Source organism: Actinoplanes sp. NPDC051411, assembly GCF_040682075.1.
Taxonomy (GTDB): Bacteria; Actinomycetota; Actinomycetes; order Mycobacteriales; family Micromonosporaceae; genus Actinoplanes.
Genome location: NZ_JBFBAD010000069.1, coordinates 1 through 57,671 on the forward strand (window position 1 = coordinate 1; position 57,671 = coordinate 57,671).

The following is a 57,671-nucleotide window of genomic DNA, read 5'->3' on the forward strand; positions in this document are numbered from 1 at the left end:
GCCCCGACCGTACCCCCGAGAAGCCGGCGTCCCAGCTCGCCGGTGAGGGCCGCCGCGCCGGCCATCGCCAGGATCGACGGCAGGCGAAGACTCAGCACTGAGTCGCCGAACAGTGCGGTCCATCCGTGCATGGCCAGGTAGTACGGGCTGAACACGGCATCGATGTGGTGGGCCAGATTCCAGATCTGCGGGACCGAACGGCGGGCGGCGTCGGCGGTCGCGATCTCGTCCCAGCTCAGCACCGAGCGGGTGCTGCCGATCAGCCCCAGGACGAGCATCAGGAGGCCGGGGCCGGCGACGGGTAGCCATCGTCGCGATGCCGCCGGCCACGGGACGCCGGCCGGCCGAACCCGGGCCGGAGCCGCGTTCACTTCCTGCGAGATTGGCATCGTCGAGGGACGGTAGGAGGGGTGGCCTGAAACCGTGCTGAATTGACAACTGTATCGGCTGCTACGCCGCCCGGCTCCGCCCACCGGTCCGCCGTCGGCTGATCTTCAGGCGGGACACGCCGATCGTGCGGGGACACCGTTGAATCGGTCGGCGAGGGTTCAGTGCCGCGGGAGTCGTGAAGGAAGAGGTCCGCCGCGGTCACGCCGGTCAACCGGTCGACGAGTTGTGGGTTGCAGATCTGTTCGTTGAGGGAGGCGGCGGCAACTCCGCGGTCGGTGAGGATCGTTGAAAGGAGTGCGGTGGGATGTGCGGCGCTGTAGCCCGCCGCGGCCGCGAGGAGGTAGGCGGCCCCGAAATCGAGGCGGGTCACGCCGGCGGTCAGCGCGGTCATGTTCGTCGGCGGCGACGCGGCGGCGACTCCCAGCACGGTCAGTTCGGGGGCGTAGGACCTGGCTATCTGCGCCGCTTGCAGGACGGCCTGGCCGCCCTGGGAATGCCCGAAGGCGATGAATGCGGTGCCGATGCCGGCGCCGGACAGCCGGTGGGCCGCGCGCATCCCGTCGAGTACGGACCGGGCTTCGCTGGCGCCTACGAGATAGGGGTGTGGGCCGGGCGTGCCCAGTCCTTCGTAGTCGGTGGCGACGATGGCGTAGCCGGCGGCCAGCAATGCACGTCCGTCTTCGACGCCGTCGACCGGCCGCAGGTCGGTGGACGGAGCACAAGAGTCACTGGATCCGGTGGTGCCGTGGGCCCAGGCGATCACGTGGCGGCCGGTGGGCGGCGGCGGGCTCGCCGGCGTCGCGACGAACCCGGAGACGGCGATGTCGGTGCCGGCCAGGTTGCGGGAATGGTAGAGGATCCGCCAGCCTCGCGTGCCGGATGGCATGTCGGGGATCGGCTGACTGCGTATCAGTGTTCCAGCCGGTGCGGCCGGGAGCGGAACCGGTGGTCGGTAGAACAATCCCGCCGGGCGAGGGTGCGCCACCGCTTCGCCGGCGTCGGGATCGGTGCCGCCATGGTGCAGCAGAACGCGAGCGGCGGCTGCCACGGTGAGCAGAACTACGCCGACGAGTACGACGATGAGCACTCGACGATGCCGCCGACGCGGAGCTGGGGAGGGCATGACAGCAGGCTCGATCACGGCGCGCACCATTTCTGGTCGATGGGAAGGCGGCTGTTGTCGTGAATCAGGGCCTGGGCGACGACGGCCGTACCGGTCATCGAGGCCGAGTCTCCGCCCGGAGTGAGCGTCGCGAGAAGACATCGGGCGGCGACGGCGTTGAGCGGCAGATGGTGACGGTGTCGCCGTGGGCGACGAACGGAGCCGCGCATCGCCGGGATGCCGGACGGCGCCCCGGCGGCGGAGAGAATCTCGTCGGCGTCGATGCCGATGGCGGCCAGCGCATCGCGGTCCACCGCCCATCTGCCCACCCCGACCAACTGCTCGATCAGCCTCCACATCGGACGAGGTGCGAGGCTGGAAGCGCGCAGGGTTTCCCCGGTGGGGTCCAGCCCGGCGGATGTCGCGAACAGCAGGTGTTCCGCGCCAGCTCCAGCCACGGGCGCGGGCGTTGCTGATCTGATGTGGTTCCAGTCTCTCGGTGAGCGCACGGAGAGCCGCGACCGCGCTCAGGCCGATCGCTGGATCGGTATGTGCCGCCTGCCGCGGAAGGTCGACGGCTTCAGTCATGCTGTCAACATATGCTGACGTCTTGAGCCGTGTCAACAAATGCTGACGGTGGGGTTCGGCTGAGTCCCCCCGGTTTGTTGGCTCCATCGAGGCGAGGAAGTGGGTTTCGGTTAAAGGCTGAGTCGTGCGACGAAGCTTCGGCCGGCCGCGTTGTCCACATCGACGGAGAGCTTCACGGCCGGGCTGGTCGCCAGCACCGTGACGCCGGTGTCGGCCGAGATCGTCCCGGTCGCCGCACCGTCGATGGTGACGGTGACCGGGCCGCTGAGTCGCTGCGCCGGGTCGCTCACGGAGATGGCGAGCTCGCCGCCGGACCGGCTCGTGACGATCGAGACGGGCTGATCCACGCTGATCCCGGCGGTCTTCGGCGCGGTGCCGCTCCAGAAATTGGCCATCGTCATGCCGTCGCTACCGCGCTTCACCGCCTGCACGGCGGTCGAGTTCGCTACCACGGAGATGTCAGTCGAGGCCGCCGTCGCCGCGGTCGCGGCCTGGGCGGCTCCCGGCAGTTGAATATAGGAATAGCTCGCGCCGGTTGGGTTGATGCCGTGGTCGTACCAGAGTGTGATGAACCGGCGGGTGTAGGACGCCGTGTCGTCGTACACGCCGCGGTGGTCCATGTCGGTCCACTTCCCGGTGCGGTCGGCGCGGGTCGCCTTCAGTGTGGTGCCGGCCGGGAACACGTACCCGCAGGAATTCGGAATCCGGACCCAGCGTGGGGTCAGCATGGTCGGTGTGCTGCCGGGTTGGGTGAGGGCCGCGGTGCCGTCGACGATCGGGACGGTGGCGCCGTTCGGGCCGATGTTGCGTTGCTCGACGATCGTCTCGATGGTGTTGCCGTCCGTGCTCGTGATGCCGGCGCCGAGGCAGACGATCGCGTCGGCGATGCAGAACCAGGACTTCTTCGCGGTGAGCGTCTGCACGGCGAAGGAGAGCCCCATGCCGAGGGCGGCGTTCCCGTCGAGCAGGGCGCCGCCGGTCCAGGTGTTCGTCGAGCCGCGGCCGGCGCCGAGCGCGAGCGTCCTGGTGTCGACGGTCGTCCCCGGGATGCGGTACTTGTCGGCGGTCGGCCAGTACTCGTTGGTCCAGTGCCCGGGCTGAGCCGGCAGGTACATGTAGACCGCGCCCTCGCCGGTGTACCAGCCTTTGAGGTTCTCGTTGTTGGCACTCTCGTAGGGCTTGATCGTGGTGCTGTCCATCGCCACCGCGTAGGCGAATCCGGGGCGGCGGTGTACGGCACGCGCAACGGAGGTCGCAACGACGGTCTGGGTCGACTCCCCGGCCGTCGCGATGGACGAGTCGGCCACCACCGCACGCCCCAGCACGATCGACGCGAGCCGTATCTGCTCGATAGGAGCGGAGTCGTAGGCAAAAAACGTGTCGGCCGCGATCCACCCCTTGCACTGCGCTCGCACCGTGAGCGCTTGAGCCGCGGGGAGCACGGCGGCGAGTTGCAGAAGTGTCGCGACGGTGAGGCGTCCCTGCCGGTGATCGCTCTCGTAGAACCGTGAGAGGCCTCGTCCCCGGACCGTGTCCATCATCGCGCCCCGGAAGATCCACGGACGGTAGTTCTTCTGGGTCCAGTCGTAGATCTCGGAGACCCGCGATGAGGTGAACGCCCACGGCGTCCCGCGCGTGGCGAGCATCGCGTAGGTCAGGTACTGCAGCAGCGAGATGCCGTAGCCGCCGGTGTACGGGAAGTACTCGTGCTGGATGAAGCCGCCGTCGGTGTAGAAGCCGTCGCCGCTCCCGGCGTACGGGAAGACGTCGGCGATCGCGTTCTTGGCGTTCGCGATGATCGTCGCGTCGGCGCTCAGCGCCCCGCGGACGATCGCGATCGCGCACGCCCAGTTGCGGTTGGCGCCGGTGGACGTGCTGCCGCCGGTGACGGTGGGATCCGGTGCGTAGTGCGCGATCGCGGCCATCGCCGTGGCCACTCTCGTGCCGCCGATCTGATCGTGGAGGGCCACGCAGACGTCGTTGAGCGCGAGCGGGATGCCGATCTGCCAGTCCCACCAGTTGTCGTAGGAGTGCACCGAGGGCCCGTACTTCTGGGCGAGGAACCAGTCGAGGGCCGACGCCAGGTCGTTCTTCAGATCCGCGTTCCCGGCCAGCGACGACCCGGCGGAGCGGTAGGCCAGCGCGAGCGTGCGGAGGCGTCCGATGTTGTTGCGCTGCACCGCCGAGACCGTGCTGCTGTCGAGGTCGGACCACAGGTAGGTGCGGCCGCTCGAGGTGTCCATGCTCGACCAGAGTTCCTGGGCCACCGCCGCCGAGTCGGCGACATAGGCCGCGACTACCGGGTCGCTGAGGTCGTAGCTGCCGATCAGGGTGTCGAACCACTGCAGGCGTACGGTGTCGAAATCGCTGGCGGCCTGCGCGGGCCCGGTCGCGAGGAGCGCGCCGGCGGGAACCGCGAGGCCGCTGAGGAGCAGGGATCGGCGAGAGATCATCGGGCGGTCAGCCTTTCAGTCCGGTGTGGGCGAGACCTTCGATGAACTGGCGCTGGGCCAGGACGAAGACGATCAGGACCGGGATCGCGGTCAGCGAGGCCGCGGAGAGCTGGACGTTCCAGAGCGGCCCCTGGTACGCGTCGGTGAACTGGGTCAGGGCCTGGGGGAGGGTGAACTTGTCTTGCGAGGACAGGTAGACGACCGGCTCCAGGTACAGATTCCAGCTGGTGAGGAAGGTGAAGATGGCGACCGCCGCGAGGGCCGGCCGGGCCAGCGGCAGCGCGATCCGGCCGAAGATCCCGGGCCGGCCGAGGCCGTCCATGCGGCCCGCCTCCTCGAGTTCGACCGGCAGCGTGATGAAGAACTGCCGCATGATGAAGGTCGCGAGCACGCTCGGCGCCCCGAAGATCGGGACGAGGATGAGCGGCCAGTGCGTGTCGATCAGGCCGAGGCGGTTGAACATCCGGAACAGCGGGACGATCGTCACCTCGCTCGGGATGAGCAGTCCGGTGAGGACGACCACGAACAGCACGTTCTGGCCGCGGAACCGGATGCGGGCGAAGGCGTAGCCGGCCATCGCGGCGACCAGCAGGGTGCCGGCGGTCACCACCAGGGCGATGTACGCGCTGTTGAAGTACTGCCGGGCGAAGGGCTGCAGCGTGAACACGTCGTGGAAGGCCGCGAGCGACGGGTGGCGCGGCCAGATCGACGCGGAGAAGATCTCACTGTTCGGCTTCAGCGCGCTCGTGATCATCCACCACGTCGGGAAGACGAAGGGGACGCAGAGCACGCTCAGGATTCCGTACACGAGAACTTTCGTCCTATTGCTCATGGAAGACCCACCTCCGGCGCAGTTGCCACTGCAGGACGGTCAGGGCCAGCACGATGACGAAGAGCAGCACGCTGAGCGTCGCGCCGTACCCGAAGGCATGGAATTGGAAGGCCTGCTGGTAGAGGTAGTAGACGAGCACGGTGGTCGAGGTGCCGGGGCCGCCCTCGGTGAGCACCGCGACCTGCGCGAAGACCTGGAGCGAGCCGACCACGGTGATGATCGCGGTGAGCAGCAGCGTCGGGCTGATCAGTGGCAGGGTGATGCGCCGGAAGGTGGTCCAGGCCGGGGAGCCGTCGGTGCGCGCCGCGTCGTACAGGTCCTTCGGTACGCCCTGCAGGGCGGCGAGGAAAAGCACCATGTTGAGCCCGACGTTCTTGAAGACCTGGACCACGACGACGGCGGCCATGGCCGTGCCGCCGGAGCGCAGCCAGTTGGGCCCGTCGATGCCCACCGCGTGCAGCAGGGAGTTGACCCCGCCGTTGTCCTGCAGCATGAACCGCCAGACGATCGTCCACGCCACCAGCGAGACCACGACCGGTGAGAAGAACAGCACCCGGAAGACCGTCGTGCCGCGCAGCCGCTGGTTGAGCAGTACGGCCAGCAGCAGCGCCAGGGACAGGTTGAGCAGCACCAGCCCGGCCGAGAAGATCAGGCTGGCCCGCAGCACGGCGGGGAGCTTCGGATCGTGGGCCAGCGCCCGGTAGTTGTCCGCGCCGGTGAACGTGAAGGTGTCGGCCAGCACGTTCCACTCGTGCAGGCTGTACCAGACTACGAGGACCAGCGGGACGAGGACGAACACCACCGTCCCGGCCAGCTGCGGGGCGATGAACAGCCACCCCGTCAGCTGGTCGCGACGGCGGGTCGTCCAGTACCGACGGTTCATTTCGCCAGCAGGGGCTGGATCGCGGTGCAGACGCCGGTGAGCACGGTCTTGACGTCGGCGTCCGGCTTCCACATCGGGTCGAGGGCCGAGCGGACCGCCTGGTTGATCTCGGCGCTGTCCTTGTGGCTGGGCTTGACCACGCCGGTCGAGATTCCGTCGATCACCACGTCGTTGAGCTGCTGGGGTTTGAGCAGCGGGTTGCTCTTGCCCAGGGTCTCGGCGTTGAGCTGCGGCTGCCGCGGTGGCGGGAAGTAGGCGGCGAGCTTGGCCGAGTTCGCGTCGTCGGTGAAGAACTTGAGGAAGTCCTTGGCCGCGTCGGCGTGCTTGCCCTTCTTGAGGACCCCGATGCCGGCCTGGCCGATCACCGCGTAGTCACCCTTCGGGCCGGCCGGCAGCGGAACCAGCGTCCACTTGAAGTTGGCGTCGGTCAGCAGCGAGGCGCGCGAGATCTGGGTGATGGTCATCGCGGCGTCGCCGGCGAAGAAGTCGGCCGATACGCCGGGGCCGGGCATCGCCTTCTGCTCGAAGATCGCCTTGTGGATGAAGGTCATCGCGTCGATCATCGGTTGCTGGTCGAAGCCGCAGGTCTTGCCGTCGGACGACCAGGCCTGGGCGCCCCACGCGTCGAAGATCGGCGCGAGGTTGGTCCAGTCCTTGTAGTCGAAGTCGCGGGGCACCAGGCCCTGTTTGCCGCCCGCGGTGGCCTGCGCGGCCGCGGCGATCGCGCTGTCCCAGGTCCATTTGCCGCCGGCCGGCAGGTTCTTGACCAGGTCGGTGTTGACGAAGACGCCGAACGGCGAGGTGGAGAACGGGTACGCGAGCAGTTTGCCGTCCTGCTGCCACAGCGCGGTCGTCGACGCGACGAGCTCGGACTTGTTCTCGATCGCGTCGTCCAGCGGCACGAGCGCCCCCGAGGAGACGAAGTCGGGCGCCGCGCCCTCGAGGATCCAGGCCAGGTCGGGGATGTTGCCGCCGGCGATCTGAGTGGTGACCGCGGTGGTGTAGTTGTCGACCGGCAGCGCGTCGAACTTGACCGTCACGTCCGGGTGCGACGTGTGGTATTCGGCGGCGATGTCGTTGAACAGCTTGACGTGGGCCTCGTTGCTGGTCCACGTCGTCATGCGCAGGGTGATCGGACCGTCGGCGGCGCCTTCGTTGCTGCCGCAGGCGACGAGGGTGCCGAGGAGAAGGACAGCGGAGGCGGTAGCGAAGATTTTCATGGGCGGGGGTCCTCAGTATCCGGAAATGTCGGGCCAGCGAAGCTCGACGCCATCGGCGGCGAGGCGGTTCTGGAAGTCAGCCAGCAGGGCCGGGCTGTTGCGCACCGCGCGTGGGCTCGTCCCGCGGCCGAGGCAGAAGTCGGCGAGCGCGCCGGCGACCTCGCCGATGTTCCACTCGACCGGGTGCAGGCGGTGCGAGCCGTTGGTGATGTGGGTGGTGCCGATGTTCTTCCCCGCCGGCAGGAGGTTCTCCATGCGCTGCGGGATCAGGGCGCCGAGCGGGATCTCGAACGGGCAGGAGCCGATGTCGATGTAGTTGTCCCCGCCGGTCGACGGGTGCAGGTCGATCCGGTACATGCCGACGCCGATCGAGTCGGCGTGCGACACCGCGCCCTTGTCGCCGCGAACAGCCAGCGACAGGTCCTGCTCGACGACGGTGTACTCGGCGCGGATGCGCCGGGACTCGCGGATGTACGGCGCCATGGCCAGGCCGTCGGCGCCGCCGGTCACGTCGCCGCGCGGACGCAGGCCCTTCCAGCCGGTGCCGCCGTCGGGCCGCGGCGCCTCGGTCTGCAGCCAGTACAGAACCGAGAAGGAGAGCTCGCGGGCGGCCTTCTCGACCGCGGCCGGGTCCGCGGCCCCGATCAGCGGTGTCTCGAAGTAGTCGATCGTCGGCCAGTTCACCAGGCAGATGTCGCTGGCATACGCGCCCGCGGTGAAGTTGCGCCGGGCGGCGATGCGCCGGAACGTCCACAGGTTGCCGTCGCCGGGGTTGTACCGCTGGTCGGCCTCGACCCGCCACGGCTCGTCGTCCGGGTTCGGCGTGAACGTCCGGGTGGAGATCTCCAGCGTCCGGGGGTTGGGCGTCTGCCAGGACAGCAGCGGTCCGCCCCAGAACGGCGGCCGGTAGTCGCGCCACTCGGCGTACCGGGCCGGCCGGTCGATGGTGTGATCACCGTCGACGTGGTCGACCGCGAAGCAGACCGAGAAGGCCTGCATGTTGGCCGGCTCGGCGACCGGGGGAGCGCTCGGTTCGCCGGTCTGCTCGCGGGACTCGAAGCCGGTCACGAACTCGGTGCCGGTCAGCGGCAGCAGCTCACCGGTCTCGGTCGCGTCCAGCACGAACGGCGCCGAGAGCGTCACCAGCTCGCCGTCCGCACGGCGTACGGTCACGGCCCTGACCCGATCGCCGTCGGTGTCCGCACCCACCGGCACACAGCCGGTCAAAACCCTGAGAAGACCGTTACTCCGGTACGGCGCGAGCAGCGCGTCGATCACCGCGACGGCGACCCGCGGTTCGTGACAGAGCCGGCTGACGTGGCCGCCGCCCGGGTTGAGGTAGCGCATCCTCCGAGCCGGCTCGGCCAGCGGATAGTGCTCGCGGTAGTAGTCGCGGATTCCGTCGCGCAACGCGCGGTAGCTGGCCGTCACGCCGAACTGCTCGACCCAGCTGTGCTCGTCCGGCGGCACGGCCTGGCTGGTGAGCTGGCCGCCGAGCCAGGCGTACTCCTCGGTCAGCAGCACCGACCGCCCGGCCCGCAGGGCCGCGAGGGCCGCCGCGACACCGCCGAGGCCGCCGCCGACGACCAGGACATCCGCTCGCAGCTCAGTCACGAGTGGCCGCCAGCGTCGTACCCTCGACGGGCTCGCAGGTCAGCAGCCGTTGTGTCACGGTGGGAACTCCTTCCAGGAGAGCGGACAAGACCTCGACGGCCTGCACACCCATCTCCCGGCGGGGGATGCGGAAGCCCGTCATGGCGAGGTCGGTGGTGGCGGGCCGGGTCGGATCGCCCAGCGCCACCAGCGAAAGGTCGTCGGGGACGCGCAGACCGCGGACCGCCGCGCGCTCGGCGAGCGCCACGCCGTCGGCGAACTCCTCGACGAAGACGCACGTACGCCGCTCGCCGAGGAGCTGGTCGAGCACCTCGTCCGGATCCCGGCCGTCGATCGGCAGGTGCCGGCCGTCGATCCGGGCCTCGGCGACCGCCGAGGTGAAGCCCCGCATGCGGTCGGCCTGCGACTCCGGGCCGCTGCCGGTCCCGACGTACGCGATCCGGCGATGTCCCAGCCCGGCCGCCCGCCGCACCAGCTCGGCGGTGGCCCCCGGATAGTCGGCGCCGACGTACGGAACCGGCCCGCCGGCGTCGTCGCGGCGGCCGACGCTGACGAACGGCAGCCCGTCGTCCATCAGCCGGGCCAGGTCGGCCGGGTCGAGCCACTGGCCGAGCAGGACGCAGCCGTCGGCCAGGCGCAGCCGGTTGCTCTCGTGGAACATCCGCCGCCGCCCGTCCACCACCGGTGCGCTGGTGACCAGCAGAAGGTCGCAGCCGATGCGCTCGGCGCACTCCTCGATGCCGACCAGGAACGGGTGGTAGAAGTTGCCCAGCTCGGCCGGGAACACCGGCTCGTAGGTGAACACGCCGATGATGCGGTTGTGCTGGGCGGCCAGTCGCCGGGCGATCGGGTCGGCGACGTACCCGGTCGTACGGATCGCGTCGAGGACTCGCTCCCGGGTCTCCGGGGCGATCCGGACGTCGGCGTCACTGCGGCCGTTGAGCACGAGCGAGACGGTCGCCTGGCTGACGCCGGTCATCCGGGCGATGTCCTGCTGAGTCACACGCCGGCGGGCGGCGGGCATCGTGGCCTCCAAGTTGCCTGGCTAATACGCATTAGTTGCGCCGGGATGTCATCCTTCGCGCCGCGAAGACCCTCCGTCAAGCGTTTACCGTTGACTAATAGGTATTAGCAGTTCTTCAATGTGAACATGCTCTTTTCCGGGCCCGTCCCGGCCACCCGGCCGCCGTTCGATCCCGAACTCGCCGGCGAGCTGCCGGGCATCCGGGCCGTACGCCCGCCGGTCGTCGACGACGCCGCGATCCCGCTGCTGCGCGCCGGCCTCCCCGGAACGGCCCTGACCAGCGACGATCCGCGGTTCACGGTCGAACAGAGCGGCCGGCTGCTGATCTTCCGGCCGCCGGAGCCCGCCGGCCTGCTCTACTTCATCCACGGCGGCGGCTTCGTCGCCGGAGACCACCGCCTCGGACTGGCCGACCCACTGGACTGGGCCGCCGAACTGTCACTCGTCCTGGTGTCGGTCGACTACCGGCTCGCGCCCGAGCACCGCCACCCCGTCCCGGTGGAGGACTGCTACGCGGGCCTGGTCGCGGCCGCCGCGCTCGAACCGGCACCACCGCGCATCGTGCTCGCCGGCGTCAGCGCGGGTGGCGGACTGGCCGCCGCGGTTGCCCTGCTGGCCCGCGACCGGGGCGGACCGCGGCTCGCCGGTCAGCTGCTCATCGGCCCGATGCTCGACGAACGCAACGATTCGCGGTCGGCGCGCCAGATGGACGGCGCGGGAGTGTGGGACCGCACCGCCAACGAGACGGGCTGGCGCAGCCTGCTCGGGCCGGACCGGCGCACCGGGCCGGTCTCTCCCTACGCCTCACCGGCGCACGCCACCGACCTGAGCGGCCTGCCGCCGGCGTACATCGACGTCGGCTCAGCCGAGACCTTCCGCGACGAAGACGTCGCCTACGCCGGAGCCATCTGGGCCGCCGGCGGCGAGGCGGAGTTACACGTCTGGCCCGGCGGCTACCACGGATTCGACACGCTCGTGCCCGGCGCGCGCATCTCGCGATCGGCCAAGGCAGCCCGGATCGACTGGCTCCGACGCCTGCTCACCTGAGAAGGTAGCCGCAACCCCGCACCGCGATGAACCGGTGATTGACCGGTCAGCGGACCAGCGTGCCGGCGAAGCCGTCGATGAGGCGGTGGAAGGTGATGTCGACGGACTGGGGCATGCCGAACCCGCCGGCGGCCTCCAGGGACACGAAGCCGTGCAGCAGGGCGCGCAGGGAGCGGATCGTGTGTATCAGGTCGTCGCCGGTGAGCTGGTAGTCGGCCAGGGCCGAGCTGAGCATCTCGATGGCGGCCGCTCCGACGGCGACGTGCTCGGCGTCGTCGGGGTCGGGTGCTCGTACGCTCGCGGCGGCGCGGCCGGGGTGGGCGGTGGCGTACGCGCGGTAGGCGTCGGCGATGGCGGTCAGCGCGTCGTGGCCCGAGCGGCCGACCGCGGCGGCGCCCATGACCGCGGTGAGCTCTCGCACGCCGAGGACTGCGAGGTCGCGGCGCAGGCCGTCGAGATTGGCGACGTGTTTGTACATGCCGGACAGGGCGATCGTCGCCGCCAGCGCCCAGCCGGTCCACCGTAGCCACCGCGGCAGGACGCCGGCCCCGGTCACAGCGGCGACGGCCAAGCCGGCGAGCGCGAACATCTTCACGCCGTCGAGGCGGTTCACCGCGCCGACCAGACCGGTTGCCGCGGTGGCGGTGGTGGAGAACACGGCCGCGACTCCCAGCGCGCACTCGGCCAGCCTGATCAGGCCGGCGAGGACGCCGAACACCCCTGCGAGGCGGTGGGCTCGCCGGGCCAGGGCGATTGCCACGACGGCGAGCAGGATCGAGGTCACCCTTTCGGTGATGACGTACGAGCCGCGACTCGGGATCAGGTCTCGGCCGTCTCGCCCACGCGCAGCGGCAGGACCAGCTAGTGGCGGCCCAGACCAGTACGGCCGGGGCGGCAATCGAGGTGGCCTCGCCGCGGAGTTCGTGCCCGGCGATCCCGAAGCTGCGCCAGATCTCGGTGACCGCACGGCGGTGTCGCATTCCGGGTCGCCATGCACGACCAGTACGACAACGCCGCGCGGCTGATCGCCGGGCACGGTCGCATCGTTGGCGATCCTCCCCAACCCGGGCTACACCGGCCGACGGGGTTGGAACCGCCAGACGGTCGATCACCACGAGAGGGACGCCGGCGACAATCCGGATCAGGCGGCCGGGAGCACGATGAGGCGTTCCTCGGTCATTTCGCGGACGGACCAGGCGGGGCCCTCGCGGGTGTTGCCCGAGTCGCGCACGCCGCCGTACGGCTGCTGGTCGGCTCGCCACGTCGGGACGTCGTTGATGATGATGCCGCCGAAGTCGAGGCCGCGGGCGGCGCGGAGCGCGGTGTCGAGGCGGGCGGTGAAAATGCCCGCCTGCAGGCCGTAGCGGGTGTCGTTGGCCAGGCGCAGTGCCTCGTCGAGGGTGTCGTAGGGCGTGACCGCCACGACCGGGCCGAAGACCTCCTCGGTGCACACCCGCATGTCGGGTCGGGCGCCGGCCACGAGGGTGGGGCTGAGCACCCCGTCCGTACGGATGTCGCCGCCGGCGGCGATCGTCGCACCGCGCCCCCGCGCGTCGTCGAGGAGGCCGGCCACCCGGTCGCGCTCGGCGACCGAGATGAGCGCGGACACGTCGGTCGTTTCGTCGAGTGGATCGCCCACGACGAGCGTGCCGATCGCCGCCGCCAGCGCCTCGGTCACCTCGCCGGCGAGCGACGAGTGCACCAGCAGGCGCTGGGTCGAGATGCAGGACTGGCCGGCGTGGCTGAACCCGGCGATCCTCACCTTCTCGACCGCCGTCGCCCAGTCGCCGTCCGGTTCGAGGATCAGCGGCGCGTTGTTGCCGAGCTCGAGCCCGACTCGTTTGCGGGGCGCCCGGGCCCGGATGCCCCAGCCCACCTCGGGGGAGCCGGTGAAGGTGATCAGCGCGACCTCGTCGTGGTCGACCAGGGCGTTGCCCACGACGCTGCCGGAGCCGGTGACCACGTGCAGGTAGCCCGGGGGCAGGCCGCAGTCGTCGATCAGCATGCGGGCGAGCAGGATCGAGGAGAACGGTGTCTGGCCGGCCGGTTTGAGGACGACCGGGCAGCCGGCCGCGATGGCCGGGCCGACCTTGTGCACGACCAGGTTGAGCGGGAAGTTGAACGGCGCGATGGCTCCGACGACACCGACCGGAACGCGCAGGGTGAACCCGATCCGCCCGGCACCGGCGGCCGACGCGTCGAGCGGGACGACGTCGCCGGTCAGCTGCCGGGCCACCGCGGCGCTGAACTGGAGCGTGGACACGGCCCGCTCGACCTCGGACCGCGCGGTGCGGATCGGTTTGGCGGCCTCGCGGGCGATGGTGACCGCGAACTGCTCGGACCGCCGGGTGAGTTCCGCGGCCGCCCGGTCGAGAATGTCGGCGCGGCGCCACTGCGGCAGCGGCTCGGTTTCCAGGGCCTTTCTCGCCGCGCGCACCGCCCGGTCGACGTCGCCGGCTGTCAGCGCCGGGACGCGGCCCAGTTCGGCCTGGTCGTACGGCGCGCGGACGATCGTCGACTCGGTGCCGGTGCTCAGGTCGCCGGCCAGGGGTACCGGTGTGACGGCGTCGGTGGTGATCACGAGACCTCCGGGATGACGTGCTGCGCCCGCAGCGTGTCGAACAGGTCGAGGAACGAGCGGGTCGAGTCCTGGAAGTCGAGGAAGCCGAGGGCGCGGCTCTTCGACATGTCGGCGAACGCCTCCACCGGGCGGCCGAGGTCGGCGTCGGTGTGCCACCAGGAGGCGAGGTCGGTCGCCCGGTAGGGCGCGAGCGCGTATTTGTCGCTCAGCGCCGCCCAGGTCTCGTCGGCGTGGGCCAGCCGCCCTTCGAGCGGGTCGGGCTGCCCGGAGTAGGGCGCCGCTTCGATCCCGAACGCCTCGGCCAGCCGCGGCCACATCTGCCGCCACCGGAAGACGTCGCCGTTGGTGGTGTTGAACGCCTGATTTCGCGCGGCGGGCTCGGTGGCCGACCAGACCGCGTGCCGGCCGAGCAGCCGCGCGTCGGTGATGTCGGTGATCCCGTTCCACTGCTGGGGGCTGCCCGGGAAGATGAACTGCTCGCCCCGGGCCCGGCAGATGCTGCCGTAGACCGCGAGGGTGACGCCCATGTTCATGGCGTTGCCCAGCGCGTACCCGATCATGGTGTGCGGGCGGTGGACCGACCAGGTGAAACCCTGCTCGGCCGCCGCGGTGAACAGGATGTCCTCCTGCTCGTAGTAGAAGTTCTGGAACGGCAGACGCGGCTGGATCTCGCGGAACGGCGTGTCAGCCGGTGCCTCGGCGTACGCCTCGAACGGGCCGAGGTAGTGCTTGAGCCCGGTGATCAGCACGGCGTGCCGGAGCGCGGCGGTGCGGGCCAGCGCGTTCAGCGTATTGGTCAGCATCGCGCCGTTGACCGTGCAGTTCTCCGCCTCGGTGGCTTGGCGCGACCACGTGCTGAAGAACAGGTGCGTGATGCCGCGGCCGATGGTCGCCGCTTCGACCGAGGCCTGGTCGTGGACGTCGGCGTAGACGTGCTCCACGCCCGGTATCTCGTAGCGCGGGGCGCGGGAGAGCCCGACGACCCGCCAGCCGTCGGCGAGGAGGGTCTGCGCGATGTTGTGGCCGGCGATGCCGGTGACGCCGACGACCAGTGCGGTGCGGTCCATGGCGCTCGATGATGACCGACACTGGACGCGCCGTCAACTGATGCTTTACGGTTCAGCGGACGCAGGCGTTCCCCGGATGGGCAGCGCGATGACGGCGTCTCATAATGATGGGGACGCAATCGAGGGGATCCCGTGACCGAGCTCAGTTCGTCTGCCACCAAACCGCTGGTCGCGCTGGGTTCCCGGCTCAAACGGGTCCGCGAGCGATCCGGCCGCTCCCTGCGTGAAGTGGCACGTGAGCTGGGTGTTTCCGCGTCGTTCCTCTCGCAGATGGAACGGGGTAAGTCGCAGCCGTCGGTGGCCACGCTCTATTCGCTGTCGCAGCTGCTCAACGTCTCGATCGACGAGCTGTTCGCCGAGGAGGAGACCGCCCCGGCCGAGGAGGCGCCGATCGTCCCGGCCGAGCCGAAGGTGGTGGTCAAGCCGGTCAACCGCTCCGACCTGGGCTCGCTCGTCGACGCCTGGCCGCACCAGCCGCCGCCCAGTCTGCCCATGCTCTCGGTGACCCGTCCCGGCGAGCGGCACGTCCTCGAGATGGACAGCGGCGTGATCTGGGAGCGGCTCGTCGACAACACCGGCACCGGCCTCGACTTTCTCCTGATCACCTACCCTCCGCACGCCAGCTCGACCAACGACCAGCGCATGCTCCGGCACTCCGGTTTCGAGTACGGGTGGCTGCTGGAGGGCGAGCTGGAGGTGACGGTCGGATTCGAGGTCTTCACCCTGCGTGCCGGCGAGGCGGTCGGGTTCGACTCCGCGGTGCCCCATCTGCTGGCCAACCGCACCGACGACGTCGTTCGCGGCATCTGGTGCGTCCGGCACGCCTACTAAACTCATGGTTGACACTTGCTCGCGTGGCCGTTCAGTATCGGTGAACACATGGCATCCCGAGCACTGGAGCAACCATGAAGGCACTTCAGTTTGTCGGTGACGATCGGGCGGCGGTCGGCGAGCTGGACGTCCCGGAGATCGCCGAGGACGAGGTTCTGCTGGCCAGCCGCCGGGTCGGCATCTGCCACAGCGACATCGAGCTTCTCGCCGGCCGCTACATCATCCCGTTCAGCTTCCCGGTCATCCCCGGTCACGAGTGGTCGGCCGAGGTGGTCCGCACCGGCCGGGCCGTCAAGAGCCTCGGCGGCGGCGCCCGGGTCGTCGGCGAGTGCGTGATCGGCGCCGACCACTTCGGCTTCAGCATCAGCGGCGCGGCGGCCGAGTTCTTCGTCGCCAAACAGAGCTGGCTCCACGAGCTGCCCGACACCCTCTCCTGGACGCAGGGCGCGCTGGTCGAGCCGTTCAGTTGCGGCTATTACGCCACGATCCGGGCCGACGATCTCGACGCGAGCGACACCGTACTGGTGCTCGGAGCCGGGCCGATCGGCCTGGGGATCGTGGCCGCGGCGGTCGGTAAGGGCGCCCGCGTGCTGGTCGCCGAGCCCAGCGAGGCCCGCGCCCGGGTGGCGCTGGCCCTCGGCGCCGAGGCGACGCTCGACCCGGCCGCGCCCGGCTTCCTCGACGAGGTGGCGGCGCGGACCGGCGGCGCCGGAGCCTCGGTCGTGTTCGAGGCCAGCGGGCGGCCCGAGGCGATGGCCGTGGCTCTGGAGGCGGCCGCGTTCCGGGCCCGGCTGGTCTACGTCGGCATCGACGTCGGCTCCTCGGCGCCGGCCAAGCTCGGGCTCCTGCAGTCCAAGGAACTGCAGGCGCGCGGCATCATCGGCTCGCCCGGGGTCTGGCCGCGCACGCTGCGGTTCCTGGCCCGCAGTGGCGTCGACCTGTCGCCGCTGGTCACCGCGACCTATCCGCTGGCCGAGGCGGAAGACGCGGTCACCGCCGTGCTGACCGACAAATCCCAGATCAAGGTCCACCTGACGTCGTCCGCGACGCTCTAGAGGCGAGGTTCACCGTGCGAGCTGCCGTCCTGCACGCCCCCGGCGACATGCGGATCGAGGAGCACGACGAACCGGCCGCCGGGCCGGGCACGGTCGTGGTCAAGGTCGCGTACAACGGGTTGTGCGGCACCGATGTCACCGAATACACCAAGGGCCCGATGATGGTCCCGCTGACCACCCGCCATCCGGGCAGCGGTCACCTCGGCCCGACCATCCTCGGCCACGAGTTCGTCGGCGAGGTGGTCGAGGCCGGGCCGGGCGCCGAGTACTGGCGGGGACGCCTGGTCGCCAGCGGCGCCGGGGTCTCCTGCGGCACCTGCCGGCGATGCGTGCAGGGCCGCACCAATCTCTGCGAGCGTTACTACACGCTCGGCCTGAGCACCCACGGCGCGCTGGCCGACTACGTCGCCGTGCCCGCCTCGACTCTGCGCGAGATCCCCGAGGGGTGCGCCGGCGTCGATGCCGCGCTGGCTCAGCCGCTCGCGGTCGGCCTGCACGCGGTCGACCGGTCCGGCGTCCGGCCGGGCGACACGGTCGTGCTGCTCGGCGCCGGCGCGATCGGCTCGTTCATCCTGGCCGGGCTGGCCGGCCACGACGGCCGGGTGATCGCGGTCGACGTCGACGCCGGCCGCCTGGCGGCGGCCGAGCGCCTGGGTGCTTCGGAGACCGTGCTGGTCACGGTCGATGACCCGGAAGATCCCGTACGCCACCTGGTGCCCACAGGCGCCGACGTCGTGATCGAGAGCTCTGGCGCGCCCGGGGCCGCCCAGCGGTCGGCCCACCTGGTCGCCATGGGCGGCACCGTCCTGCTGGTCGGGCTGGTCAAGGCACCCCAGAGCCTGGCCCTCGCCGACCTCGTCCTGCGCGAGGTGACCGTACGCACGACGGTCGCGCACGTCTGTGACACCGATCTGCCCCGGGCCCTCGAGTTGCTGCGCGACCGGCCGCTCGCCGACGAACTGGTCGGCCGGGTCGTGCCGCTCGACCGGGTGGTGACCGACGCGCTGGAGCCGCTGGCCGCCGGCGCGGTGCCGGGCAAGGTGCTGGTGAGCGCCCGTGGCTGAGGTCGCCGTTCTCGGCGCGGGCCGCATGGGCGCGGCGATGGCCCGCCGCCTGGCCAAGGCCGGTCACACGGTCACGGCCTGGAACCGCACGCCCCGGCGCGCCTGGCCCCTGGCCGGCGCCGGCATCACCGTGACCAGCGACGCGGCCGGCGCCGTCCGGGGCCGCGACCTGGTGATCTCCATGCTGGCCGACGGCGCCGCCGCGCGTGCAGTGCTACTGGACAGTTCAGTGCGGTCGGCGCTGTCGCCGGGCACCATCATCTGCGACATGTCGACCAGCGGCGTGGAGACCGCCCGCGAGTTGGCGGAGGCCATCGGCGACACGTTCGTCGACGCGCCGGTCTCGGGCAGCGTGCCCGCGGTCGAGGCCGGCACACTGCTGGTCATGGCGGCCGGCGCCGACGCGGCGATCGAGACCGCCCGGGCGATCCTCAGCGCGGTCGCCGACCGGATCGTCGTGGTGGGCGCGCCGGGCGCGGGGCAGGCCATGAAGCTGGCCGTCAACCTGGTGCTGCACGACCTCAACGCGGCCCTCTCCGAGGCCTTGGTGCTGGTGGAGGGGGCCGGGCTGGAGCGCGACCGGGCCTACGACGTGCTCGGCCAGAGCGTCGTCGGCGCGCCCTACGTGAAATACAAACGGGCCGCCTTCCTCGACGAGAACGCGCCGGTGGCGATGAGCCTCGGCCTGGTGGCCAAGGACCTCGGCCTGATCTGCGATCTCGCGGCGGCCGTGGGGAGTCCCGTGCCGGTCACCGGCGCCGTGTTGAGCCGTGTGCGGCAGGCGTGTGCAGCGGGGCTGGACGCGGCCGACATGGCGGCGCTGAGCCGCTTCCGGGCACCCCAGTCCTGACCTGCGTTCCAGCCGTATTTCATCGGCGTCAACCTATTGTGAACACCGGGCCCGCTTTGTAAAGTGAGGCGCAACACGCGGCGGATCTAGGAGATCACATGACCAGTCCTATCGGTGCTCCGGCGGCCGCCCGCCGCACCGTCTCCCGTGGCCTGATCACCGTCCTCATCGCACTCGTCGCGCTGGCCGTGCTGGGCTGGGCGACCGCCCGCAGCAGCATGAGCCACGGCGCACTGCTCGGCATGCTCCCGTTCGCCTCCGTGCTGGCCATCGCCGCGCTCGGGCAGACGCTGGTGGTGATGCAGGGCGGCATCGACCTCTCGATCGCCGGCACGGTCTCGCTGACGGTCGTGATCATCACCCACGAGGCCTACGGCGACAACGCCAAGGTGCTGCCGGCCGCGGCCCTCGCGCTGGCCGCGGCGCTCGCGGCCGGGGTGCTCAACGGCATCCTGATCGGACGCTTCCGGCTCAACGCGATCGTGGCCACCCTCGGCACCAACGCGCTGCTCTACGCGGGCGTCCTCGGCGTCTCCGGTGGCACCCCCCGCCAGACGACCGACCTGATGGCCAAGGTGGCCGGTGGCTCGCTCCTGGGCATTCCCAATGCGGTCTACTTCGCGGTCGTGGCCACCGTGGTCACGACCGTCCTGATCAAGAAGACGGTGGCCGGCCGGCGCTTCGAGGCGGTGGGGGCCAACCCGCTCGCCGCCTGGGCGGCCGGGCTCAAGGTCGATCGCTTCGGTGGCGGCGCCTACGTCGGCGCCACTCTGCTCTACTGGCTGGCCGGCTTCCTGCTGGCCGGCATCATCAACAAGCCGACGGCGTTCGAGGGCGACAACTACGTCCTGGCGTCGGTGGCGGCCGTCGTGCTCGGCGGCACCTCCCTGCTCGGCGGCCGCGGCAGCCTCGTGGCGAGCGCGCTGGCCGGGCTTTTCCTCACTCAAATTCAGCAATACGTGCTTGCGCTCGGCGAGACGTACGCCGTGCAGACCCTGGTGCAGGCGGCGGCTCTCGCTATCGGCGTCGCGCTCTACACGATCAACTGGAAGCGCCTGCGGTCACGGCAGCGGACCCGCGCGGTCCCCGCCTCGGCCTAGCAAATCATCCTCGCCGAGCTTCCTCGGCGCCCTGATCTGAATTCCCCGCAACGTCGTCTGCAAGGAGGACGCTTCGCCATGTCCAGATTCCCCTCGGGACTGCGGCTCGCCGCCGTCGCCGGTGCCCTGATCCTGCTGGCCACCGGGTGCAGCAACGCCAACTCCAACAAGGCCTCGGCCGACAGCGGCGGAGCCCCGCTGGCCGGAGCGCCCCCGTGGTGCGGAACCAAGAAGATCAGCCTCGGCCTCACCGACGGCTTCGGCGGCAACAGCTGGCGCCTGGTCACCACCGCCTCGGCCAAGGCCGAGGTCGCCAAGTGCAAGAGCGTGACCAGCTTCAGCTACGCCGACGGCCAGGGCAACGTGCAGAAGGCCATCTCCGACATCCAGGGCATGGTCGCCAAGGGCGTCGACGCGCTGGTGGTCTTCCCCGACGCCGGCAACGCGGTGCTCCCGGCGCTGCGCAGCGCCTACAAGACCGGCGCGGTCACCGTGCCCTACCGGGTCGACCCGGGCGGCAAGGCCGGCACCGACTACACCCAGTGGATCGGCGCCGACTTCGCCAACGACGGCAAGAACTGGGCCGACTGGATCGTCAAGAACCTGCCGAACGGCGGCAACGTGCTGTTCCTGTCCGGGCCGGCCGGCAACAGCCAGGGCCTGACCGAGCTCAAGGCGATGCACGAGGTGCTCGACTCGAGCGGGAAATACAAGTTCATCGGCCAGCAGCCGTTCGAGGTGACGAACTGGGACCCGTCGCTGAGCCAGCAGGTGCTCTCGGCCGACATCGCGAAATACCCGAAGATCGACGTCATCGTCTCCGACTTCGGCCCGTCGCTGGTCGGTGCGCTGCCCGAGTTCGAGAAGAGCCACCGGTCGATCCCGGCGCTGGTCACCTCGGACGGCAACGTCCTCTCCTGCTTCTGGGAGGACCACAAGGCGAAGAACCCCGACTTCAAGCTGTTCACGGTGGCGACCGGCAACGACAACGCCCGTCTGGCCGTCGACTGGGCGGTCGCCAAGGCGACCGGAGGCACCCCACCGGCCGACACGACCTTCAAGGCGCCGCCGTTCGAGGACTCGGTCTCCGGCCAGCCGCACCCGGTCACCTGTAATCGCGATCTGCCCGGCGACGCCTACCTCTCGGCCGAACTGCCCGGCCCCGACCAGGCCGCCCTGTTCAAGAAGTAGCCGATCCCCGCGTCAGGAGAAGGAGCGACGGTGAACGAGCAGACCACGGTGGCGGTGGTGCCGACGACGATGGCGCTCACCGGAATCAGCAAGAACTACGACGGTGTGGCCGCGCTGACCGGTGTCGACCTGACCATCCGATCCGGTGAGGTGCACGCGTTGCTCGGCGAGAACGGCGCCGGCAAGTCCACCCTCATGGGTGTGGCCTCCGGCGCCGTGGTGCCGGACGCCGGCTCGATCACCGTCGGCGACGGCACGTTTGACAGCCTCACTCCGGCGCAGGGCCGCCAGTTGGGGATCGCGATCGTCCACCAGCACCCGGCGGTGATGCCGGACATGACGGTGGGGGAGAACATCCGAGTCGCCGTCCCGGCCGGGGTACTGCGCCGCGACGGCGATCCCGAGGCCACGATGCGGGCGATGCTGGCCGACGTCGGCTGTGCGGTCCATCTGGAGGATCGGGTCGAGTCGCTCAGCATCGCGCAGAAGCATCTGCTCGAGCTGGCCAAGGCACTCGTGCTCGACCCGGCATTGCTGATCCTCGACGAACCGACCGCGCCGCTCGGACCGGAATCCGTTGACCTGCTGTTCGACCGGGTCCGGGCGGCCGCCTCCGGTGGCACCGCGGTCGTCTACATCACCCATCGTCTCGCCGAGGTGCGGGCGCTGGCCGACCGCGTGACCGTGCTGCGCGACGGCACGGTCCGCGGCGGCGCCGAGACCGCCGACATCACCGACGACGAACTCCTGGCGATGATCGTCGGCCGCAAGCTGGAGTCGACCTTCCCCGCGAAGTGGGAGGCAGGCTCCGACGACCCGGTGCTGGTGGTCGAGGGGCTGTCGGGAAAGGGCTTCCATGATGTCTCGTTCACCGCCCGGCGCGGAGAGATCATCGGCATCTCCGGGATCGTCGGCAACGGGCAGGGCGCCTTGCTGCGCGCGCTGTCCGGGCTCGAGGCGTTCACCGGGACGGTCCGGATCGGCCCCGACGCGTACGGCTCGAAGCGGTTGCGAAACCGCTGCGGCTACCTTCCGGCCGACCGGCATCGCGAGGGTTTGATGATGTCGCTGTCGGTGCGGGAGAACGCGGCGCTGTCGGCGTTGCGGCGCTTCACCCGCGGGCCGCTGCTCAACGCGCGGGCCGAGGCCGACGCCGTGGCGGCCCAGCTGAGCTCGCTGGCGGTCAAGACGCCGTCCCAGCAGACCATGATCTCCGCGCTCTCGGGCGGCAACCAGCAGAAGGTCGTGCTGGCCCGGGCCCTGCTCTCGGCACCGGCGATCCTGGTCGCCGACGAGCCGACCCAGGGCGTCGACGTGGGCGCCCGATCGGAGATCTACCGGATCCTGCGCGAGATCGCGGCCGAGGGCGTGCCGGTGGTGATCGCCTCGTCGGACGCCAAGGAGCTCGAAGGACTCTGTGACCGGGTCGTCGTGATGTCGCGCGGCGCGGTGGTACAGACGGCCGAGGGTGACGCGATCACCGAGGAGGCGCTGATCCACGCGGCCGTCCGGGCGACCGGTCACCGCCACGAGGAGGCGAGGGCCCGGGCCGGCTCGACGCCGCGGCGGCGGTTCCTGCTCGGCGACTACGCACCGGTCATCATTCTGGCGCTGGTCATGCTCGGTCTCGGTGCGTACGTCTACAGCACCAACGACCGCTATCTGTCCGATTTCAACATCACGTCGGTGATGACCTCGTGTGCCGCGCTCGGCTTCATCGCCCTCGGGCAGACGATCGCGTTACTGGTCGGCGGCATCGACCTGTCGGTCGGGCCGCTGGCCGGGTTCATGGTCGTGGTCGGGTCGTTCTTCCTCAACGACGGCAAGTCGGTGCCGGCGATGATCCTCGGCCTGGTGCTGATGCTGCTGACCGGCGCCGGCACCGGCGCGGTCAACGGCACGCTGATCAGATACGCCAAGTTCACCCCGGTCGCGGCCACGCTCGCCACCTACATCGCGTTGCAGGGCCTCAGCTTCCTGCTCCGGAGTTCGCCCGGCGGCAACATCGGGACCGGGATCACCGGTGTCGTCACCGAACAGATCGGCCCGGTGCCCCTGAGCTTCGTCGTCCTGGTCGCGGTGGCGATAGTTCTCGAGATCGGGCTGCGGCGCAGCCGGGTCGGGCTGCGGGTGCGGGCGGTCGGGTCGAACGAGGAATCGGCCCGGCAGGTGGCGGTCAAGGTGACGCCGACGACGATCGGGGCATACATCGCCTGTTCGGTGCTGGTGTTCCTGGGCGCGATGGTGCTGCTGGCCCAGCTCGGCATCGGCGACCCGTCGCAGGGCGTCAGCTACACGCTGAGCAGCATCACCGCGGTCATCCTGGGCGGCACCAGCCTGCTCGGCGGACGCGGCACGTTCATCGGCACGCTGCTCGGTGCCGGCCTGATCGTGCAGGTGCTCAACGCCACGGTGTTCCTCGATCTGAGCCAGACCTGGCAGTACTTCTTCCAGGGCGCGCTGGTCGTGGTGGCGGCCGTCGTCTACAGCCGCGTTCGCGGCGCCGGTCGATCGACTCTCTAAGGCTCGGCTCTCTAAGAAAGGCAAAAGACAGTGCTGGCAGCGCGGTTCTACGACAAGGGCGACATCCGGCTGGAGGCGGTCGACGTCCCGGTGCCGAAGGCGCCCGACGAGGTGCTGGTCGAGGTGGCCTGGTGCGGCATCTGCGGCACCGACCTGCACGAATATCTGGTCGGCCCGATCGTCACGCCGGTCACGCCGCACCCGCTCACCGGGGTCACGCTGCCGCAGACGCTGGGCCACGAGTTCTCGGCCCGGGTCGTCGAGGCCGGGCCGGAGGTCACCGGCGTGGCCGTGGGCGACCGGGTCGCGGTCATGCCGGCCATCGTCTGCGGGCGGTGCACCTACTGCCGGCAGGGTCTCGGTCACCTGTGCGTGCGCTTCGCGTGCACCGGGCTGAGTGCCGAGACCGGCGGCCTGGCGCAGTACGCGGTGCTCAAGGACTACCAGGTCGCGAAGCTGCCCGACGAGGTGTCGGACGTCGAGGGCGCGGTGGTCGAGCCGGCCAGCGTGGCCGCGTACGGCGTCGACCGCGCCGGAGTCCACGGCGGCGACGTCGTGCTGGTCACCGGCGCCGGCCCGATCGGCGTGCTCTCGGCCCTGTACGCCAACGCGATCGGCGCCGCCACCGTGGTCATCGCCGAGCCCAACCCCAACCGGGCCGCACTCGCCCGCGGCCTCGACGTCGGCCCGGTGCTCGACCCGACCGACGAGGGCTTCGCCGACACCATCGCCGGCCTGACCGCCGGCCTCGGCGTCGACGTCGTGGCCGAGTGCTCCGGCTCGACCCCCGGCCTGGCGACCGCGCTGACCAGCGTCCGCCGCCGCGGCTCGATCGTGCAGACCGGCCTGCACACCAGGCCGGCCACGCTCGACGCGATGGCGCTGTCCGAGAAGGACGTCACGCTGGTCGGCAGCTGGTGCTACCTGATCACCGACTGGCCCCGCATCATCCGCCTGATCGCGTCCGGCAAATACCCGGTCGGTAAGGCGGTCACCGCCCAGATCTCGCTGCCGGACGTGGTCACCAAGGGCTTCGACGTGCTCGTCGACCCGCGGGGCGACCAGCTCAAGGTCCTGGCCTCACCGACTCACGCCGCCTGAGGAGAACCCCGTCATGGAACTCAAAGCAATCCACCACGCCGGTCTGGTCGTCAGCGACCTGGACCGATCGATCTACTTCTACCACGACATCCTCGGGCTGCCGTTCGCCAACGAGCCCACCGGATGGTTCGAGGGCCCCGACCTGGCCCGCGGCGTCGGGGTGCCGGACGCCAAGCTGCGCCAGGTCTGCCTGTGGGTCGGCGAGGCCTCCACGATGGAGCTGATCGAATACGGAAACCGCCCGGCCACCAGCACCGAGCCGATCCCCAACAACCACCTCGGCGCCGCCCACATCTGCTTCCGGGTCGACGACATCCGCGCGACCAAGGCCGAGCTGGAGAGCAAGGGCGTGACCTTCTACTCCGAGATCAACGTGGTCGACGAGGGGCCGCTGGCCGGGTGGCGCTGGTGCTACTTCAGCGATCCGGACGGGCTCGCGCTCGAACTGGTCGAGGTGGCCTATTACCTCAAGGACGAGCGCGAGGCCAACGCGGCCGAATACCTGCGTACCCGCCCCGCCCTGAACCTTCTGATCAAGGAGTGACCGCCATGGGTACACCCACGTTCGGGACGAACGAGGTCGACTGGGAGAACCGGCTCGATCTCGCCCGGCTGCGCCGCGAGCGCGTGCGCAAGCTCAAGGCCGAGCTCGACCGGTCCGACCTGGGCGCGCTGGTCACCTTCGACTTTCACAACATCCGGTACATGACGTCGACCCACATCGGCACGTGGGCGATGGACAAGCTGATCCGGTTCGCGATCCTGCCGCGCGGCGGCGACCCGGTGTTGTGGGACTTCGGGTCGGCCGCCCGCCACCACCAGCTCTACAGCCCCTGGCTCGACGAGCCGCACGCGGCGGCCGGGCGCGGCGAGCACTACGGGTCCCGCGCCGGCATCTCGACCCTGCGCGGCGCGATCTCAACCGGTGCCGGCCGGGCCGAGGACGTCGCCGCCAAGATCGCTCAGGTGATGGCGGACTTCGGGCTGGCCGGCCAGCCGATCGGCGTCGACATCATCGAGCCGCCGGTGCTGGAGGCGTTGCAGCGCCTCGGTTTCCCGGTGGTCGACGGCCAGCAGCAGTTCCTGGAGGCGCGCCGGGTCAAGACCCAGGACGAGATCGGCCTGCTCACCCAGGCGGTGTCCATGGTCGACGCGGCGTACGAAGACCTGTACGAGTTCCTGCGCCCGGGCGTCCGCGAGAACGAGTGCGTGGGGCTGGTCAGCAAGAAACTCTTCGACCTCGGCTCGGAACACGTCGAAGGGGTCAACGCGATCTCCGGCGAACGCTGCTCGCCGCACCCGCACATGTTCTCCGACCGGCTGATCCGGCCCGGCGACCCCGCGTTCTTCGACATCCTGCACAGCTACCAGGGCTACCGCACGTGCTACTACCGCACGTTCGCGGTCGGCAGCGCCTCACCCGGCATGCACGGGGCGTACAAGGTCTGCCGTGAGCTGATCGACAACGCGATCAGCCTGGTCAAGCCGGGCGCGACGACCGCCGACATCGTGCAGGTGTGGCCGGACGCGACCGACTTCGGGTTCCCCGACGAGGAAGCGGCGTTCGGCCTGCAGTACGGCCACGGTGTGGGGCTGAGCATCTGGGAGCGCCCGATCTTCAGCCGCCTCAACTCGATCGAGAACCCGGAGACGCTCGAGCCCGGGCAGGTGTTCGCGCTCGAGACGTACTGGCCGGCCGCCGACGGGTGGGGCGCGGCCCGGATCGAGGAGGAGATCCTGGTGACCGAATCCGGCTGCGAGGTGATCACGAAGTTCCCGGCCGAGGAGCTGCTGGTCGCCGGCCGGCGCTACTACACGGCTGGGGGCGAGCTGCCGGCCGTACGCGACAGCCAGTCCCACCTCAACAACCGCCCGTCCGACGGGAGGGCAACGGCATGAGGCTGCCCCTGGCCGAGCACGGCTACGGCGCTCACCCGGCGGTGCTGCCCCCGGACGACCCGACGCGCCACGACAACGACGCGGTGCCGATGCCGGTGCGGCTCGCGCTCTACCGCAAGATGCAGGAGATGCGCCTGTTCGAGAAGCGGGCGTACGACCTGTTCATGCGGCAGCTGGTCAAGGGCACGACCCACCTCTCGCTCGGCATGGAGGCGATCGCGGCCGGCTTCGGCGTGGCGATGCGCTCCGACGACCTCACCTTCGCCACCTATCGGGGGCACGCGCACACGCTGGCCCGTGGCGTGCCGATGACGCCGGTGCTGGCCGAACTGCTGGGCCGGGCCAACGGGCTGATGGGCGGCAAGGGCGGCTCGATGCACCTGACCAGCGTCAAGCACGGGGTGCTCGGCTCGTACGCGATCATCGGCGCCCACCTGACCATCGCCAACGGGGCCGCCTGGTCGGCGCAGTATCGGGGGTCGGGCCAGGTGACGACCTGCTTCTTCGGCGACGGCACGACCAATATCGGCGCCTTCCACGAGGCGCTCAACTATGCCGCCGTGTTCCAGCTGCCGATCGTCTTCGTGTGCGAGAACAACCTGTACATGGAATACACCGCGACGGCGGACATCACCGCCGTACCCCGGCCGGCCGCGGACCGTGCGTCCGCCTACGGCCTTGACCCGATCGTGGTCGACGGCAACGACGCCGACGACGTCTACCAGAACGCCACCGCGGCGATCCAGCGAGCCCGGGCCGGCGGCGGACCGTCCCTCATCGAGGCGGTGACCTATCGCCACGGCGGCCACTCGCGGGCCGACCCGGGCAAATACCGGCCGGCCGACGAGATCGAGGCCTGGATGAAGTACGACCCGATCACCGTCTACCGCGGCCGTCTGCTGCGGCTCGGCGTCGACCAGGCCTCGATCGACCGGATCGACCAGGACGTCACGGCCGAGGTCGAGAAGGCCACCGAGGAGGCGGTCGCCGGTGAACTGCCCTCGCCGGCGGCGGCGATGACCGACCTGTGGGCGGACGGAGGATCGTCATGGCGCAACTGACCTACCGCAGCGCGGTCGCCCGCGGCATCGCCCAGGAGATGCGCCGCGACGAGCGGGTCGTCCTGATCGGCGAGGACATCGCCGGCTCGGGCGGCGTCTTCAAGACCACCGTCGGGCTGCTCGACGAGTTCGGCCCCCGGCGCGTGATCGACACCCCGATCTCCGAGCAGGCCATCCTCGGCGCGGCCATGGGCGCCGCGATGACCGGCATGCGCCCGGTCGCCGAGATCATGTTCTCGGACTTCTTCGCGGTCTGCTGGGACATCGTGGTCAACGAGATCGCCAAGACCCGCTACATGACCGACGGCCAGGTCACGATCCCGCTCGTGATCAAGACGGGCAACGGCGGCAGCCTGCGCTTCGGCGCCCAGCACTCGCAGGCGATCGAGAACTGGGCGATGGCCGTCCCCGGGCTCAAGGTGGTCACGCCCTCCACCCCGCGCGACGTCGTCGGGCTGATGGCGGCCGCGGTGCGCAGCGACGACCCGGTGCTGTTCTTCGAGCACAAGGGCCTGTACGCGATGAAGGACGAGGTGCCGGACGGCGACATCGTCGACGAACTCGGCAAGGCCGTCATCCGCCGCACCGGCAGCGACGCGACGATCCTCTCGCTCGGGCTCACCGTCGGGCGCGCCCTCGAGGCGGCCAAGGAACTCGCCGCCACCGGCATCGAGGCCGAGGTGATCGACGTCCGGTCGCTGGTGCCGCTCGACGTCGAGACCATCCTGGCCTCGCTCAACAAGACCGGCCGGCTCTTCACGGTCGAGGAGAACCCGCGGTTGCTCGGCTGGGGCGCGGAGATCGCGTCGATCGCGGCCGAGGAGGGCTTCTGGGACCTCGACGGCCCGGTCCAGCGGATCACCACGCCGCACATCCCGCTGCCGGCCGCCGACTCGCTGGAAGATCTCGTGATCCCGTCGGCCGACCTGGTGGCGGCCACGGTGACCAAGGCCCTGCAACCGTGACGGTCGCCGCCCCCATCCGGCGGTCGCCCTGGCACCGGCTGTCGCCCCGGGCCCGGCGGGCGGCGGCCGAGGCCGAGGTCGTGAGCATCCAGCGAGTGCCGCGCCACGAACTGTCACCGCGAGCCCGCCGGCAAGCTGCCGAGCAACCGCGGTCGCCGTCCGCACCGGCCGAGGCGAGAGGCCGAGAGGCAGCGGCGTTCGCGGTCGGGGAGGTCGACGTCGATGTCACGGGTCTCGGCGGTTCGGTTCTAACCTACGTGGCCCGGGCGATCGCCGAGGCGGTGCCGTCGCGAGCCGTGCACCTCGCGATCGGCATGGGCGGTCCGGTGATTCGCGACGCCGGCGACCTCAGCCTGGCCGGCCTGACGCGCCGGCTCAGCGAACCTGACCCCGACCCGAAGGCATCCGGCCCGGGCACATCGGGGGCGACTCTGACGATCGTGGTGTCCGGGCTGACGGCCGAGACGGTGCCGCCCGAGCCGGGACAACTCGGCACCCTCGTCGTCGGGCAGGCGGTGGAACGACCCGCCGTGGTGCGGCTGACCGGCGGTGGCTCGGGCATCGCCGTGCGTTCATTCGCGCGCCTCACTTTCTCCTACGACCACCGGGCGCTCCGCCGCGACGGCGCCGCCCGGTTCCTGACCGCTGTGAAGCACCGTCTGGAGGCGCCATGGACCTCGGCCGGCTAGGCCACCTCGCCTACTCCACCCTCGTCCACCCCGGCGACACCTGGGAGGAGATGAGGGCGAGCCTCGAAACGTACGCACCGGCGGTGAAGAAGCAGGTCGCGCCGGACGACCCGTACGGCGTCTCGCTCCGGATCTCCGGAGCCTCGGCCCGGACCCTCGCCGCCGACCCGGCCGAACGCACCCGCCTGCGGATCTGGCTGGCCCAGCACGACATGTACGTGTTCACCGTCAACGCCTTCCCGCACGGCCCGTTCAAGGGCCGCACCGTGATGGAGGACGTCTACGAGCCGGACTGGTCGACCGAGGAACGCGTCACGTACACCAACCAGGTCGCCGACATCCTGGCCGAGATCACCCCGGCCGAGGTGTCGCCGTCGATCCAGACCGCGCCGCTGGCGTTCCGGGCCAACGTGCACTCCGACGAGGACGTCGCCGCCATCACGCGCAACGTGCTGCGGACGGTGGCTCACCTGATCGAGCTGGAGCGGCGTACCGGGCGGCGGGTCAAGCTGGCGCTGGAGCCGGAGCCGTTCTGCCTGCTGGAGACCACGGGGGAGACGCTGGACTACTTCCGCCGATGGGTGTGGTCGGCCGGCGGCCTCCGTACGCTCTGCGAGCTGACCGGACTGCCGGCCAGCGAGGCTGCCGGTCTGGTGCGCCGGCATCTCGGTGTGGTGTTCGACATCGGCCATCAGTCGGTCGAGTTCGAGGACATCGGGGCCTCGCTGCGGGCGCTGCGGGACGCGGGTGTGCCGATCTTCAAGCTGCAGGCGGCGGCCGCGCTGCGTGTGCCCGAGGTGACCGACGAGTCGGTGGCGGCGCTCGGCGCGTTCACCGGCACCATCTACCTCAGCCAGACCACTGAGGAGCGCGACGGCCGGCTCACCAAGATGCTCAACCTGTCCGACGCGATCGACGCCTGGCGGGCTGACCCGTCCGGCAGCCGGGAGTGGCGCACCCACTTCCACGTGCCGATCTTCCTCGACGACCTGGGGGAGTTCGGGACGACCCGATCGGGCATCGAGGACGCGCTGGCCCTGCACGCCGAGGTGCCGCTCTCGGACCACCTCGAGATCGAGACCTACACCTGGGACGTTCTTCCCTCCCACCTCAAGACCGGCGACATCGTCGACTACGTGGTCCGCGAATGGACCTGGCTGACCGATCACCTTCCGGGGTGAGAGCCGCTCAGGGGTGCGCGGTGGCGGTCACCGTCGGCGTGAACCACTGCTGGAACCGCGGGGTGTAGTGGAAGTCGCCGATCCAGTCGTAGTGCTGGGGGTAGTGATGCTCGGGTGGTGCGGCCCGCCAGTTCGCCTGGTTGTCCGGGTCGCCCGAGCCGGTGTAGCGGCTGATCGCCGGGTAGGGGAAGGTGGCCTGGGTGCGCACGATCGACGCGTCGGTGCCCGGCGCCCGGTACGAAGTGACGACCTTGCCCGGCGCGGCCCCTTGTTCGCGCCAGGCGATCAGCGGTGAGAGGTAGTCGGCGCCCGCGGTGCCGCCGCCGCAATGGCCTTCGCCGGTCGGCATGTAGAGCTTCACGAAGCCGTCCGTCCGCTTCTGCCCGAGCGTTCGGGTCACGGCGTCGAAGTAGTTGAGCGTGGCGAACGGTGAGCTGCCGGTGTCGCCCCATCCGTCCCAGATGATCAGTTTGCCGCCGTGCCGCTGGAAGGCGGCCAGATCGGGGTCGGTGGCGTCGATGGCCGCACTGGTCTGGGTGAGGTAGCGCCACTGGTCCGCGGTGAACCGCATGTTCTGGTTGGTGATGCCGGTCGGCCCGTTCCATCGGGCGTCGTAGTTCGGGAAGTCGTAGGAGTAGACGAACTCGAAGCTGGTGTTCACACCGAACTTCTGGCCTGGTTGCAGCGCGGTGCCGCCGATCCATGACAGTTCGGACCCGTAGGGCAGGCCGCCGACGGCGAGGTGTGTTCCGCGCTCGTCGACCGGGCCGGACCAGATGCGGTTCGCGGCGGCCGCTTGGGCCCCGGTGAGGCAGGTCGCGGCCGGGCAGACGAGCGTGCGGGCGTCGAAGTGGCAGCCGCGTGGGTCGGCGACCTCGGTGCCGATGCCGCCGTCACGGTAGCCGCACGCCTTGAGCACGGCCGTGTGCAGTGCCGGGATCTTGTCGGCGGTGAGGATCGCCGTCCCGTCGGGATGGGAGTTGGCGCGCACGTTCCAGCCGTGCTCGAAGGTGTTCTCGACGACGTCGTCGATGGTCGGCGAGGCGGCGATGATGCCGTCGTAGTCGTCCGGGTAGCGCTGAGCCTCCATGAGCGCTTCGCGCCCGCCGTTCGAGCAGCCGGTGAAGTACGAATAGCGGGCCGGCTGCCCGTAGTACGCACGGATGACGGCCTTGCTGGCGAGCGTCACCTTGTGCATGCCGGCGTAGCCGAAGTCGATGATGGCGGTCGGATTGTTGAGGCCCCACAGGCCGTCGGCGGCGAACGTGCCGCCGGTGTGGCCGAGGTCGGTGGAGGCGACGGCCAGCTCTCCGGACTGCACCTGTGGGCACCCGGTGGTCGATTCGGTGGTGGCGTTGACGTTGACCGAGCCGCAGTAGCCGCCGCAGCCGACCATCAGGAAGCGTTGCGTCCAGCCGGTCAGCGGCAGCTTCAGCTCGAAGCGCACGGCGCCGGTGTGGCCTTTGACGTCACAGGTGGCCGGGCCGGCGGTGGCGGCGTCGATCCGTGCCGGTGCTCCGGCGACTCCGCGGAAGTCGTGGTCGAGGAGGGCGGCGCACCCGGCCGCCGCACCCGAGGCGGAGGCGGAGGCCGACGAGCCTGCTACCAGGCCGCCGGTGACGAGGGCGAGTATGACGAGGAGAGCGCGTGGTCGCATCAGGGCTCCTGGTCGAGGAAGGTCGGGAGGATCGAGGGGGGCATCGGTCCCTTGTTGCGCCGGCCCTGGCCCATCTCCTCCCAGGCGTGGGCGAGGATGCCGACGCTGCGGCTGAGCACGAACAGCCCGCGCGCGAGGGGAGCGGCGAAGCCCAGCTCGGCGTAGATGACCGCGGTGGCACCGTCGATGTTCATCGGCACGGGCGAGAGCGCCGCCTCGACGCCGAGGGCGGCGCGCAGGTAGTGGCCCTCGACCACGCCTTCCGCGACCGCCTCCTCGACGAGGCCGAGCAGGGGGTCCCGGCGCGGATCTCGGGTGTGGAAACGGTGACCGAAGCCGGGCAGGTAGCGGATCCCGCGCTCGCGCCAGCGCGTGATGGTCGTCTGGACGCCGAAAGCATGAACCTCGGACAGCAGCTCGACGCATTGCTCGCCGGCGCCGCCGTGGGAGTCGCCGAGCGAGTTGACCGCGCTGGCCATGGCGTTGTTGAGCCCGACACCGCAGGTCGCGGTCATCCGGGCGATCGCGATCGAGGGCGCGTGCGGGCCGTGGTCGACGCCGGCCACCAGCGCGGCCTCGAACAGGCGCATCTGGGCGGGGGTGGGCAGGTCGCCGCGGACCATCAGCCAGATCATCGAGCCGAATCCGGTGGTGCCGATCAGTTCCTGGACCGGGTGGCCTCTCAGCTCGATGCGGTTGGGTTCGATGCGGGACACCGCGGTGCCCCACCAGTCGGCGACCCGCTCATCGCTCATCTCAGTAGACCTCGACCTTTCCGGTCGGCCGCGGGCTGTAGCTGTCGTTGTAGAAGTACTCGCCGCGGCGCTTGAACGTGTAGGAGAACGATTCACCCGGCTTCAGCCGGACGTTGAACAGGCCCTCGAAGAACTGGGTGGCGCTGTGGTCGTGAACGTTGTCGGCCGGGTTGACGAAGGTGACCGTGGTGCCCACCGGCACCCGCAGCCAGGTCGGTGCCATCGCGTTCACGGCGGTCGACTCGGTCGCTCCGATCGTGGAGGAAGCGGGGTCGTACGTCCGGGCGAGCACGACGGTGTTGTTGACCGCGCTGCCCTCGACGGCGCTTCCCGATACCGGACGGCGTACGGTCGGAGGCGCCGGCGTGGCCGCCGGCGCGACCTTCCCGCCGAGCTTGAAGGCCCAGAGAAAGTCGCCCCGAGGTGCGGAGGCGCCGTAGGGAATGTCGGTGCCCCCGGCATAAACCGCGAGATACTGCTCGCCGTCGATCTCGTACGAGATCGGGCTGCTGCTGATCGCCGCGCCGGTCTGCCAGCGCCACAGCTCGCGTCCGCTGGACGCGTCGAGCCCGAGCAGGTTCCCGTCCGGCTGACCGATGAAGATCAGGCCGCCGCCGGTGCTGAGCACGCCGTTGCCGTGCGCGAGCGAGTACGGCATCCGCCGCTTCCACCGCACCAGGTTGGTCGACGGGTCGACCGCGACCACCCCGCCGGTCTGGTATTCGCCCGGCGGCCGGAGCCCGTTGCTCGATTCGGTCAGCGAGTGCGCCGCCGCCACGTAGCCGAACCCGGTGTAGACCAGCCCGGTGTGCTGGCTGTAGGACTGCGCGTTCCAGCAGGCGCCGCCGCCGTGACCGGGAGTGGACAGGACCGGCACGTCCCAGTGCGGCGTGTAGATCTTGGCCGGGACATAGTTGGGGACGGCCCGGTTGGGGTCGCCCGGCACCGAGGTGCCCAGCGGCTGCTCGACCACGCGGTTCTCGGTCCAGCCGCCCTGGCGCGGGAACGGCTGGGTGGGCCAGGTCTTCTGCCGCGGCTCCTGCGGCACCGGTACCTCGTCGATGCCGAGCGGTGCCGAGCCGTCGGTGCGGTCGAGGATGAAGTACATGCCGGACTTGCTGCCGTAGACGACGATCTTCCGTGGCCGGCCGTGGATGTGGACGTCGGCGAGCACCGGGGCCATCACGTTGTCCATGTCCCAGATGTTGTGGTGCACCGACTGGAAGTGCCATCGGTACTCGCCGGTCTTGATGTCCATCGCGACGATCGAGCTGGAGAACAGGTTCTGTCCTTCGCGGCCGGAGCCGTCCTGCGACGAGTTGTTGCCGCGGGCGTTGCCGAAGGTCCAGTAGATCAGGCCGAGCTCGGGGTCGATCGCCGGGTGCATCCAGGGTGTGGCGCCGCCCTTCTGCCAGGAGTCGCCGGCCCAGGTGTCGTTGCCGAGTTCGCCGGGGCCGGGCGCGCCCCAGAAGTTCCAGACCAGCGAGCCGTCGGCGGCGTTCAGCGCGAGGGCGGCCGCCCGGTCGCTGTCGTGGGTGCCGACGTGCAGGAGACCATCGTGGTGGGTGACCGCGACCTTCTCCATGGTTCCGTAGCCGGTGATCTGCCGTTCCCAGACAACCGCGCCGGTGGCCTGGTCGAGCGCGATGATCCAGCTGCCCTTGCCGTGGGTGAAGACCTTGCCGTCGCCGACCGCCACGCCGCGCCTGGTCACCGTGCCATGCGTGGCCGTGTACTTCCATTTCGTCGCGCCGGTGCGCCCGTCGACCGCGTGCACGTTGCCGAGCGCGGATTCGATGTAGAGCACGCCGTCGACGACGACCGGGGTGCTCTGGTTGGTTCCGGTGGTCAGCCCGCCCTCGATCCGGTTGAGCCAAGCGCCGCCGAGCCTCCGGACGCTGCCCCGGTCGATGTCGTGCAGCGCGGAATAGTTCTGGTTGCCGTAGTTGCCGCCGACCTTGGGGAAGTCGCGGCCGCCGGGAGTGCTGCACGAGGCCGGCCGGCGGGGCGCCGCCAGGGGCACCTTGGCCAGGGGCGCCGCGGCGGCCGCGGCCACCGCTCCCTTCAGGACTGTTCTGCGGGGAACCTCCATTGACCCTCCTAGGTCCATCTAGCGGACCAATCGATCCGCCTAGAGGTCCCGTCAATATAGCCACCTCCTTGCGCATCCCGAAACATCGTCTTTATATTGAGCCGGACCTTACAGCGGTACGTGAGGTCCATCTAGCGGACCTGAGCAAGGGTGGCATGCATGGCAAAGATCTCCCGGCGCGCGATGCTCCAGGGCACCGCCGCCGCGACCGCGGCGGCCGCGACGTCCACCGTCGGCGCGACCGCGGCGACGGCATCCCCGCGCAAGCAGACGGAACCCACCGCCAAGACGCCGGTGACCACGCCCGTCCCGGGCGACCTGGACAAGTTCTACGACCCGGTCTACAACGTCATTCGTGGCCAGGCGCCGGCGTCCTACCACCCGTGGGTCACCAACCGGCAGGACCGGGTCCTGCTCTACACCCGTACGGCCGGGCCCCGGCACGCCCACCTCGGTCCCGCCCTCGCGGCGGGGCTCAACCCGCCGCTCACCGCGGCCAACGTGCTCCAGAACGCGCTCATCAAGTGGTTGGGCGAGGTCGGTGTGCAGGTCGACTGGACCGAGGACGTCACCCAGATGCCGGGCATCGGCAGCACCTACAAGGCGGTCGTCTTCGGCAGCACCAGCCGGGACACGATGTGGAAGCACGGCACGGCCGTCGAACCGGCCGCGGCGGTCAACACCACCACCGGCGCCCACCTCGACGCGGCGAAAACCGCGCTGCACCAGTACATGCGGGCCGGCGGCGGCTTCGTCGGCATCCACAACGCGGTCGGCGGCACCGAATACAACTGGCACTGGTTCGAGGGGCTGACCGGCTCGCAGTACTACGACCACGGCGCACTGCAGGACGGCACCGTCGTCACCTACACCGACCACGACTCGTCGACCGAAGGCCTGCCGGCCCGGTGGGCGTTCAAGGACGAGTGGTACAACTGGATGCCCTTCCCGACCCGGGTCAAGTTCCTGCTCGGCGTCGACGAATCCACATTGGCCACCAAGTCGAAGGTGCACCCCGGGCACGGCAAGTTCCACCCGCTGTCCTGGTGCCAGTACTACGACGGCGGCCGCTCCTGGATCACCGCCCTGGGCCACGACTCGCTCGCCTGGACCGACGGCTCCGGCTATCCCGGTCAGGCGTTCTTCAAGAAGCACGTCGTCAACGGAATCCTGTCCACCATGGGCAATCTGCCCTTCTGCGTATAAGGAGACGCCATGAAGAAGAAGGTCTGGACCAAGCCGAAGACCGAATGCCTGGAGTCGCGCGCCGAGATCTCCGCCTACGCCGGGGTCGGCCAGCCGTGGGCCAAGCGCCGCTGACCCGCGACGAGTTCGCGGCGGCACTGCGCGGGTTGTCGGTCCGCTACTGGGACCGGCACCCGTTCCACCTGCGCCTGCACGCCGGTGAGTGCACGCCGGCCGAGGTGCGGTCGTGGGTGGCGAATCGCTGGTACTACCAGAGAATTCTCGCGCAGAAGAACGCCGCGATCATCGCCAACTGCCCGCTGCCGTCGGTCCGCCGGCGGTGGCTCGAACGCATTTCCTTCCACGACGGGGGCGCGGGGGAGGACTGGCTGGTGCTCGCGGACGCGGTCGGCCTCGCCCGCGAGGAACTGCTCGACGAGCGGCACGTCGCCCGGGGCACCCGTTTCGCGGTCGACGGCTATCTGCACTTCTGCCTCACCCGGCCGTGGACCGAGTCGGCCGCCGCCGCGCTCACCGAGCTGTTCTCGCCCGACTTCATGGCCGCCCGCGTGCTCGCCTGGCGTGCCCACTACGACTGGATCAAGCCGGACGGTTACGCCTACTTCGAGAAGCGCATCCCCGTGGTCCGCGACGACGCCGCCTACACCCTCGACCTGGTTCTGACCCATTGCGTCAGCCCCGATCAGCAACAGGCGGCTATAGCCGCACTCAACTTCAAGTGCGACGTGCTCGGCGCGATGCTCGACGCCGTCGACTATCAGGGCGGCGTCACGTGAGGCCGGGCCTCGCCCGTGGCGTGCGGCTCGTGCACGACCCGGTGCGCGACGCCGACGCCCTGCTCTATCCCGAAGGCAGCCTCGTTCTCGACGGCCCGGCGGCTGACATCGTGCGCGCTTGCGACGGCCGACGGGACGCGGCGGCGATTGCTGCCTCACTCTTGCCGATGTACGAGGGTGTGGCCGTCGAAGACGTCACGGATCTGCTCGTGGATCTGGCCGCGCGACGCCTGATGACCGACCGTGGTTCTCCGACGCGCGTCGCGCCCGGGGCCGGAAAACCCGGCCCGCACCCGCATCTCGCCGTCGGCCTGGTCGCCGAGCTCACGTACCGCTGCCCACTGCGCTGCTCCTACTGCTCCAATCCGCTCGAGATCGGCGCGCAGGCCGCGGAGCTCACCACCGCCGAGTGGGTGGACGTCCTGGAGCAGGCCCGCGACCTCGGCGTCCTGCAGGTCCACTTCTCGGGCGGCGAGCCCCTGCTGCGCCGGGATCTGCCTGAGCTGGCGGCGCACGCGCAGCGGCTCGGCATGTACACCAACCTCATCACCAGCGGGCTCGGCCTGACCGAGGCGCGTCTGACCGGCGTCGACCACGTACAGCTGTCCATTCAGGACTCCGATGCCGGCCCGGCGGACGAGATCGCGGGCGTACGCGCGTACGGAAAGAAGCTGAAGGCCGCCGCGGCCGTGCGCACCGCGGGTCTGCCGTTGACCGTCAACGTGGTGCTGCACGCGCGCAACGTCGACCGGCTCGCCGAGATCGCCGACCTGGCCGTGGGCCTCGGCGCCGAGCGGCTGGAGCTGGCGCACACCCAGTTCTACGGCTGGGGCCTGCTCAACCGGGAGGCGCTGATGCCGACGCCGGAGCAGATCGCGCGGGCCAACACGGCGGCGGTCTCCGTGCACTCCCGCTACGGCGAGCGGCTCGAAATCGTCTACGTGGAGCCGGATTACCACACCGGCCGCCCGAAGCCGTGCATGAACGGGTGGGGGAGCCGCCAGTTCTCGGTCACCCCGACCGGCGAGATGCTGCCCTGCCTGGCCGCCTCGCAGCTGCCGGGCCCGCCGGCGCCGAGTGTCCGGTCCGCTTCCCTGGCCGGCATCTGGCTCGACTCGGAGCTGTTCAACCGCTTCCGGGGCACCGAGTGGATGGCCGCACCGTGCCGCGACTGCGCGCTGCGCGAACTCGACCACGGCGGGTGCCGCTGCCAGGCTTTCGCCCTGACCGGCGACCCAGCCGCGACCGACCCCGCGTGCTCGCTCTCCCCGCGGCACTCATCGCTGGCCGCGATCGCCTCGGCCGCCGGCGAGTCCCCGCGCCCGGCGCTGATCCCCAGACGCTACCGATGACGCGCCCCGGTCTCGTGCCGGCGGGATGCCACCGATGAGGGTGCGCATCCTGGGGAGCGCGGCCGGCGGTGGCTGCCCGCAGTGGAACTGCGCCTGCCCGGTCTGCGAGGCCGCCCGCCGGGGAAAACGCGGGAGCGACGCGGCCCAGGTTGCCTTACAGCCGGAGGCTGTAACGCAACGGCGGACCCAGGACTCGGTCGCGGTCAGCGGGGACGGCCGGATCTGGCATCTCGTCAACGCCTCGCCGGACATCCGCACTCAGCTGGTGACGACCCCCGAGCTGGCACCCGGACCCGGCCGGCGCCAGACACCGCTGAGCAGCGTGCTGCTGACCACCGCCGAGCTGGATCACACCATCGGGCTGCTCAGCCTGCGCGAGGCGACCGGCCTGACGATCCGTGCGACGACCGCGGTGCGCGGCGCGCTCGAGCCCATGCGGCAGATGCTGAACGCCTACACGAGCGTCGACTTCCGGCCGTACGAGCCGGAGCTGGCCGGCGGCCTGACGCTGCGGCGGCTGACCGTCGGCGCCAAGCGGCCCCGCTATGCGGGCGAGGACGGCGAGGACTGGGTGTCGGCGCTGCGGCTGACCGACGCGCGGACCGGCTCGTCGTTCGTCTACGCCACCTGTCTGCCGGCCTGGACCGAGGAGTTCGACGAGTTCCTGCGCGGCGCCGACGAGGTGCTGCTGGACGGCACCTTCGGCACGAACGACGAGCTGACCCGCGCCACCGGCCGTCCCGGCAGCGCGGCCTCGATGGGCCACCTGCCGATCGAGGTGTCGCGGCACCGGCAGGCGGCGCATCCCGGCACCCGATTCCGCTACGGCCACCTCAACAACACGAACCCGGCCGCCGGCCCGGACATCGTCGCGGACGGCCTCGTCCTGCCTTTGTAACGATCAGGGACTTGACATCGACATCTTTTAGCGTCGATAACTAACGTACCAGTTCGTACAAAAGCTCGGAGGTGCCTCGGTGACCAGCGAGCGGTATCTGGTGGGTCTCATCGGCGCCGGTATCGGCACGTCGCTGAGCCCGGCCCTGCACGAGCGGGCGGCTCGTCGCCTGGGCGTGCGGTACTCCTACGAGATCATCGACATCGACAAGATCGGAGCCTCGCCGGCCGACGTGGGCGAGCTGCTCACCGCCGCCCGGCGGCTCGGATTTCGCGGGCTGAACATCACGCATCCGTGCAAGCAGGAGGTCGTGAAGCACCTCGACGATCTCGCCGAGGAAGCCGCCGAACTGGGCGCGGTGAACACCGTTGTCTTCGAGAACGGCCGGTCGCTCGGCCACAACACCGACCGGTACGGCTTCGGCACCAACCTGGCCCGCACGCTGCCCGGCGCCGCCCTCGGCCGGGTCCTGCAGGTGGGTGCCGGCGGCGCCGGGGCCGCCGTGGCCTCGGCGATGATCCGCGCCGGAACCCGGCAACTCCTGCTGGCCGATGCCGACCCGCGACGATCCCGCGCGCTGGCCGACCGGCTGAACGCCGAAGCGATACCGCTGGACGCCGTCGCCGGCCTTCTGCCGGACGTCGACGGCCTGATCAACGCCACTCCGGTCGGGATGGAGGGCCACCCCGGCGTACCGGTCGATGCCGGCGCCCTGCGCGCCCGGACCTGGGTCGCCGACGTGATCTATCGGCCGCTGGAGACCGAGCTCATCCGGGCGGCCCGCGGCCGGGGCTGCCCCGTGGTGCCGGGCGGCGGCATGGTCGTCTACCAGGCCGCCGAGGCCTTCCGCCTCTTCACCGGCCACCGCCCGGACGGCGACAAGATGTTCGCCGACTTCCTGGAGCTGACCGGGACCGGCGATGCCTGAGCCGTCAGCGCCCGGCTTCTCCGGCCAGCAGCCGCGAGCCCTCGCCGCGCCAGCGGTGCAGCAGCTCCGGCAGCTCGTCGTTGTGTTCGCCGAGCATGGGAGGCGCGGTCGCCGGGCGCAGCGGGACGTTGTCGAAGAGCACGCCGCTGCCGCTGACCCGCATCGTGCCGCCCTCGCCCGGTGTCCCGGGCGGAAACGGCACCGCGGTGAGGAATCCGCGGTCGTCCAGTTGATCGACCGCCACCGCCTGCGGAACGGTGAGGATCCGGGCGGCGGGCACCCCCGCGGTGCCGAGCCGCTGCTCCCACTCCAGTGCCGGGCGCTCGCGCAGCGCCTCGTTGAGCAGATCGTTCAGCTCGTCGCGGTGCGCCTTGCGGGCCTCCCGCTCGGCGAACCGGGGATCGGCCGTCAACTCCGGGCGGCCGACCAGGTGGCACAACGTCTCGAACTGCTCCTGCCGGTTGGCCGCGATATTGAGCGGCCCGTCCGCCGCCTCGAACGTGCCCGACGGTGCGGCGGTGGCGTTCTGATCGCCCATCGGGGCCGGCTCGACCCCGCCGATCAGATAGTTGGAGACGGTCCATCCCATCGCCGAGAGGGCGGCCTCGAGCATCGACACGTCGAGGAACCGGCCCCGCCCGTCGGCGCGGCGGCCGGCCAGCGCGGCGGCGATGGACATCGCCGCGGTCAGGCCGCCCAGGGTGTCGGCCACCGGAAAGCCGACCCGCAACGGCACGGTCTCCGGCGTTCCGGTCACGCTCATCATGCCGGAGAGCCCCTGGATGATCTGGTCGTACGCCGGCGCCTGGCTCATCGGGCCGTGCTGGCCGAATCCGGAGATCGCGCAGTAGATCAGGGCCGGGTTGAGCTCGCACAGCCGGTCCCAGCCGAAGCCGAGGCGCGCCAGCACGCCCGCCCGGTAGTTCTCGACCAGAACGTCGGCGTGGGTGACCAACTCGGTGAACACCTCGCGCCCGTCCGCCGCCTTCAGGTCGAGCTCGATCGACTTCTTGCCGGCGTTCTGGGCGAGGAACGAGGTTCCCAGCCCGGCCGCGTTCAGCTGCGGATCGGGACCCAGGTGCCGGGCCAGGTCCCCGCGGCCGGGCACCTCCACCTTGACCACCTCGGCGCCGAGCAGCATCAGGTGATAGGTGCAGTACGGGCCGGCGAGAACGTTCGTCAGGTCGAGGACACGGACACCGTCCAGCGGACGATCGTGCATGCGCGACGCTCCTTCGAGGGGTTAGTACGACGAGCCGAGCGGGTGTTCGAAGCCGCGCTCGGTGATCTGCGCGGCCGCGGCCTGCAGGTCCTTGATGAAGTCGGTGACGCGGTCGTCGGTGAACCGGACCGTCGGGCCGCTGAGCGAGAGCGAGGCGACCACGGTGCCGGAGCGGCCGACGATCGGCACGGCGACCGCGGACAGGCCCTGGTCGCGCTCGCCGTGGCTGACCGCGTACCCCTGGGCGGCCGCGGTCTCGGCCCACTCCCGCAGCTGGTCGGCGCGCTCGGGGCCGTACGGGGAGGACCGGGCGATGCGCTCCAGCAGCTCGGTCGAGGCGTTGCGCAGCAACACTTTGGACGACGCGCCGCCCCACAGCGGCAGCTCGTCGCCGACCTGCACCACGTGCCGCAGCGGCTGCGGGCTCTCCTGCTGGGCGATGCAGACCCGGACGATGTCGCGGACGACGTAGACGTTGACCGTCTCCCGCTGGCGGGCGGCCAGTTCGCGCATCATCCGCTGGGTCTCCGGCGGCAGTTCCCAGCTGCGCCGGGCCAGGTGCGCCCAGCGCCACAGGCCGGGGCCGGCCATGTAGCCCGAGCTGGTGGCCCACAGCAGGCCACTCTGCTCGAGCGTCTGCACGATGCGGATCACGGTGGTCTTGGCCAGGCCGGTCGCCGCGACGATGTCTCGCACGGCGATCAGCGGACGATCCTCGGTCAGCAGCGACAGGATGTCGAGCGCGCGCTGGATGCTGCGCACGCCGCCGCTGTCGGACGGGGCCTCGGTCACGGTGGCTCACTCTCTTTCGCGAAGTCGGACACCGACGATTCTGCCGCCCGGTCAGCGACTTCATCGGTCCGTAACTTTTCCGCTTCGACCTATTGCCAGTGGCTTGGGGCCAACCGTACGTTACACCGGAGTCCGTAGAGCGGTCCAGATATGCGCTCGAAGGTCCACCTAGCGGTCTTTGGAGGTCAAATGATCGAGACGATCGGCGTGGCGCCCGCGCCCGCGCTGCTCGGCGGCAAGTGGATCGACGACGGACCGGTCGCCGAACGGATCGGCCCGTTCACCCGCACCGTGGTCAGCCGGGCCGTGGTGGCCCGACCGGCCGACGCCGCGACCGCCGCCGAGTACGCGAAGACCGCCGCGCGCAGCGTCGGACGGCTCGCGCCCGCCACCCGGGCCGACATCCTGGACCGCGCCGCCGCCCTGGCCACCCGGCGACGCGCGGACATCGCCCGGCTGATCGCTCTCGAGCTCGGCAAGCCGGTCAAGGACGGCCTCGGCGAGCTCGACCGGGTCGCCGACACGTTCGCCGTCTGTGCCGCCGAGGCCCGCCGCATCGGCGGCGACGTGCTGCCGGTCGCCGGCTGGGCCCGCGGCGTCGGCAACACCGCCCTGACCTACCGCGCCCCGGCCGGCGTCGCGCTGGCCATCACCCCGTTCAACGCGCCGGCCAACCTGCTCGCCCACAAACTCGGCGCCTCGTTCGCGGCCGGCAACAGCACGATCGTCAAGGCACCCCCGCAGGCTCCCGCGACGTCGGCCGCCGTGGTCGCGCTGCTTCTGGAGGCGGGCGCGCCGGTCGAGGCCGTGCAACTGCTGCACGGCGGCGGCGACATCGGCGCCGCGCTCTGCGCCGCCCCCGAGGTCGCGGTCATCAGCTTCACCGGCAGCGCCGAGACCGGCGAAGCGGTGGCCCGCGCGGCCGGGGCCAAGCGCCTCGTGCTGGAACTGGGCGGCAACGCGGCCACCATCGTCTGCGACGACGCCGACCTCGCGGCGGCGGCCCGCGGTTGCGCGCGCACCGGCTATACCAACTCGGGGCAGAGCTGCATCTCGGTCCAGCGGATCTATGTTCCACGCCCGCTGATGAACGACTTCGTCGATCTGCTCACCGCCGAGGTCGAGGCGCTGAAGGTCGGCGATCCGCTCGATCCGGCGACCGACGTCGGCTCGATGGTCGACGACGCGGCGGCCGCGCGGGTGCTGTCGTGGGCCACCGAGGCGGTGGAGGGCGGCGCGCGGATCACGACCGGCGGCACGCGCGACGGCGCCACGCTGAGCCCGACGGTGGTCGCCGAGCCGGCCGCCGACGCGTCGATCGTGGTCCGCGAGGTGTTCGGCGCGCTGGTCACCGTGCTGCCGTTCGACGACTTCGACGGCGTGCTGGCGACCTGCAACGCCAGCCGGTTCGGACTGCAGGCCGGACTGTTCACCCGCGACATCGGCCGCATCCTGACCGCGTGGCGCGAGCTCGAGGTAGGCGGCCTGATCGTCAACGGGTCGTCCAACTACCGGCTCGACCACGTGCCGTTCGGCGGGGTCAAGGCGTCCGGGTTCGGCCGGGAGTCGCCGCACCACATGGTCGAGGACTACACGGTCGTGAAGACGTTGATGCTGCGCGGGATGTCGATCTGGGGAGAGAGCTGATGGGTACGCCAACCGCCGCCGACGCGCTGGTCGAGCAGCTTCGTTCGTACGGTGTCGACCGGATCTTCGGCACCTGCGGGCACACCAACATCGCCCTGCTCGACGCGATCGGGCGCAGCGACATCGAGTTCGTCATCGCGCGTCACGAGCAGACCGCGGCCCACGCCGCCGACGGCTACGCCCGAGTCACCGGCAAGCCGGGTGTGCTGCTGATGCATGTCGGCCCGGGCATGATGAACGCGGTCACCGGCGTGGCCACCGCCGCGCTCGATTCCGTCCCACTGGTCGCGATCTCCGGCGACATCCCGTCCTACATGTATGGCCGGCACCCGCACCAGGAGGTCAACCTCCACAACGACGACGACCAGACCGCGATCTACCGGCCGTTCGTCAAACGGGCGTGGCAGGTGCACCGGGTAGAAGATCTGACCCGGTTCACCGAGCGGGCGTTCTGGACCGCCACCAGCGGACGGCCGGGCGCGGTCCTGCTCAACGTCCCCATGGACATCTTCTCCCGCCCGATGCCGGACGCCGTACCGGTCTATCCGCTGCCGGCCGCGGCGACCCGCCCGGGCATCTCCGCCGCCGACGCCGAGGCGATCGCGGCGGCCCTGGCGTCGGCCGAGCGGCCGCTGATCTACGTCGGCGGTGGAGCCGGCCGGGCCGATCTTCGCGAGCTCGCCGAGCACCTCGGCATCCCGGTTGCCCATTCGCTGATGGCCAAGGGCCTTTTGCCCGACGATCATCCGCTCGTGCTGGGCATGACCGGCTTCTGGGGACTGGAGGTCACCAACGAGTACGCCCGGTCGGCCGACCTCGTGCTGGCCATCGGCACCCGGTTCGCCGAGACCGATGCCAGTTCCTGGAATCCGGCCTACACCTGGCGCTTTCCACCGTCGCGGCTGATCCAGATCGACATCGACCCGGCCGAGATCGGGCGCAACTACCCGGTCGAGATCGGCGTGGTCGCCGACGCGGGCCCGGCGATCGCGGCCATCTCCGAGGCCGTGCGGCGCCGGCCGGCCGCGCGGAAGGACCAGTCCTGGATCAAAGCAGCTCGGGACGAGCTCTTCGCCGGCAGCGCCGAACGTGGCCGCAGCGACCAGTTCCCGCTGCGACCGGAGCGGATCCTCGCCGACGTGCGCGCCGCGCTGCCCGCCGACACGGTGCTCGTGACCGACGTGGGCTGGAACAAGAACGGTGTCGCCCAGTGCTACCCGCTGCCGCCCGAGGGCCGGTTCATCACGCCCGGCGGCGCGTCCACGATGGGCTTCGGCCCGGCCGCCGCCCTCGGCGTGCAGCTCGCCCAGCCCGACCGGGTGGTCGTCGCGCTGGTCGGCGACGGCGGCATGAGCGCCCAGCTGCCGGCCCTGCCGATGGCGGTCGAGCAGGGCCTGCCGGTGATCTTCCTGGTGATGAACAACCGGTCCCACGGCACGATCTCCGACCTGCAGGCAAGCAACTTCGGCCGCAGCTACGGCTGCGACTTCACCGACCCGGACGGCAACCCGTACAGCCCCGACTTCGCGGCCCTCGGCCGCGCCTGCGGGGCCGACGGATACGAGATCTCCGAAGCGGCCGGGCTGACGACCGCGCTGAGGACGGCCGTGGAACGCCGCCGCCCGGCGGTCATCGACGTGCCGATGGTCAACGAACCGGTGCCGACGCCTGGGCACTGGAACATCAAGGACATCTATCAAGGCGTCTTCGAATGATTCCCCCGAAATGATCGAGGTGACGCACATGATGAGACGATGGGCCGCCCTCGCTGCCCTGGGCATTCTCTTCGCGGCCGGCTGCAGCGCACCCGGCAGCAAGAACAACGACGCCGGCGGCGACAGCTCCGGGCCGATCAAGATAGCGGTCGCCGACGCGCAGAGCGGCCAGCTCAGCTCGCTGGGCGCGTGGGAGCTCAAAGGGGTCAAGCTGGCGGTCAACCAGTGGAACGCCAAGGGCGGCGTCAACGGCCGGCAGATCGCGCTGACCGTCTACGACACCCAGGGCGACCCCACCACCGGGACCAACCTGGCTCGCAAGATCAGCTCAGAGGGCAACGTCGCGCTGCTCGGCACCGCCGAGAGCGCGGTGACGATCGCGATGGCGCCGATCCTGAAATCCGAGTCGATCCCCAACATCACCTCCGGCCAGTCGCCCGGTCTCGTCGCGGTCGGCAGTCCCTTCCTGTTCCTCAACGGCCCGACCAGCACCACCTACGACGAGACCCTGGCCAAATACGTCGTCGACGCCAAGGGCCTGAAGTCGATCGCGATGATCAGCAACAACGGGTCGTACGGCAAGGGCGAGCACGACGCCTTCCTCAAGTCGCTGTCGTCCCGCGGCATCAAGCCGCTCGCCGACCAGGTGGTGACCACCGACCAGAAGGACTTCAGCGCCGCCCTCTCGACGATCCGCCAGAAGAAGCCGCAGCTGATCTTCCTGGGCGCCGAGGAGGTGGAGTCGGGACTGATCGTCAAGCAGGCCCGCGACCTCGGGATCACCGCTCCGTTCGCGGGCGCCGCGCCGCAGGGCACCCCCGTCTTCCTCAACACGGCCGGGGCCAAGAACGTCGAGGGCACCATCGTCAGCTCGCCCTACCTGAGCAACGACGGGTCCGACGCCTCCAGGCAGTTCGCGGCCGACTACAAGGCCGCCTACGGCGAGGACGCCGAACTGCACGGGGCCAAGGCGTACGACGGCGCGCAGATCCTGCTCACCGCCCTGAAGACCAGCAACGGCGCGACGGGTCAGAAACTCGCCGACGCGATCCGGGCCACGAAATATCAGGGCCTGCTCGGCAGCTTCAGCTTCGACAACACCGGGGTCGGCATCTCCGCCACCTCGATCGGCACCATCCAGAACGGCAAGCTGGTCGCCGCTTCCAGCTGACACCCGGCCGGCCGGCGACCACAAGCCGGCCGGCCCCGACCAACGCGCCGAGGGGCAGCGATGCAGATATTCCTTCAGACGATCATCGGCGGGATCAGCCTGGGCGCCGTCTATGCGTTGATCGCCCTCGGCTTCTCCCTGGTCTACCGCACCATGGGGCTGGTCAACTTCGCCCACGGCAACGTGGTGACGGTCGGCGCGTACCTCGCGTCGACGTTCTACCTGACGGCGAAGCTGCCGTTCGCGGTGGCCATGCTGGTCGCGATCGTGGTCACCGGGGTCATCGGCCTGGTCATCGAGCGGGTCCTGCGGCCGTTGGAGAACCGGGACTTCGACCTCATGCTGATCGGCACGATCGGCTTCGGCATCGTGCTCGACGCGCTGGTCATCCTGATCTGGGGCGCGACCGGCCGGGCGGTGCCGTCGCCCGTCCCGTCCGCCCCGCTCGACCTGGGCGGTCTGCGCATCCGCACCTACGACCTGGTCGTGCTGGCCATCGCCGCGGTCGCCACCGTCCTGCTCGTGCTCTTCCTGTCCCGCACCAAGCGCGGCACGGCCATGCAGGCGGTCGCCATGGACCACGAGGCGGCCACCGCGGTCGGCATCCACGTGGGACGCAGCAACGCGATCGCGTTCATGATCGGAGCCAGCCTGGCCGCGCTGGCCGGCGGTCTGATCGGCCCGCTGCTCTACGTCAGCCCGGCACTCGGCGGCACCCTGGGCATCAAAGGCTTCGCGGCCGCGATCCTGGGCGGATTCGGCAGCATCCCCGGCGCGATCGTCGGCGGCCTGGCGATCGGGGTGCTCGACTCCTACGCGGCCGGCCACTTCCAGGGCTACTCCGAGCTGGCGACGTTCCTGGTCTTCACGGTGATCATCATGATCCGGCCGACCGGCATCTTCGGCGAGCGGACGGTGAACCGGGCATGAGAACCCGCTACCGGCTGCTGATTCTCGCGCTCATCGCGGTGCTGGCCTGGCTTCTGCCGTACGGGCTCAACTCGTACACGATCCACGTGGCCAACGTGATCCTCATCTTCTCGGTGCTGGCCGTCGGGCTGGGCCTGTGCATGGGCATCGGAGGCCAGGTCAACCTCGCCCAGGTCGCGTTCTTCGGTGTCGGGGCGTACGCGACGGCGATTCTCACCACCAAGGCCGGCCTGGGCTTCTGGCTCGGGGCGATCCTCGCCGTCCTGGCCACCATGGCGGTCGGCCTGATCGTCGGCACCCCGGCGCTGCGCGTGCAGTCGCACTACCTCGGCATCGTTACCCTCGGCCTGGCGCTGGCCTTCACCAACTGGGTCACCAACGCGCAGGTCGCCGGCGGTGCCGAGGGCATCTCCGGCATCGCCGGCCCGACGATCCCCGGCATCGACCTCACCAGCGAATACCTCTACTACTACCTGGAACTGGTCGTCTTCGCGGTCATGCTCGCGTTCGGCCTGTTCGTCGTGCGTACCGGACTCGGCCGGCGCATGCGCGCCACCCGTGACGACTCCCTGGCAGCGGGCGCCCTCGGCGCCGACGTCCCCGTCCTGCGCATGACCGCCTTCCTGCTGGCCAGCATCTACGGCGGCGTCGCCGGCGCGCTCTACGCCGGACTCATCCAGTACGTCTCGCCCGACTCGTTCAGCATCTCGACCATGTTCCTGCTGCTCGCCATGGTGATCATCGGCGGCCGGCAGAGCCTGATCGGCTGCGTGGCGGGCGCGATCGGCCTGTCGGTGGTGCGGGAAGTGCTCTCCGACCATCCGACGATCGCCCAACTCGCCTACGGCGCCGTGGTCGTGCTGGTCGTGGTCTTCGCCCCGAGCGGGCTGGCCGGCATCCCGACACGCTGGCGGGCGGCGTTGGCCCGCCGCCGGGGACACACGGTCTCGGCGGCCCGCCTGCGGCCCTTCACCCCGTACGCCGGGGAGCCGTCCCCGGACGCACCGGCGACGACGATCCTGCGGGTCGACGGGATATCCAAGGAGTTCCGCGGGCTGCGCGCCCTCGACGAGGTCTCGCTGAGCGTGGCGGCGGGCGAGATCCGGGGAGTGGTCGGGCCCAACGGGTCCGGCAAGACCACACTGTTCAATGTAGTCAGTGGCTTGTATCGGCCCAGCCGCGGCCGGATCGAGTTCCGGGGCCGGGACATGACCGCGCGGGCGCCGTACCGGCTGGCCCGGGCCGGGCTGTCGCGGACGTTCCAGAACCTGCGGCTCTTCGGCGATCTGACGGTGCGCGAGAACGTCATGGTCGCCCTCGATCGCACGCGCACGCTGTCCAGTTGGCGCTACGTGATCCGGCCGCTGCACGTGTGGCGCAGCGACCGGGGGCGACGCGCCGATGCCGACGAGATCCTCGAACGGTACGGCCTGACCGAGTTCGCCGGCCTGCAGCCGCGGGCTCTCCCGTACGGCATCCAGCGCCGGGTGGAGATCGCCCGCGCCGTCGCGGCCGGGCCGGCACTGCTGCTGCTCGACGAGCCGGCGGCCGGGCTCAACGGCGACGAGGTGCGCCAGCTGTCGGAGATCGTGCGATCCATCCGCGACAGCGGCGTCACGGTCGTCATCATCGAGCACAACATGGGCCTGGTGATGTCACTGTGCGAGCGGATCACCGTGCTGGCCGGCGGCCGGATCATCGCCGAGGGCACCCCGGGCGAAGTGGTCGCCACCCCGGCGGTGATCGAGGCGTACCTCGGCGACTCGATGGACGGAGTGACCCTGTGAACGACGCGACACTCACGGTCGAAGGGCTGACCGTCCACTATGGCGGCGTGTGCGCCGTACGCGATCTGAGCTTCAGCGTGCCGGCCGGCGAGGCCGTCGGGGTGATCGGCGCCAACGGCGCCGGCAAGACCTCCACGCTCAAGGCCGTGATGGGCCTGATTCCGCGCCGGATCACCGCTCTGCGCTTCGGCGACACCGACCTCACCGGCGTCGCGGCCCGGCACATGGTGCGGCACGGCATCGGGTACGTGCCGGAAGGACGTCACGTCTTCGCCGGGCTGTCGGTCGAACGCAACCTCCTACTCGGGGCCTACGCCCGGAAATGGAACGCGGAGACCCGGGCCACCCTGGCCGAGGTGTACGAGCTGTTCCCCGTGCTCGGTGAGATGCACGACCGGCTGGCCGGAGCCCTGTCCGGAGGCCAGCAGCAGATGCTGGCCATCGGCCGGGCGCTGATGTCGAAGCCGCGGCTGCTGCTCCTCGATGAGCCGTCCATGGGCCTGTCACCGAAGCTGGTCGAGGACATCCTGGCGGTGCTGCAGCGCCTGCGCGCCGACGGGCTGAGCCTGCTGCTGGTCGAGCAGAACGCCAAGCTGACCTTCGAGGCGACGAGCACCTGCCTGGTCGTCGAGAACGGCGAGGCGGCGATGACCGGCGCCTCGGCCCGGCTGCGTCACGACCCGCAGGTCCGGCGCATCTATCTCGGACTGTGACCGGCCTCGGCCCGCAGGCGCTGGTAGCGGTGGGCGGCCATCCGGACCGGCTCGTTGGCGAAGCCGTAGCCGCGATAGCCGGAAACCCGTTGCACGATCTCGACGAATATCCGGGTGCCGGCCATCGGCGTGAACAGTTGCAGGTAGTGGCCGTATTCGTCGCGGTCGTACATCGCTCCGAGGGTGCGTAACGTCCGGGCCAGGCCGGCCGGCAGGTCGATCCGCGCTTCGAGGTCGTCGTAGTAGTTGGCCGGGATGGGCAGCGGGGCGACGCCGGCATCGATCAGCGCCGTGCCGGTGCGGGCCAGGTCGTCGCTGGCCAGCGTGATGTGCTGCGGGTGGGGGATGGCCGGTGCCCAGTCGCCGCGCCGCAGAACCGGGACGCTGAGCGCCAGCCGCACCCGCCGGTCGTGGTCGCGGACGGCGAGCGCGCGGATCAGGCCGAACGGGGCCGCGAACTCGCCCGCCTCGTCGCCGGTCAGGCCGAGCACGCTGCGGTAGAACAGGGTGGCCTCGTCGAACCGGTCGAACGGCTGGGCCAGCGACAGGTGGTCGATCGCGGTGATCCCGGTTTCCGCCGCCTTCGGCTCGCCGGTGGGCAGGAAGTCGCCGAGCCACCCGGTTCCCGTTTCCTCGGTGCGGCTTTCCTCGGTGCGGCAGAAGAACACCTCGGTGCCGTCCGGGGCGGCCACCGCGGTCAGGTCGGCCTCCCGCTGCCCGCGGCGCCGGGGCAGCGGCTGAGCCAGCAGTTGCGCCGCCCGGCGGGCCGACTGCTCGGGCCGATCGCTCTCGAGCGCGAACGCGCGGATCGCCGCCGACGCCTCAGGCAAGTGCACAGTGCCGGAGTTGAGCAGGATCCGGGCGCGCTGTTGCTCCCACAGCTGGACCGGCTTGGAGCGGTGCTGCCCGGTGTGGGTGAAGCCCAGCGCCCGCAGCAGCTGTTCGAGGGCCGGACCGGACTGCCCGTCCACGCCGATCTCGGCGAAGGCGACGCCGGACAGGCCGGGCGCCGGGATGAGGCCGGGTTCCATGCGGTCCGCCAGGGCGATCAGCGAACGCCGGGCGTCGACTGCCGTACGCCGCGGATCGGCCTGCCGGAAGACGTCGTTGAACACCTCCAGCGACAGCGGCCCGGCGTAGCCCGTGGCCAGCACCGCCCGGGTGAAGCCGACCAGGTCGAGGCCGCCCTGCAGCGGGAACAACCGGTGGTGGCGGCTCCACTGCAGCACGTCCATGTGCAGTCGCGGCGCGTCGGCCAGTTGCAGGAAGAAGACCCGGTCGCCGGGAAGCTCGGCGATCTCGGCGTAGTCGTCGGTGCGGGAGAGCACGTGGAAGCTGTCCAGGCACAGCCCCAGGGCGGGGTGTGCGGCCCGGCGCACGATGTCCCACGAGTGCTGCCAGGTGGAGACGTGCCGGCCCCAGGCGAGGGCCTCGTAGGCGATCCGCATGCCGCGCTCGGCGGCCAGCTCGGCCAGGCGGCGCAGCTGCTCGGCGGCCAGCGCGTCGTCGTCGACGGTGTCCGGAGCGACCGAGGAGCAGACCAGGATCGTGTCGGTGCCCAGCTGTTCCATCACGTCGAGCTTGGCCCGCATGCGGCGCAGCACGGTGGCGAACCGGTCGGGAGGTGCTCCCTCGGCGTCCCGGAACGGCTGGTAAAGCTCGATGGCCAGACCGAGGTCGGCGACCCGGCGGCGGATGTCGGCCGGCGAACAGGCGGAGGCGATCAGATCGTTCTCGAAGATCTCGACGGCGTCGAAACCGGCCGCCGCGGCGGCGTCCAGCCGGTCCTCGAGGGCGCCGGACAGGCAGACCGTGGCGATGCTGGTGCGGGCCAAGACGCCCTCCCGTACGGGTAATGTACGAACCGGTACGTACACGATAGCGATGCCGCCCGCTAGAGTCGACCCACATGACGGCCGAGGCGGCGAAGGAGCGGGTGCGGGACGCCGAGCGTACCCGCGCCGAGATCATGGAAGTGGCCACGCGGGAGTTCGCCCGGCAGGGCTACGACGGCGCCCGGGTCGACGAGATCGCGGCGAAGACCCGCACCACCAAGCGCATGATCTACTACTACTTCGGCGGCAAGGAGGGCCTCTTCCTGGCGGTGCTGGAGCAGGCGTACCGGCACATCCGCTCGCTCGAGCAACAGCTCGACGTCGACCATCTGGAGCCGGTCGAGGCGTTACGCCAGCTGGCCGAGCTCACCTTCGACCACCACGAGTCGCATCAGGACTTCGTGCGGCTGGTCGCCATCGAGAACATCCACAACGCCGAGCATCTGCGCCGCTCCGAGTCGCGGGAGGTGCTGGCCGCGCCGGCGCTCGACGTGCTGTCGCGCATCATGGAGCGCGGTCGTGCCGCAGGACTGTTCCGCGACGACCTCGACGCCCTCGACGTGCACATGGTCATCAGCGCGTTCTGCGTCTTCCGCGGCGCCAACCGCTACACCTTCCAGGCCATCTTCGACCGCGACCTGCTCGACCCGAAGCTGCGGGCCCACCTGCGCCAGATGCTCGGCGACATGGTCGTCGCCCACGTGACGACCTCGCGCTGACGTCGACGGCGCCCACTGAACCGGCATGGACGGCACTACACGCGGCGTTCGACCTTTCTGACCAGGCACATCGACAGTTGGTCCGATCGCGACCCGGTCCAGAGGTTGCATCGAGCGATCTATCTCGACCCCGCTTTGCTGAACCGATAACTGAGAGACCAAACGTCGAAGTCCTTGACCCCGCCATTCCGGTCCGGTCGAAGCTACTCTGCGGCACGAGCGCTGGCCCGCGGCCTCGTGCCGTTTCGCCCAGTCAATCGTGATTGCCTGGCCCAGTCGATACGAAAGCCCGCTTCCGGCTGGCATCGTTCTAAGCCGGGCCTCGGGGACCTCCTCGTCCCCGTCCTCCGCGTCGACCGCAGGATCTTCCTGCCCGAGCCGGCCGGGTGAACGCCCAGACACTGCTCGGGTCAGGTCCGCACCCGCATGACCGGCTCAGCCGGTGCCCTACGGCTCGGGCATGCACACGCTGGTGCTGATTCCGCACGGCGAGAACGACACGAACGCGCGCTGCGCCGCTTCGCGGTCGGGTACCTCATCGAGTCGCTTTCCGTGTTGTATAGACGGCGCAGTCATAGCGCTACGTATATCTCGACATGGACACCCGGCAACGCCGCTGGTAGTAGTTAGGCGTGCTGAGGGCCATCGAATGGTTTGTGCTGGGAATCGGTAGCGCGGCCGCCATCCTCTACGGCGTCCGTCGTCACCGACCCGCCCGGACGGGACCCTGGCTGCTGCTCGCCGGCGCCATCGTGGCGAGCGGCGCCGGTGACGTGTCGACCGCGTTGAACCGGGCCGGCGTGGCCAATGTCTGCTTCTACGCCATGTGTGTGCTGGTCGCTTGCAGTCTGCTGCAGCTGACCCGCGTCGGTGCGATTCTCGTCGACCGGGCACGGCTCATCGACCTGCTGGCGTTCGCGTGCTCGGCGCTGCTGGTGGTCTGGGTGTTCGTCATCGGCGATGCCGGCCAGATCGGGAACGTCTCCGCGGCGTACGTCATCGGAGCTCTGCTGCTCCTCGCGGTTGTCGCCCGCCTGCTGATCGCCGTGGGCCGGAACCTCTCGGCCGTGCTGCTGGTCATCGGTGCGGTGGGTGTCCTGGTCAGTGACATCGTTCAGCCGCTGTGGCCGGGCCGGCTGAGCGAGTCCGGGTTCGTGGTGCTCTACCTGGCCTGGGGCGCCGCCGCGCTGCACCCGTCGATGGTCAGGCTCACCGAGCCCGCGGCGCCGCGTCCGCGCCCGTGGCGCGTGCGATGGGCGGCGTTGCTGGGCGTCTCCGTCGCCACCCCGCCGGTCGTTCTGCTGATCGAGGCGGTCCACGGCACGGTCGCCGATGGCGTGGTGATCGCCGTCACCAGTGCGATCACACTTCTCCTGACCATCACGCGGCTGACCGACTCGGTGACCCTGAACGGCCGGGCCTTGACGCGTGAGCGCGGCTTGCGGCAGGCGAGTGCCGCGCTGGTCGCCGCCGCCGACACGCCGGCCGTGGAGGAGGCCGTCCGAGCCGCGATCGCCCAGCTCATGCCACCGGACGCTATCCGCAGCACCGTTTTCGCCATCGACGACCGCCAGCTCACGCTCGAAGCGGCGCCCGGCCCCGAGGCCGGCCCACCGCGCCGCAGCTGGTGGATCGAGGACGCGGACCACAACTACGCCACGCTGGTCTGTCCGCTCTGGCTGGAACCGCTCGCCGTCGCCCGGCCCGGCGGCGGAGCCCTGATCCTGACGGGTCGCCGGGACACTCTCACCGCCACTCGCGACACCCTTGAGGTACTGGCCGGTCAGGCGGCGCTCGCGCTGGATCGCATCTCCCTGGTGGAAGCGGTCGGCCGCCGCGACAGTGACCTCTATCTGCGCGCGGTGATCCGGAACAGCGCGGACATCATGGTCGTGATCGACGAGGACCGGCGCATCCGATACGCCAGTCCTTCGCTGCGCGAGCTGCTCGGCGCTGACGACCTTCCGCCGCTGGCCGCATTGGATGATCTGGTGCACCCGGACGACCGCAACCAGCTGCGTCACGCCTTCCGCAACTCCAGCGACGGAGTGGTGTTCTGCTCGCTGCTACGAGCTGACGGCAGCCAGGTGCTGGTCGAAGCCACATACCGCGACCTGCGCGAGGACCGCTTGGTCCAAGGCTTTGTGGTGACGATGCGGGATTTTACCCAAGGCCATGAGCCGGACGAGCTGCCCCGACGTAACAACCTGGACGAGTTACCGGCCGGGGTGAACCGGCGCAGCGCTTGGCTCAAGTTCCGCTACTAGCGCCGACCATCAGCCGGAACGTGGCGAAGCGCCGGATACCTGACAGCGGACTGCGGTCAGACTGGGGCAAGCCTGGCCGCACCGCGGCGACAGTGGCTCGATCGGAAACACTGAAGACGGTTACAACTCACCCTGCGTCAACGTCGGGCGTAAGCACCAGTGCGCTCGGCGCGGCAGATCCGGATGCCCGTGTCATGAGGGACTGTACGTCGGTACTCCGCGCGCCAGGCCGAGCGTGACAACTTCATCGACCGCGGCGCTCGATCGGCGGCAGATTAGTGCGGCCGACTGTCATGAATTCACGCCGACGCTGTCGTGTGTGGAGGCGACCTTCATTCTACACCTGGCACCTTTTAATTGCGAGTGGCGTGCATAGGAATGGCATGGCGACGCGATCTCTGTTGACCACATTCGGATCCTGTAAAGATCGCGATCGATATTCGGTAGCTCCTTCTGTCGTCAACACCTAATGTGGATATGACGAAGGGGGCGACAGAATGCGCTGCCAACCTTGTGGATTCGAGAGCATTGCGGGCACTGCTCACCGTGCGCGGTGCCGAGCGGTGTCGCCACGGCCGTGGCGGACGTGCGGGGAGCCGACCGAGCTGGCGTCGGCGGTGCGCCCAGCGTGTAGTGCGCCGATGTCCGGGCCGGCGTCGTACGGGCCTGGCCGGACCAGGCGCTCGTCGCGGTCCACGCCAAGCGCCGCCATCACACTTGGATACGCGCATGGATGCTGACCGCGACGATCGTCGCGCCGCAAGCGTGGGAGAGGAAATGTGTAACGCGCCGCCGGTCACCGTGCAATTCAATCCGGTGTGGGCCGCGCTCACCGGGCGTCAGGCCGATATTGCTCATCGAAAGGGTGATGCCGTACGTGTAATAGGCAGCGACGTGCCGATGGCCGCGCTGCGCGACCCGCAGGACCCGTCGGCTTGGGACACACTCCGCTCGTTGTTGCGAGACGGTGAAGCCGCCAGCGTGATGGCACATCAGCTTGTCGTCCCGAGGAACTGGGAAGTTCTCCATGAGCGGGTCGTCATGCAGCTTGTGGCAAAGCCGGCAACGGCGGAGCCCAACCTCGACGCGTCAGTCTTCACCGGGATGGGGCTCACCGACTGGGAGACGATCGACCGGATCGGAACACCGGGGCCGATGCCATGGTCCGCCCGCATCGCACTTAGACGCCGGGGTCGGGTGATAGCGATTGCCGGCGATCGGCTGAAGCTCGAAGGATGGACCGAGATCGCCGTCGGCGGAACCGATCTGACCAGCCGAGGAAGATCCAAGCTCGTCCGCCTGGCCGTCGTTCAGGCTGCTGCCGTCCGTGTCCGTGGCGATGAGCCATTCGTCTACGCGCCGGCAGATGACGTCAGGCTGCTCCACGAACTCCAACAGTTCGGATTCCGCGTCTGTGCGACCGGAAGGTTCGCCCACGTGCGACCTCGCAGCTGACGGCGCGCCCCGGCCGGCCGGGCCGATATCGCTCGGATACCACACTCGCTGCACCGTAGTTCCGACCGAACCGAGAAGATCGGCACCTGGCAGAACGTTGGCCCGAGCACGGAATGGCTCCGGTTGTCACGGACAATTTGGCACGCATCGTCGTCGGCGTTGCGTGCCGAATTTGCCATCCGCCTACGCTACTTTCCCAGCTTCCTCCACAAGCTGCACCGGGATCAAGGTTCCGCCGGCCTGCACGGCCGCGTCGAGGCGGAGCCCACCTCGGACGGCGAAAAAGTGTGGGTTTTGGTAGAGAACCTCGATCTCGCCGTCGCTCTCAGTGGACGACGTCTGCCGTACCCGATGGGGATCGAGGAGACAAGTCGGCGCCTCTGGCCATTCGATGATGCGGGCAACGATATCGGCGGGGGTGGCGCTGGTCGTGTCGCAGATCAGGTCATAGTTCTGCAACCGGGTCTTGTCGGCGCCATAACGGGCGAGGAAGCGCTGCCGCTCGCTCTCGCTGCGCGCCGCCAGCTGCGTGCAGGCATCCTCGAGGCTGGTGTACTGCTCGACCGGGCCGCCGGCGCGGCCCAGCACCCGCCGGGCCGCCACCACAGGGTCGGTGACCAGATGGACCTTGTACGCGCCGCCGAAGAAGTGCCAGGCGAGGCGGCTGTCGACGACCAGGGGCTCGCCAGAGGCGGCGATGTCGTGCTGGAGCTGATCGATGTAATGGTCGATTTTGTCGTCGAGCTCGGCGTGCAGATTGAATTGGAGCGCGGTCATGCCGTGCTCGGCCGCCATCTGCCGGTAGAGGTCGCCAATACTGACCCGGCGTACTCCCAGCCGTTCGGCCAGCGCCACTGACACCGTTGTCTTGCCGCTGCCGAGGTCGCCGTTGAGGACGACCGTCCGAGGACCGGTCATCGATCAACTGTACGTGGTCAACGCCGCCGCCAAACCCCTCAACCGATCGCGTCGACAATTCCCATCAAGAGAACGTACGCCTGGAACCAGACGTGGTCGTACCCGCTGTCATCGGCATGTCCACGCATCCGGACCAGCGCAGGTCGTACGGAGCGTGACGGCGGCGCCAAGGCCGAGCGCGGTCGGCGGCATGTCCGGATGCCCGTCGCGCCAAGAGGGGACATCATCCTCCGGTGGAGGAGCTGATAGATCTGACCGGCCGCTGGTGGGACTGGCGGGTGGACCTTTGGGACTCGTCAACGCTTCGGCTTGTCGCGGACAACGACCTGACCTACCAGGTCGCCTCGACCTCGACGTGAGCGTCCTCGGCGAACAGAGCGTTGATCCGGTCGATCTGCTTGTCGGTGAGCAGCCCGGCGCCGGTGTGCAGGGTGCGACGGGTCTTGTAGATCGGGTCGTCCTTGAAGCCGCGGTGCCCGTGGATCTGCAGTTGGACCCGGAGCCGGCACCTGGTGTCTTGGCGCC

At 70.2% G+C, this 57,671-nt stretch carries 47 protein-coding genes and 3 pseudogenes; 30 read left to right on the top strand and 20 right to left on the bottom strand.

Going from position 1 to position 57,671, the window contains the following annotated elements; genetic code table 11:
• The 9 genes and pseudogenes from AB0M88_RS32240 to AB0M88_RS32280 all read right to left on the bottom strand — a co-directional run.
• Window positions 1-389: pseudogene (locus AB0M88_RS32240) on the bottom strand (hypothetical protein); the annotation flags it as partial.
• Window positions 368-1,543 (bottom strand): lipase family protein, encoded by a 1,176-nt coding sequence (locus AB0M88_RS32245; RefSeq protein WP_364109015.1) that lies wholly within the window; start codon window positions 1,541-1,543, stop codon window positions 368-370. The pseudogene AB0M88_RS32240 and the gene AB0M88_RS32245, both read right to left, overlap by 22 nt.
• On the bottom strand, window positions 1,528-1,851 hold the full coding sequence (locus tag AB0M88_RS32250) for a hypothetical protein (RefSeq protein WP_364109017.1): 324 nt from the start codon (window positions 1,849-1,851) through the stop codon (window positions 1,528-1,530). The genes AB0M88_RS32245 and AB0M88_RS32250 overlap by 16 nt, the downstream gene beginning before the upstream one ends.
• A gap of 339 nt (window positions 1,852-2,190) precedes the next feature.
• Window positions 2,191-4,533, bottom strand: a complete 2,343-nt coding sequence (locus tag AB0M88_RS32255) for a polysaccharide lyase 8 family protein (RefSeq protein WP_364109019.1) — start codon at window positions 4,531-4,533, stop codon at window positions 2,191-2,193.
• 7 nt (window positions 4,534-4,540) lie between these two features.
• Entirely contained in the window at window positions 4,541-5,365 is an 825-nt protein-coding gene (locus AB0M88_RS32260; protein WP_364109021.1) for a carbohydrate ABC transporter permease, read from the bottom strand.
• Window positions 5,355-6,248 carry a sugar ABC transporter permease gene (locus AB0M88_RS32265; protein ID WP_364109023.1) on the bottom strand — a complete coding sequence of 298 codons (894 nt, stop codon included), beginning with the start codon at window positions 6,246-6,248 and terminating at the stop codon, window positions 5,355-5,357. Before AB0M88_RS32265 ends, AB0M88_RS32260 begins: the two co-directional genes overlap by 11 nt.
• Complete coding sequence (locus AB0M88_RS32270) at window positions 6,245-7,468, bottom strand: sugar ABC transporter substrate-binding protein (RefSeq protein ID WP_364109025.1); 1,224 nt, start codon at window positions 7,466-7,468, stop codon at window positions 6,245-6,247. The genes AB0M88_RS32265 and AB0M88_RS32270 overlap by 4 nt, the downstream gene beginning before the upstream one ends.
• A 12-nt stretch (window positions 7,469-7,480) precedes the next feature.
• A complete protein-coding gene (locus tag AB0M88_RS32275) occupies window positions 7,481-9,082 on the bottom strand; it encodes an FAD-dependent oxidoreductase (RefSeq protein WP_364109027.1) in 1,602 nt (533 codons plus the stop codon).
• Window positions 9,075-10,106: a LacI family DNA-binding transcriptional regulator gene (locus AB0M88_RS32280; protein WP_364109029.1), complete on the bottom strand. Its 1,032-nt coding sequence runs from the start codon at window positions 10,104-10,106 to the stop codon at window positions 9,075-9,077. The genes AB0M88_RS32275 and AB0M88_RS32280 overlap by 8 nt, the downstream gene beginning before the upstream one ends.
• A gap of 126 nt (window positions 10,107-10,232) precedes the next feature.
• Between AB0M88_RS32280 and AB0M88_RS32285 the strand changes: the two genes are divergently transcribed.
• Window positions 10,233-11,153: an alpha/beta hydrolase fold domain-containing protein gene (locus AB0M88_RS32285; RefSeq protein ID WP_364109031.1), complete on the top strand. Its 921-nt coding sequence runs from the start codon at window positions 10,233-10,235 to the stop codon at window positions 11,151-11,153.
• A gap of 46 nt (window positions 11,154-11,199) precedes the next feature.
• Here the strand turns inward: AB0M88_RS32285 and AB0M88_RS32290 are convergent, their stop codons facing one another.
• The 3 genes from AB0M88_RS32290 to AB0M88_RS32300 form a co-directional block, all read right to left on the bottom strand.
• A complete protein-coding gene (locus AB0M88_RS32290; protein ID WP_364109033.1) occupies window positions 11,200-11,937 on the bottom strand; it encodes a TetR-like C-terminal domain-containing protein in 738 nt (245 codons plus the stop codon).
• A 357-nt stretch (window positions 11,938-12,294) separates the two neighbouring features.
• A complete protein-coding gene (locus AB0M88_RS32295) occupies window positions 12,295-13,734 on the bottom strand; it encodes an aldehyde dehydrogenase family protein (protein WP_364109035.1) in 1,440 nt (479 codons plus the stop codon).
• The gene (locus tag AB0M88_RS32300; RefSeq protein WP_364109037.1) at window positions 13,731-14,801 is read right to left on the bottom strand and encodes an SDR family oxidoreductase; all 1,071 of its coding nucleotides are present in this window, start codon (window positions 14,799-14,801) and stop codon (window positions 13,731-13,733) included. The genes AB0M88_RS32295 and AB0M88_RS32300 overlap by 4 nt, the downstream gene beginning before the upstream one ends.
• A gap of 132 nt (window positions 14,802-14,933) precedes the next feature.
• Here AB0M88_RS32300 and AB0M88_RS32305 point away from each other — a divergent pair, with 132 nt between their 5' ends.
• The 14 genes from AB0M88_RS32305 (at window position 14,934) to eboE (ending at window position 30,311) form a co-directional block, all read left to right on the top strand.
• Window positions 14,934-15,632 carry a helix-turn-helix domain-containing protein gene (locus tag AB0M88_RS32305; protein WP_364109039.1) on the top strand — a complete coding sequence of 233 codons (699 nt, stop codon included), beginning with the start codon at window positions 14,934-14,936 and terminating at the stop codon, window positions 15,630-15,632.
• Window positions 15,633-15,706: 74 nt separating this feature from the next.
• Window positions 15,707-16,687: a zinc-binding dehydrogenase gene (locus tag AB0M88_RS32310; protein ID WP_364109041.1), complete on the top strand. Its 981-nt coding sequence runs from the start codon at window positions 15,707-15,709 to the stop codon at window positions 16,685-16,687.
• A 14-nt stretch (window positions 16,688-16,701) separates the two neighbouring features.
• Entirely contained in the window at window positions 16,702-17,751 is a 1,050-nt protein-coding gene (locus AB0M88_RS32315) for an alcohol dehydrogenase catalytic domain-containing protein (protein WP_364109043.1), read from the top strand.
• Window positions 17,744-18,601 carry an NAD(P)-dependent oxidoreductase gene (locus AB0M88_RS32320; RefSeq protein WP_364109045.1) on the top strand — a complete coding sequence of 286 codons (858 nt, stop codon included), beginning with the start codon at window positions 17,744-17,746 and terminating at the stop codon, window positions 18,599-18,601. The genes AB0M88_RS32315 and AB0M88_RS32320 overlap by 8 nt, the downstream gene beginning before the upstream one ends.
• A gap of 98 nt (window positions 18,602-18,699) precedes the next feature.
• Window positions 18,700-19,701: an ABC transporter permease gene (locus AB0M88_RS32325; RefSeq protein ID WP_364109047.1), complete on the top strand. Its 1,002-nt coding sequence runs from the start codon at window positions 18,700-18,702 to the stop codon at window positions 19,699-19,701.
• Between the two features lie 78 nt (window positions 19,702-19,779).
• Window positions 19,780-20,892, top strand: a complete 1,113-nt coding sequence (locus AB0M88_RS32330) for a substrate-binding domain-containing protein (protein ID WP_364109049.1) — start codon at window positions 19,780-19,782, stop codon at window positions 20,890-20,892.
• Window positions 20,893-20,922: 30 nt separating this feature from the next.
• The gene (locus AB0M88_RS32335; protein ID WP_364109051.1) at window positions 20,923-23,415 is read left to right on the top strand and encodes an ATP-binding cassette domain-containing protein; all 2,493 of its coding nucleotides are present in this window, start codon (window positions 20,923-20,925) and stop codon (window positions 23,413-23,415) included.
• 30 nt (window positions 23,416-23,445) lie between these two features.
• Window positions 23,446-24,516, top strand: coding sequence for a 2,3-butanediol dehydrogenase (locus AB0M88_RS32340; protein ID WP_364109053.1), 1,071 nt, complete (start codon window positions 23,446-23,448; stop codon window positions 24,514-24,516).
• A gap of 13 nt (window positions 24,517-24,529) precedes the next feature.
• Complete coding sequence (locus AB0M88_RS32345; RefSeq protein ID WP_364109055.1) at window positions 24,530-25,060, top strand: VOC family protein; 531 nt, start codon at window positions 24,530-24,532, stop codon at window positions 25,058-25,060.
• Between the two features lie 5 nt (window positions 25,061-25,065).
• Window positions 25,066-26,415 carry a Xaa-Pro peptidase family protein gene (locus AB0M88_RS32350; protein ID WP_364109058.1) on the top strand — a complete coding sequence of 450 codons (1,350 nt, stop codon included), beginning with the start codon at window positions 25,066-25,068 and terminating at the stop codon, window positions 26,413-26,415.
• Entirely contained in the window at window positions 26,412-27,476 is a 1,065-nt protein-coding gene (locus AB0M88_RS32355; RefSeq protein ID WP_364109060.1) for a thiamine pyrophosphate-dependent dehydrogenase E1 component subunit alpha, read from the top strand. The genes AB0M88_RS32350 and AB0M88_RS32355 overlap by 4 nt, the downstream gene beginning before the upstream one ends.
• Complete coding sequence (locus tag AB0M88_RS32360) at window positions 27,464-28,441, top strand: alpha-ketoacid dehydrogenase subunit beta (protein WP_364109062.1); 978 nt, start codon at window positions 27,464-27,466, stop codon at window positions 28,439-28,441. Before AB0M88_RS32355 ends, AB0M88_RS32360 begins: the two co-directional genes overlap by 13 nt.
• A complete protein-coding gene (locus tag AB0M88_RS32365; RefSeq protein WP_364109064.1) occupies window positions 28,438-29,130 on the top strand; it encodes a 2-oxo acid dehydrogenase subunit E2 in 693 nt (230 codons plus the stop codon). The genes AB0M88_RS32360 and AB0M88_RS32365 overlap by 4 nt, the downstream gene beginning before the upstream one ends.
• Window positions 29,112-30,311 (top strand): metabolite traffic protein EboE, encoded by a 1,200-nt coding sequence (gene eboE, locus AB0M88_RS32370; RefSeq protein WP_364109066.1) that lies wholly within the window; start codon window positions 29,112-29,114, stop codon window positions 30,309-30,311. The genes AB0M88_RS32365 and eboE overlap by 19 nt, the downstream gene beginning before the upstream one ends.
• Before the next feature lie 7 nt (window positions 30,312-30,318).
• Here the strand turns inward: eboE and AB0M88_RS32375 are convergent, their stop codons facing one another.
• From AB0M88_RS32375 to AB0M88_RS32385, 3 genes are read right to left on the bottom strand one after another with little or no spacing between them, the layout of a single operon-like run.
• Entirely contained in the window at window positions 30,319-31,968 is a 1,650-nt protein-coding gene (locus tag AB0M88_RS32375) for a tannase/feruloyl esterase family alpha/beta hydrolase (RefSeq protein ID WP_364109068.1), read from the bottom strand.
• Window positions 31,968-32,723: a citryl-CoA lyase gene (locus tag AB0M88_RS32380; protein WP_364109070.1), complete on the bottom strand. Its 756-nt coding sequence runs from the start codon at window positions 32,721-32,723 to the stop codon at window positions 31,968-31,970. Before AB0M88_RS32380 ends, AB0M88_RS32375 begins: the two co-directional genes overlap by 1 nt.
• Before the next feature lies 1 nt (window position 32,724).
• Window positions 32,725-34,815: a PQQ-binding-like beta-propeller repeat protein gene (locus AB0M88_RS32385; protein WP_364109073.1), complete on the bottom strand. Its 2,091-nt coding sequence runs from the start codon at window positions 34,813-34,815 to the stop codon at window positions 32,725-32,727.
• A 159-nt stretch (window positions 34,816-34,974) separates the two neighbouring features.
• Between AB0M88_RS32385 and AB0M88_RS32390 the strand changes: the two genes are divergently transcribed.
• From AB0M88_RS32390 to AB0M88_RS32410, 5 genes are all read left to right on the top strand, one after another.
• A complete protein-coding gene (locus tag AB0M88_RS32390) occupies window positions 34,975-36,021 on the top strand; it encodes a ThuA domain-containing protein (RefSeq protein ID WP_364109075.1) in 1,047 nt (348 codons plus the stop codon).
• Window positions 36,022-36,116: 95 nt separating this feature from the next.
• Entirely contained in the window at window positions 36,117-36,797 is a 681-nt protein-coding gene (locus tag AB0M88_RS32395; RefSeq protein ID WP_364109077.1) for a pyrroloquinoline quinone biosynthesis protein C, read from the top strand.
• Window positions 36,794-38,149: a pyrroloquinoline quinone biosynthesis protein PqqE gene (gene pqqE, locus AB0M88_RS32400; RefSeq protein ID WP_364109080.1), complete on the top strand. Its 1,356-nt coding sequence runs from the start codon at window positions 36,794-36,796 to the stop codon at window positions 38,147-38,149. The genes AB0M88_RS32395 and pqqE overlap by 4 nt, the downstream gene beginning before the upstream one ends.
• 34 nt (window positions 38,150-38,183) lie before the next feature.
• Window positions 38,184-39,047 carry an MBL fold metallo-hydrolase gene (locus tag AB0M88_RS32405; RefSeq protein ID WP_364109082.1) on the top strand — a complete coding sequence of 288 codons (864 nt, stop codon included), beginning with the start codon at window positions 38,184-38,186 and terminating at the stop codon, window positions 39,045-39,047.
• 79 nt (window positions 39,048-39,126) lie between these two features.
• Window positions 39,127-39,975 (top strand): shikimate dehydrogenase, encoded by an 849-nt coding sequence (locus AB0M88_RS32410; protein ID WP_364109084.1) that lies wholly within the window; start codon window positions 39,127-39,129, stop codon window positions 39,973-39,975.
• Between the two features lie 4 nt (window positions 39,976-39,979).
• On the opposite strand, the gene AB0M88_RS32415 is transcribed toward AB0M88_RS32410, so the two are convergent.
• Together AB0M88_RS32415 and AB0M88_RS32420 are read right to left on the bottom strand one after the other, a co-directional pair.
• Window positions 39,980-41,197 carry a CoA transferase gene (locus AB0M88_RS32415; RefSeq protein ID WP_364109086.1) on the bottom strand — a complete coding sequence of 406 codons (1,218 nt, stop codon included), beginning with the start codon at window positions 41,195-41,197 and terminating at the stop codon, window positions 39,980-39,982.
• Between the two features lie 21 nt (window positions 41,198-41,218).
• A complete protein-coding gene (locus AB0M88_RS32420) occupies window positions 41,219-41,989 on the bottom strand; it encodes an IclR family transcriptional regulator (protein ID WP_364109088.1) in 771 nt (256 codons plus the stop codon).
• Window positions 41,990-42,178: 189 nt separating this feature from the next.
• Here AB0M88_RS32420 and AB0M88_RS32425 point away from each other — a divergent pair, with 189 nt between their 5' ends.
• Genes AB0M88_RS32425 through AB0M88_RS32450 form a run of 6 tightly spaced genes read left to right on the top strand, consistent with a single transcriptional unit; the run spans window position 42,179 to window position 49,952 of the window.
• Window positions 42,179-43,636, top strand: a complete 1,458-nt coding sequence (locus tag AB0M88_RS32425) for an aldehyde dehydrogenase family protein (protein ID WP_364109090.1) — start codon at window positions 42,179-42,181, stop codon at window positions 43,634-43,636.
• Entirely contained in the window at window positions 43,636-45,351 is a 1,716-nt protein-coding gene (locus AB0M88_RS32430) for a thiamine pyrophosphate-binding protein (protein WP_364109092.1), read from the top strand. The genes AB0M88_RS32425 and AB0M88_RS32430 overlap by 1 nt, the downstream gene beginning before the upstream one ends.
• A gap of 28 nt (window positions 45,352-45,379) precedes the next feature.
• Window positions 45,380-46,522 carry an ABC transporter substrate-binding protein gene (locus AB0M88_RS32435; protein ID WP_364109094.1) on the top strand — a complete coding sequence of 381 codons (1,143 nt, stop codon included), beginning with the start codon at window positions 45,380-45,382 and terminating at the stop codon, window positions 46,520-46,522.
• 60 nt (window positions 46,523-46,582) lie between these two features.
• Window positions 46,583-47,452: a branched-chain amino acid ABC transporter permease gene (locus AB0M88_RS32440; protein ID WP_364109097.1), complete on the top strand. Its 870-nt coding sequence runs from the start codon at window positions 46,583-46,585 to the stop codon at window positions 47,450-47,452.
• Window positions 47,449-49,239, top strand: coding sequence for a branched-chain amino acid ABC transporter ATP-binding protein/permease (locus AB0M88_RS32445; protein ID WP_364109099.1), 1,791 nt, complete (start codon window positions 47,449-47,451; stop codon window positions 49,237-49,239). Before AB0M88_RS32440 ends, AB0M88_RS32445 begins: the two co-directional genes overlap by 4 nt.
• On the top strand, window positions 49,236-49,952 hold the full coding sequence (locus tag AB0M88_RS32450) for an ABC transporter ATP-binding protein (protein ID WP_364109101.1): 717 nt from the start codon (window positions 49,236-49,238) through the stop codon (window positions 49,950-49,952). The genes AB0M88_RS32445 and AB0M88_RS32450 overlap by 4 nt, the downstream gene beginning before the upstream one ends.
• Here the strand turns inward: AB0M88_RS32450 and AB0M88_RS32455 are convergent.
• Window positions 49,937-51,787 carry a TIM barrel protein gene (locus AB0M88_RS32455; RefSeq protein WP_364109103.1) on the bottom strand — a complete coding sequence of 617 codons (1,851 nt, stop codon included), beginning with the start codon at window positions 51,785-51,787 and terminating at the stop codon, window positions 49,937-49,939. The genes AB0M88_RS32450 and AB0M88_RS32455 overlap by 16 nt on opposite strands.
• Before the next feature lie 74 nt (window positions 51,788-51,861).
• Here AB0M88_RS32455 and AB0M88_RS32460 point away from each other — a divergent pair, with 74 nt between their 5' ends.
• From AB0M88_RS32460 to AB0M88_RS32470, 3 genes are all read left to right on the top strand, one after another.
• On the top strand, window positions 51,862-52,506 hold the full coding sequence (locus AB0M88_RS32460; RefSeq protein WP_364109105.1) for a TetR/AcrR family transcriptional regulator: 645 nt from the start codon (window positions 51,862-51,864) through the stop codon (window positions 52,504-52,506).
• A 632-nt stretch (window positions 52,507-53,138) separates the two neighbouring features.
• Entirely contained in the window at window positions 53,139-54,773 is a 1,635-nt protein-coding gene (locus AB0M88_RS32465; RefSeq protein WP_364109107.1) for a PAS domain S-box protein, read from the top strand.
• Between the two features lie 729 nt (window positions 54,774-55,502).
• Window positions 55,503-56,228: a hypothetical protein gene (locus tag AB0M88_RS32470; RefSeq protein WP_364109109.1), complete on the top strand. Its 726-nt coding sequence runs from the start codon at window positions 55,503-55,505 to the stop codon at window positions 56,226-56,228.
• A gap of 201 nt (window positions 56,229-56,429) precedes the next feature.
• On the opposite strand, the pseudogene AB0M88_RS32475 reads toward AB0M88_RS32470, so the two are convergent.
• Window positions 56,430-57,146, bottom strand: a pseudogene (locus tag AB0M88_RS32475) (AAA family ATPase); the annotation flags it as partial.
• Window positions 57,147-57,379: 233 nt separating this feature from the next.
• On the opposite strand from AB0M88_RS32475, the gene AB0M88_RS32480 reads away from it, so the two are divergent.
• The gene (locus AB0M88_RS32480) at window positions 57,380-57,505 is read left to right on the top strand and encodes a hypothetical protein (RefSeq protein WP_364109111.1); all 126 of its coding nucleotides are present in this window, start codon (window positions 57,380-57,382) and stop codon (window positions 57,503-57,505) included.
• Here AB0M88_RS32480 and AB0M88_RS32485 read toward each other — a convergent pair.
• Window positions 57,481-57,654: pseudogene (locus tag AB0M88_RS32485) on the bottom strand (ISL3 family transposase); the annotation flags it as partial. The gene AB0M88_RS32480 and the pseudogene AB0M88_RS32485 overlap by 25 nt on opposite strands.
• Between the last annotated feature and the right edge of the window lie 17 nt (window positions 57,655-57,671).

What these genes read in the sequence shown, in the direction of transcription:
- AB0M88_RS32245 (WP_364109015.1), bottom strand. Translation starts at nt 1,543, where the DNA reads ATGGTGCGCGCCGTGATCGAGCCTGCTGTCATGCCCTCCCCAGCTCCG.
- AB0M88_RS32250 (WP_364109017.1), bottom strand. Translation starts at nt 1,851, where the DNA reads ATGTGGAGGCTGATCGAGCAGTTGGTCGGGGTGGGCAGATGGGCGGTG.
- AB0M88_RS32255 (WP_364109019.1), bottom strand. Translation starts at nt 4,533, where the DNA reads ATGATCTCTCGCCGATCCCTGCTCCTCAGCGGCCTCGCGGTTCCCGCC.
- AB0M88_RS32260 (WP_364109021.1), bottom strand. Translation starts at nt 5,365, where the DNA reads ATGAGCAATAGGACGAAAGTTCTCGTGTACGGAATCCTGAGCGTGCTC.
- AB0M88_RS32265 (WP_364109023.1), bottom strand. Translation starts at nt 6,248, where the DNA reads ATGAACCGTCGGTACTGGACGACCCGCCGTCGCGACCAGCTGACGGGG.
- AB0M88_RS32270 (WP_364109025.1), bottom strand. Translation starts at nt 7,468, where the DNA reads ATGAAAATCTTCGCTACCGCCTCCGCTGTCCTTCTCCTCGGCACCCTC.
- AB0M88_RS32280 (WP_364109029.1), bottom strand. Translation starts at nt 10,106, where the DNA reads ATGCCCGCCGCCCGCCGGCGTGTGACTCAGCAGGACATCGCCCGGATG.
- AB0M88_RS32285 (WP_364109031.1), top strand. Translation starts at nt 10,233, where the DNA reads ATGCTCTTTTCCGGGCCCGTCCCGGCCACCCGGCCGCCGTTCGATCCC.
- AB0M88_RS32300 (WP_364109037.1), bottom strand. Translation starts at nt 14,801, where the DNA reads ATGGACCGCACCGCACTGGTCGTCGGCGTCACCGGCATCGCCGGCCAC.
- AB0M88_RS32310 (WP_364109041.1), top strand. Translation starts at nt 15,707, where the DNA reads ATGAAGGCACTTCAGTTTGTCGGTGACGATCGGGCGGCGGTCGGCGAG.
- AB0M88_RS32325 (WP_364109047.1), top strand. Translation starts at nt 18,700, where the DNA reads ATGACCAGTCCTATCGGTGCTCCGGCGGCCGCCCGCCGCACCGTCTCC.
- AB0M88_RS32330 (WP_364109049.1), top strand. Translation starts at nt 19,780, where the DNA reads ATGTCCAGATTCCCCTCGGGACTGCGGCTCGCCGCCGTCGCCGGTGCC.
- AB0M88_RS32345 (WP_364109055.1), top strand. Translation starts at nt 24,530, where the DNA reads ATGGAACTCAAAGCAATCCACCACGCCGGTCTGGTCGTCAGCGACCTG.
- AB0M88_RS32350 (WP_364109058.1), top strand. Translation starts at nt 25,066, where the DNA reads ATGGGTACACCCACGTTCGGGACGAACGAGGTCGACTGGGAGAACCGG.
- AB0M88_RS32355 (WP_364109060.1), top strand. Translation starts at nt 26,412, where the DNA reads ATGAGGCTGCCCCTGGCCGAGCACGGCTACGGCGCTCACCCGGCGGTG.
- AB0M88_RS32360 (WP_364109062.1), top strand. Translation starts at nt 27,464, where the DNA reads ATGGCGCAACTGACCTACCGCAGCGCGGTCGCCCGCGGCATCGCCCAG.
- eboE (WP_364109066.1), top strand. Translation starts at nt 29,112, where the DNA reads ATGGACCTCGGCCGGCTAGGCCACCTCGCCTACTCCACCCTCGTCCAC.
- AB0M88_RS32375 (WP_364109068.1), bottom strand. Translation starts at nt 31,968, where the DNA reads ATGCGACCACGCGCTCTCCTCGTCATACTCGCCCTCGTCACCGGCGGC.
- AB0M88_RS32380 (WP_364109070.1), bottom strand. Translation starts at nt 32,723, where the DNA reads ATGAGCGATGAGCGGGTCGCCGACTGGTGGGGCACCGCGGTGTCCCGC.
- AB0M88_RS32385 (WP_364109073.1), bottom strand. Translation starts at nt 34,815, where the DNA reads ATGGAGGTTCCCCGCAGAACAGTCCTGAAGGGAGCGGTGGCCGCGGCC.
- AB0M88_RS32390 (WP_364109075.1), top strand. Translation starts at nt 34,975, where the DNA reads ATGGCAAAGATCTCCCGGCGCGCGATGCTCCAGGGCACCGCCGCCGCG.
- AB0M88_RS32405 (WP_364109082.1), top strand. Translation starts at nt 38,184, where the DNA reads ATGAGGGTGCGCATCCTGGGGAGCGCGGCCGGCGGTGGCTGCCCGCAG.
- AB0M88_RS32415 (WP_364109086.1), bottom strand. Translation starts at nt 41,197, where the DNA reads ATGCACGATCGTCCGCTGGACGGTGTCCGTGTCCTCGACCTGACGAAC.
- AB0M88_RS32425 (WP_364109090.1), top strand. Translation starts at nt 42,179, where the DNA reads ATGATCGAGACGATCGGCGTGGCGCCCGCGCCCGCGCTGCTCGGCGGC.
- AB0M88_RS32430 (WP_364109092.1), top strand. Translation starts at nt 43,636, where the DNA reads ATGGGTACGCCAACCGCCGCCGACGCGCTGGTCGAGCAGCTTCGTTCG.
- AB0M88_RS32435 (WP_364109094.1), top strand. Translation starts at nt 45,380, where the DNA reads ATGATGAGACGATGGGCCGCCCTCGCTGCCCTGGGCATTCTCTTCGCG.
- AB0M88_RS32440 (WP_364109097.1), top strand. Translation starts at nt 46,583, where the DNA reads ATGCAGATATTCCTTCAGACGATCATCGGCGGGATCAGCCTGGGCGCC.
- AB0M88_RS32445 (WP_364109099.1), top strand. Translation starts at nt 47,449, where the DNA reads ATGAGAACCCGCTACCGGCTGCTGATTCTCGCGCTCATCGCGGTGCTG.
- AB0M88_RS32460 (WP_364109105.1), top strand. Translation starts at nt 51,862, where the DNA reads ATGACGGCCGAGGCGGCGAAGGAGCGGGTGCGGGACGCCGAGCGTACC.
- AB0M88_RS32470 (WP_364109109.1), top strand. Translation starts at nt 55,503, where the DNA reads ATGGATGCTGACCGCGACGATCGTCGCGCCGCAAGCGTGGGAGAGGAA.